We start from the raw sequence: 57,475 nt of genomic DNA on the forward strand, positions 1-57,475 counted from the left end.
CACATCCAGTAGCTGCCGGATTTGCAGTAGCGGCAGTCCCAGCAGGGAACGATCTGCTCGGCAATCACCCGCTCGCCCACGCGGAATTTCTTCTCGCTGCCCTCGCCCAGCGCGGCAACGCGGCCGTAGAATTCGTGCCCCGGGATCACCGGCGGCTTCACCCACGGGTTTTCTCCCCAGAACATCTGTGCACCGTTTTTGCACTTACAGTCACCGGCGCAGATGCCGCAGCCTTCTACTTTGATTACCAGTTCGTTGGCCTTCGGCAATGGCACCGGAACCTGCTCAAAGCGATAATCCTGGGGGCCGTGGCAGACTACGGCGCTCATCTTCTCGGGCAGCTGACTCATTTCTCTCTCCAGTAGCAATATTGATCGTCACATAGGCAAAATGTTGACGTTGTCATTATTCGGTAAATAAAAAATGCGAATTTTCTATTCAAACCTAAATTAATGATTTATCCATAATTTCTTCTGACAAAACAAAATGACAACGTAAACATTGGTTATCATATAATCAAAAGCCCAAAACAAAATCTTTGAGCGATATCACATATCATTAACAAGCCGGTTTCAGGGTTAACAACTTCGATCTCAGTCTCATTCACAACGCGTCGGAATGACCGTTTGTGCCCGTCTGGACCCGTTTACGATCGCAGACATTGATCGGGCGGATAATCGAACGATTTTTGGTCATTGAAATGATAACTATTATCAATTATCATCCCGGCGTCATTTTTTTGCCGGGATGTGTAACTCGTTATGTCAACGCCAGCCGCGTCTGCCGATATGTTCGCCAGCCTCTACCAGACACATCACCGGTGGCTGCGCTCCTGGCTACAGTACAAACTGGGATCGGCCAGCGACGCCGAGGATCTGGCGCAGGATACCTTCCTGCGGGTACTGCTCGGCAACGGCGTGGCGGAGATCCGCGAACCTAAATCCTTCCTCTGTACGATTGCCAAACGGGTGATGGTGGATTTCTTCCGCCGCAACGCGCTGGAGCGCGCCTGGCTGGATATGCTGGAACAGCTGCCGGAAGAATATGTCCCCTCCCCGGAACAGCAGCACGCCCTGCTGGAAACGCTGCAGCAGATCGATGCCATGCTCGATGGCCTTGGCGCCAAAGTTCGCCAGGCGTTTCTGCTGTCGCAGCTGGAAGGGCTTACCTATCCGCAGATTGCCGAACGGCTGGCGGTATCGGTCAGCTCGGTAAAAAAATATATGGCTAAAGCCACCGAGCACTGCCTGCTGTTTCGCCTGATGCAGGATCTGGCGTAATGGCCGAACGGGTCAGCGAGCAGCAGCGTCAGGCGTTAAAAATGGCCGCCAGCTGGTATGCCACGTTCTGCGCCGGGGATACCACCGCGCAGCAGCACGCCCGCTGGCAGCAGTGGCTACAGCAGCATGAAGACCACCGCTGGGCATGGCAGCGCGTTGAGTCCCTGCAAAACCAGCTGCAAACCCTGCCGGGGCATCTCAGCTATCAAACGCTGAATCAGGCAAACCTTACCCGCCGCCGCGTGCTGAAAAGCCTGCTGGTGCTGCTGGGCGTCGGCAGCGGCTGGCAGCTCTGGCAGTCGCCGCTGGGCCTGAGCCTGCGTGCCGATTACAGTACCGCGACCGGTGAAATGCGCAGCGTGCGGCTGAGCGACGGTTCTCAGATGACGCTCAATACCGCCAGTGCGGTGCAGGTCGAATTTACCGGCAGCCAGCGGACCATTCATCTACAGCGCGGGGAAATTGCGATTACCACCGCTGCCGATGCGCAGCAAAGGCCGTTCCGGGTGGCCACCGCCGACGGCATGCTGCGTGCCCTCGGCACTGAATTCAGCGTGCGGCTGTGGCCGGATGCCACCGAGCTGTCGGTGCAGCAGCATGCGGTAGAGGCCACGCTGGCCGACGATGCGCGGCAACAGCGCGTGGTTCAGCAGGGGCAAACGCTGCGCTTCAGCCGCAGCAGCTTCGGTGAAATCTTACCGCTGGTTGCCAACAGCAGCAGCTGGACCCGTGGCCTGCTCAGCGTCAGCAACCGCCCGCTGCGCGAGGTGATCGCGGAAGTGGCGCGTTACCGCCACGGCATGCTGCTCTGCGACGACAGCGCCGCTGAACTGCGGGTCAGCGGCACCTTCCCGCTGCAGGATACCGACCGTCTGCTGGCCGTGCTGGCGCAAACGCTGCCGATAAAAATTCAGACACTCAGCCGCTACTGGGTGAAGGTCAGCGCGGCATAGCGAAAAAAATAAAAAAAATTTCAAAATGTATTGTCCCTTTTGCCCAGCTCATTCGACTCCTTAGTACACAAGATAAAAAATGCTCACTCTGGAGACGGTCATGTCTGATTCCTGCGCCCGCATCAAGCGCGCTTTTAGCAAAACAACACCTCTGGCTTTCGCTATTCACTGCGCGCTGGCACCGCTGGCGCTGGCCGCTCCTGCGCTGGTCAGTGCGGCAACCGAGCCGGCAACGGCTGACTATCAGATTGCCGCTGCCGATCTCGACCAGGCGCTGAACCAGTTCGCCGCCCGTTCCGGCATTACGCTGTCGGTCAACTCGGCGCTGACCCAGGGCAAAAAGAGCCCGGGCCTGAACGGCAGCTACTCGCTGGAACAGGCGCTGCAAGCGCTGCTGAGCGGCAGCGGCCTGCAGGCGAAATCGCTGGGCAACAACGCCTTTACGCTGGAGCCGGTGCCGGTGGTGGCAGGAACCGCCACGCTGACCGTGGTCGGTGACTGGCTGGGCACCGCGCGCGAAGACGATGTGTTCGAACACGCCGGTGCGCGTGATGTGCTGCGCCGCGAAGACTTTGCCCGTACCGGAGCCACCACCATGCGTGAAGCGCTGAACCGCATTCCGGGCGTCAACGCCCCGGAAAATAACGGCACCGGTAGCCACGATATGGCGATGAACTTCGGCATTCGCGGGCTGAATCCGCGCCTTGCCAGCCGCACCACCGTGCTGATGGACGGCATTCCGGTGCCGTTCGCTCCGTACGGCCAGCCGCAGCTGTCGCTGGCTCCGGTGTCGCTGGGCAATATGGATGCAGTGGATGTGGTGCGCGGCGGCGGTGCCGTGCGCTACGGACCGCAGAGCGTCGGCGGCGTGGTCAACTTTGTGACCCGCGCCATTCCGCAGGACTTCGGTATTGAAGCGGGAATGGAAGGGCTGCTGACGCCCACCTCAAGCCAGAACGATCCGAAAGGCAGCGGCAACTTTATGATCGGCGGCACCGCCGATAACGGCCTGGGCGCGGCGCTGCTCTACTCCGGCACGCGCGGCAGCGACTGGCGCGAACACAGCTCGACCAAAATCGACGATGTGATGCTGAAAACCCGCTACGCGCCGAACGAGGTCCATACCTTCACCAGCCTGTTGCAGTATTACGAAGGTCGCGCCCAGATGCCGGGTGGGCTTTCCCGCGCGGACTACAACGCCGATCGCTTCCAGTCGACCCGCCCTTACGACGAATTCTGGGGCCGTCGCCAGCTGGCCAGTCTTGGCTATCAGTATCAGCCGGACACCCAGCACAAATTCAATATCCTGACCTTCTACACCAACACCCTGCGCAGCGGCTATCTGGACCAGGGGAAAAACATCACCCTGTCGCCGCGCGAATACTGGGTGCGCGGCGTGGAACCGCGCTACAGCCAGAGCTTCACGATCGCCAACACCGCACATGAAGTCGGCGTCGGTTATCGCTACGTCAGCGAATCCACCCATGAACTGCGCTACACCAGCCCGGCCAGCAGCGGAAAACTGCCTACCGGCAGCAGCCCGTACGATCGCGACACCCAGTCAGGCACCGAGGCGCACGCCTGGTATCTTGATGACCGCATCGACATCGGCGACTGGACCATTACGCCGGGCATGCGCTACGAGCATATCCAGTCTTACCAGAACAACTTCATCAAAGGTGAAAAACAGGAAATCGGCTACAACGCGCCGCTGCCCGCGCTTAACGTGCTCTATCACCTGAACGATGCCTGGAACCTGTATGCCAACACCGAAGGGTCGTTCGGCACCGTACAGTACAGCCAGATCGGTAAAGCGGTCAGCAGCGGCAGCGTCGAGCCGGAAAAAGCCCGCACCTGGGAGCTGGGCACGCGCTATGACAATCAGGTATTGCAGGCCGAAGCGGGTCTGTTCCTGATTAACTTCAGCAACCAGTACGATTCAAACCAGGTGACCGACAGCGTCACTGCCCGCGGTAAAACCCGCCATACCGGGCTGGAAAGCAAAGTGCGCTACGACCTCGGCGATCTCTCCCCGGCGCTGGAAAATCTGTCGGTTTCCGCCAGCTATGCGTACGTCAATGCGGTGATCCGCGAGCAGGGCGACTACCACGGTAATCAGGTGCCGTTCTCGCCGAAGCACAAAGGCACGCTGGGGCTGGATTACCTGACCGGCAGCTGGACCTTTAACCTCAACAGCGAGTACCAGTCTTCGCAGTTCGCCGATAACGCCAATACCCGCGAGGAAAGCGCCGATGGCAGCACCGGCCGCATCCCCGGCTTTATGCTGTGGGGCGCGCGCGCCAACTACGACTTCGGCCCGCAGTACGCCAACCTCAACCTGGCCGTCGGCGTGAAGAATATCTTCGACCACGAATACTTCACCCGCGCCTACGATGATAACAACAAAGGCATCTACGCCGGGCAGCCGCGCACCGTCTATCTGCAGGGCTCCGTTAAGTTCTGATTTTCCCGATGGCCGGTGCAATAACCGGCCGTTGTGGATTACGTGGCGGGTGCCGGTGGCAGCCCGCTTTGTCGTTTCTGGCAGTTGGAGAATCTATGTTCACGCTTATTCCTCGTTTTCTGTCCTGCGCCCTGCTGTTGGTCGCCTCGGCCGCATCGGCGGTGACCGTGCAGGACAGCAACGGCACCTTCACCCTCGAACATGCCCCGCAGCGAGTGGTGGTACTGGAACTGTCCTTTGTTGATGCGCTGGCGGCGGTGGACGTCAGCCCGGTTGGCGTCGCCGACGATAACGATCCGCAGCGCATTCTGCCCGCCGTGCGTCAGCGCCTGGCACCGTGGAAATCGGTCGGCACCCGCGCCCAGCCGAGCCTGGAAGTGATTGCCGCGCTGAAGCCCGACCTGATTATTGCCGACAGCGCCCGCCACGGCGGCATCCTCGGCCAGCTGAAAAGTATTGCCCCCACGCTGATGCTGAAATCGCGTAATGAAACCTGGGAAGAAAATCTGCAATCAGCGGCAATTATCGGCAAAGTATTGGGTAAAGATGCCGAAATGCAGCAGCGGCTGGCGCTGCATCATCAGCGAATGAAGGATTTTGCCAGCCAGCTGCCCAAAGGGCTGAAGCTGGTGTTCGGCACCTCGCGCGAGCAGCAGTTTAATCTGCACAGCCGCGACAGTTACACCGGCAGCGTGCTGGCCGCACTGGGGATGAACGTGCCGGAGTCCGCAGGGCAAAGCCCGATTGCCAGCATCAACCTGGAACAGCTGCTGGCAATCAACCCCGACTGGCTGCTGGTGGCCCACTACCGTCAGCAGAGCATCGTGCGCGACTGGCAGCAGGACCCGCTGTGGCAGATGTTAACCGCCGCGCAGAAAAATCAGGTGGCTGAAGTGGACAGCAACGGCTGGGCGCGGATGCGCGGACTGTTTGCCGCCGAGCAGATCGCCCGCGATCTGGTGGCGATCCTGCATCATCAGCCGGTAACCGTGCAGCCATGATGGCAGGCCGACCGCTGTTCGCCTGGGGACTGCCGCTGATGCTGCTGGCGCTGGCCTTCTGGCTGTCGCTGTTCAGCGGGTCGGCGCTGCCGATCGGGCCTGGGCAGGCGCTGAGCGCGCTGCTGCCGGGTAAGGCCGCCGCGCTGCCGCAGGCGCTGGTGTTTAACCTGCGACTGCCGCGCAGCCTGGTGGCGATGCTGCTGGGGGCAAGCCTGGCGCTGGCGGGCTGCCTGCTGCAAACCCTGACGCGTAATCCGCTGGCTTCCCCTTCCCTGTTGGGCATTAACGCCGGTGCGGCGCTGGCCATGGTGCTGGCCAGCGCCTTTAATCCCGGTTGGATCGCCGGTTACAGCCTCGCACTTCTTGCGGCAGCGGGCGGTGGTGTCAGTTGGGGAGTGGTGATGCTGCTGGGCAAAGGCTGGCGGTCTGCCGGTGACCGCAGCCGACTGATTCTGGCGGGGGTGGCCGTGTCCGCACTCTGCGCCGCGCTGACCCGCGCCACGCTGCTGCTGGCGGAGGATCACACTTACGGCATCCTGCACTGGCTGGCCGGGGGCGTGTCCCACGTGCGCTGGCGCGAGTTCTGGCAGCTGCTGCCGTTCAGCGCACTGCTGATGCCGCTGGCCTGGCTTCTGGCGGCGCGCCTGAACCTGCTGCGGCTGGGCGACGACAGCGCACACACGCTGGGAGTCAATCCCGGGATGCTGCGCACGGCGGTCAACCTGCTGGTGGTGGTGCTGGTCGGCAGCTGCGTCAGCGTTGCCGGACCGGTGGCCTTTCTCGGACTGCTGGTGCCGCATATGGCCAGGGCGTGGATCGGCCACGATCTGCGGCGTCTCCTGCCCGCCTGTATGCTGTTCGGCGCGCTGCTGATGCTGCTGGCCGACGTGATTGCGCGCTGGCTGGCGTTCCCCGCCGAGCTGCCCGCCGGAGCGGTGGTGGCACTGATCGGCGCGCCGTGCTTTGTCTGGCTGGTTCGGAGGCGGATATGAAACATCAACGGGGACGGCAGCCGCTGGCCGCCATGTTGCTGCTGCTGATGTTCACCCTGCTGGTGCTGCCGCTGTCGCTGCGCTACGGCAGTGAAACCCTCAGCTTTCACGCGCTGTATCAGGCGCTGAACCCGGCGGACGATCGCTACTTTGCCCTGATGGAGTATCGCCTGCCGCGCACCCTGCTGGCGATGCTGGTGGGCGCGGCGCTGGCGGTATCCGGCGTGCTGGTGCAGGGGGCGATCCGCAATCCGCTGGCCTCGCCGGAAATTCTCGGAGTGAATCACGCCGCCGGACTGATGTCGATTGCCGGGCTGATGCTGTTCCCGGCGCTGTCGGCGGCCTGGCTGCCGCTGCTGGCCTTTGCCGGTGCGCTGCTGGCCTTCCTGCTGCTGCGGCTGCTGGCCGGCGGCAGCGCTCCTCTGCGGCTGGCGCTGCTCGGCGTGGCGCTGACCGCCTTTTACGCCAGCATCACCGACTATCTGATGCTCTCCCGCCCGCTGGAGATCAACCAGGCGCTGCTGTGGCTGACCGGCAGCCTGTGGGGGCGCAGCTGGCCGTTTGTCTGGCTGGCGCTGCCGTGGCTGGTTGTGCTGCTGCCGCTCAGTCTGCTGCTGTGCCGCAGCCTCGATCTGCTGGGGCTGGGCGATGAGCAAGCGGCGACGCTCGGCGTGGAAGTTCCCCGCGCGCGGCGGCGAATTCTGCTGCTGGCACTGGCGCTGGCCGCCGTCAGTGTGGCCGTCTGCGGACCGCTGAGCTTTATCGGACTGGTTGCTCCGCATCTGACGCGGCGGCTGGTGGGCGGCCGCCACCGCTGGCTAATCCCGGCGGCAATGCTGACCGGCGCACTGCTGCTGATGCTGGCCGATCTGCTGGCACGCACGCTGCACCCGCCGCTGGAGCTGCCCGCCGGGGTGCTGACGGCGGTGATTGGCGCGCCTTACTTTTTCTGGCTGTTAATGAGAACCCGCTAATAATGATGCCATTATCCGTCGACGGGCTGAGTGCCGGTTACACCAGCGCGCCCATTCTGCAAAACCTCTCGCTGACGCTGCCCGCCGGGAAGATCACTGCCCTGCTTGGCCCTAACGGCTGCGGTAAATCCACGCTGCTGCGCTGCTGTTCGCGGCTGCTGAAACCCAGGCAGGGACGGGTAATGCTGGGGGATGACGATTTGTCCGGGCTGAACGCCCGCAAGCTGGGGCAGCGTCTTGCCCTGCTTCCGCAGCAGCACAGCGTGCCGGAAGGGATTAGCGTGCGGGAACTGGTGGGCTACGGCCGCAGCCCGTGGCTTAATCTGTTTGGTCGCCCGGGCCCGGCTGACCGCCAGCGGGTACAGGCGGCCATCGACGAAGTGCAGATCGGCAATTTCGCTGAAAAACAGCTCAGTACGCTGTCCGGCGGCCAGCGCCAGCGGGCGTTTCTGGCAATGACGCTGGCACAGGACACGCCGCTACTGCTGCTGGATGAACCGACCACCTGGCTGGATATCAATCATCAGGTTGAGCTGCTGCTTCTGCTGCGCCGCCAGCAGCAGCAGGGAAAAACCGTGGTGACGGTGCTGCACGATCTGAACCAGGCCAGCCGCTATTGTGACCATCTGGTGCTGATGATGGCCGGACAGGTGGTCGCCAGCGGCACGCCAGAACAGGTGATGACCCCGGAACTTTTGCATCGGGTTTTCAGCATCAATGCAGAAATCCATGCCGATCCGGTGTGTGGACGCCCGATGTGTGTGGTGCTTTAATTGATCAATTCGCCTGGATAACTGGCACTTTCAGGAAACCCATTTTCACCAAAAACCCTTGATACAACAATAACTGACCTATTCATGACGTTATCCAAGGGTTTATCTTTGCCAAAAATGGTCAATGAGGTAATGTTTGCTATCTCAAGATCGGTGGTTTCCTGGGACTACAACGCGTCTATCCTGGAAGGTCAATGAAAAACAAACACAGCACGGTTGCCAGTTTGCGCCGGGAGTTCACGCGTAATGTTATCGCGCCAGTGGTGGCGGTGGTGCTGTTTTCTCTGCTGGGGTGTGGGCTTACCGCCTGGTGGGTTACGGCGCAGAGCAACGATAAGGCGCTGGAAAAACAGCAGCAGGTGATCAAAAACCTGCTGGCTCAACATTTGGAAGAGTTCAGCCAGCAGCACCGCAATCTGCTGCGGGAAACACAGCCGGTTTCACTGTTGCTACAGTCTGATGCGGCCGCCCCGTGGCTGTTTCGGCTGATTGGTGATGACGAAGTTTATCTGGTGGATGCCCACCAGCGCCCGCTGGCTGCCTGGTTTTCAGACGCCCCTGCGCCCGTTGAGCGCTACCATGAGATAGCCCAACAGCTGGCGCCGGGCCTGCGTGCCTCCAATACGCTGACCAGCGATTTTATCCGCCTGCGCGAACGCGTGGCGGAAGTGGCCGTTGCCAGCCTGCCCGGCGACGATCGCGGCTATCAGCTGGTGTTTATTCGCTATCTGCGCAGCAGCTTTGTTGATTTTCTAACCCACCGTGGCGTGGTGAGTAATTTCAGCTTCAGCGCCAGACAGCCGGATCAGCCGAACAGCGCCGGTTTCCTGCTGACCTCACATCAGGGAACGCCGGTCAGCGATGTCTCCTGGGAGCCGATGCGCCCCGGCAGTCAAATGCTGCTGTTTACCGGCCCGCTGATTGCGCTGGCCATCCTCAGCATTGCCCTGATGTGCCTGGTGATGACCCGCCGACTGTGGCAGTCCTCGCTGAGTCTGACCCGCTCGATGCAGAAGCTAGCCGCCAGCGAAGCCCGTTCCCGTCACATCGCGCTGCATGACATTTTAACCGGCCTGCCTAACCGCAAATGGATTGAGGAGCAGCTGAATCATCGACTCAGCGTGCTGGAGACCGACCGCGATAGCCTTGCCCTGCTGATGTTGGATCTCGACCATTTCAAAATCGTCAACGACACCTGGGGTCACCACACCGGCGATGAACTGCTGATGGAAGTCAGTAAACGGCTGTCCAGCCTGCTGCCGATTAAAGATTCGATTGGCAGACTGGGCGGCGATGAGTTTGTGATCATGATGGCCAACGTCACGGATCGGCAGCAGGTTGACCAACTGTGCCAGCAGATTATTGCTCACCTGTCGCAGCCGATGCAGCTGAACGGCAATGCGATGTGGATCGGCGTCAGCATCGGCGTGGCGCTGGCCCCGCTCGACAGTACCGACCGGCTGGAGCTGATGCGCAAAGCCGATATCTCGCTTTATGCCGCGAAAGCCGAAGGCGGCGGGCAGTATCGCCTGTTTATTCCGGCGATGGATGAGGCACTGCAAAAACGCCAGCGGCTGGCACAACAGCTGCGTCTTGCGCTGGAAAATGACAGCGGACTGACCCAGTTGTATCAGCCAATTTTTGATATCAGCGGGAAAAAAACGGTCGCCGTTGAAGCGCTGCTGCGCTGGCATCATCCGAAGCTCGGCCCCATCTCTCCGGCTGACTTCGTGCCGCTGGCGGAAGAAACCGGGCTGATTATCCCGCTCGGTGACTGGGTGGTGGAGAAAGCCTGCCAGATGGCCACCACCTGCCCGCAGCTGATTGTGGCGATCAACGTCTCGCCGCTTCAGTTCCTGGCTGAAAACTTTATCAGTACACTCATGACGACCGTGGCGCGTCACGGCATCAATCCCCGCCAGATCGAACTGGAGATCACGGAAGGCGTGCTGCTGGAAGATAAAGAGCGCGCATTGCAGAATATCAATACGCTGCGCGAAGCCGGATTCAGCATTGCGCTGGACGATTTTGGCACCGGCTATTCCAGCCTCAGCTACCTGATCCAGTTCCCGGTTGATACCATCAAAATCGATCAGACCTTTACCCAGTCGCTGGGAGTGCGCGACAACTCGGCGACCATCGTCGAATCGGTGATCACTCTCGGGCACAGCCTGGGGATTACCGTGACGGCGGAAGGGGTGGAAACCGACGCCCAACGCGCGATGCTCGAAGCCGCTGGCTGTGATTTACTGCAGGGCTTTTTATTCAGCAGGCCGCTGACGGCGGATAACCTGCACGCCCTGCTGGATCAACAGCGCCCGTAGAGAGCTGAACGTTTCGCTTATCCAGCCCGACTGCACCAATGGGCGAATGGGCGAATGGGCGAATGGGCGAATGGGCGAATGGGCGAATGTAGCATCGAGCCATAACGTTTGCACAAGCACCAGCCCCGGCACTTGCGCAAGCGTTCAGAACGCGGGTAACTTCAGCTACGTTGCCAGCGCGCGCCGATATTCCCCCGGCGTCTGCCCTTCATGGCGCTTGAATGCCCGGCCAAAGGTAATGGCGGAATCATAGCCCACCTGCCGGGCGATGGCTTCCAGCGCCAGCTCGGGATGGCGCAGCAGGCAGCGCGCACGCCAGATGCGCCAGCGGGTCAGATACTCACCCGGGGTTTCGCCGGTCACCTGCTTGAAATGCACGGTAAACGCCGAACGCGACATGCCCGCCTGTTTTGCCATTTCACTCAGCCGCCACGGAAAGTCTAACTGCTGATGGATTTGCCCGATCAGCGGGCGCAGGCGGCCGTCGGCCAGCGCCGCCATCCATCCCTGCTGCGGCTGCATTTGCTGGTAGTGCGTACGGATGGCCTGCACGAACAGCACGTCCGCCAGCCGACTGACCACAATCTGCGAACCCAGATGCGGAGCATCGGTCTCCAGCGCCAGCAGCTGCAGCGTGGCGGCCAGCAGCGGCGAACGCTCCGCATCCGCCGGGATCACCACGCAGTCTGGCAGCAATGACAGCAGCGGTTGAGCGCCACCGGCATCAAAGGTCAGCCAGCCGCACAGCAGTTCGGCCTTCTCCCCTTCCCCGCCAAAAACGGCACTTTTACCCGCGCAGTCGGCAAAAACCTCCTCACAGGGGCGAGTGGGCGTTTGCGGCTCGTCACTCAGCGACAGCAGCACGCCCGGTCTGGCAATAAATCCCTCCCCGCTGCGCAGCCGGTGCGGGGGCTGGCCGTTAACCGTCAGCCAGCCCTGGCCTTCCAGCATAAAACCAAAGCGAATCGACGTGCTTTTAATAAAGCTGACGCCCCAGGGCGCACGCGGCCGCAGGCGTGAATGGAGTGCGCTGTTCACGTGCATTGCGGCAAAAACATCATCAAGCAGAGCCATCTCATGACCTTTTCTGGACGATAAGTCAGTAAAAATACCTGTTCAGTCATTATCTGTACAGCGGCAGGCGGGTAAGGTAGCGGCATTACATCAACAGAGGGCACAACCATGTACAGCTATCGTCTTAATCATTTTGGCAGCATCGACCATCTTCATCGCGTTGAAGAACCCCGCCCGCGGCCGGGACGTAAACAGGTGCTGATCCGCGTGGCCGCCGTCAGCCTGAACTATCGCGATCTGGCCATTTTGCATGGCAAGAGCACGCTTGCACCGCAGGCAGGGCTGATCCCGCTTTCGGACGGCGTCGGCTACATCGTGGAGTGCGGGGAAGAGGCCACGCGTTTTGCCTGCGGCGACCGCGTGGCGGGGATCTTTTTCCCACAGTGGCTGGGCGGCAGCCTGACACGGGGTAACAGCGGCGGCGCGTGGGGAAGCCGGGCGGACGGCTGGCTCACCGAGTATAAGGTAATAGATGAAGCATCGCTGGTGCACGTCCCGTCGTATCTGAGCGATGAACAGGCCGCGACCCTGCCCTGTGCGGCGGTGACCGGATGGAACAGTCTGGTACAGTCGCGCCCGCTGCTGCCGGGTGAAACGGTGCTGACTCAGGGCACCGGCGGCGTAGCGCTATTTGCCGTGCAGTTTGCCCGACAGATGGGTCTGAAGATTATCTCACTCACGTCCAGCGACAAAAAAGCGGCACTGCTACACCAACTCGGCGCAACGCATACCATTAACTACCGTGAGCATCCCGACTGGCATCAGCAGGTCAGAGCGCTGACCAACGGCGAAGGGGTACAGCGGGTGGTGGAGATTGGCGGACCGGGAACGCTGAACAATTCGCTGAAGTCGACCGCATCCGGTGGCGAGATCGCGCTGCTGGGCTTCGTTGCCAATGGGGAGCAATCCGTTGATTTTATGACGCTGTTCACCAGCGGTGCCACCGTTCGCCCCTTCAGCGTGGGCAGCCGGGAAGATTTTGAGCGTATGAACCTGGCGCTGGAGCAGAGCCTGCTACAGCCGGTTATCGACCGGGTATATGCCTTTTCGGAAACGTTAGAAGCGTGGCGTTATTTCGATAGTCAGCAGCACTGTGGCAAAGTGGTGATTACGATGTCTGGCGGGTTGCGGTAACGAGCGGAGAAGCCTGAGAAAAACTCAAGGGACCCGAAACTCGCGGTCCTTTGAAAAGATACAGCTATCTTTGAAAAGATTTCCTGAACTTATTTGTTTTTAAATTATCAGTTATCTTTCTTTATTATCACTCCATTCGCGTCAATCGTGACGAGAAACGGGTGTGTACCATCTAGAAATGGCCCTGGTGAGGCGCAAAGAAATCTTGTCAAACTACCCGGCAAATTGATAATAGTGTGATCTGTATAGCGGCATTGCCCGGTCATCACTACAGTAGATGTTTTTTTACCTCGGGGGAACGGGAGAAAAACACTCTTGTTTGCTGAAAACCAAAATGATAATTACCCATTGTTAATGCGCAACTTATCTTATTAATTTTACTTCATATAATGATATCGGACTAACAATGAAAATTACTATGACTGACAAACCCGCCGCCGCAGATGAAGAGTATGTCATCGACAGTCTGTGGACCCACAACGCTAAAACCACCCCGGTAGACATCCATCCCCTCTTTCTGACTCTGCGCGATGAGCAGAACCAGATAATGGCTGGTCTTGTTGCCCGCACGTGGTGGGGAGGGCTGGAGGTGCAGTATCTGTGGGTCAGCGATGACTGTCGCGGCAAAGGTGTCGGGCGCGATTTAATGCAAAATGCAGAGCGGGAAGCAAAAAAACGCGGTTGCCATATGGCCTATGTCGACACGTTTGATTTTCAGGCGCGAGGCTTTTACGAAAAGTTAGGCTATTCCGTCTACGGTGAACTGGGTGATTACGCCCATCAACATACCCGGCACTATCTGGCGAAAAAGCTCTGATAGTGGGGTTACAGGGGGAAGATATGAACGTTTCAGATGCAAAGCAGCAGTTAAATCTGAACGCAATGATTGCCATGATGGAACACTTAACTGAACCCTGGGGCATCAAGGATGCAGAGTCACGCCATATCTATATGAATGATATGGCGTATCGCTATACCAACACGCCAAAGGAATTTGCCGTTGAGGGAAAGTTCGACAGTGAGTTTCCCGCCTCCTGGGCGGAGTGTGAAGAGGAACTGATCGAGCACGATCGCCGCACCGAAGCCTGCCACGGCCGGGTTGCGGTGATTGAAACTCACTTCTGGTTTGGCCAGGACAGTCTGACACCCTACGTCAGCGAAAAAATCCCTTTGTACGGCGACGGTGGCGTATTTATTGGCGTGGCATGGAATGCCCGACTGCTCGACACCCTGTCGCCGCTAAAATATATCACCCAGCAAAAACCAGGGGTGCTGACCACCGAAGTCAACACCGATCTGTTTACCCGTTCGGAGCTGGATACGCTGTTTTTACTGCTACAGCGTTTATCTACCAAGGAGATCGCCCGCATCTATAACCTCAGCCATCGCACGGTAGAAAACCGGATTTACAGCATCTACCAGAAGGCCGGGGTACACACGCTCAATCAGTTTGAAGAGTATTGCCGTCACGCAGGGTTAGACAATTTTATTCCGGATCGCCTGATCGAAAAGGGCATCCAGTTTATTTAATTTCAAGGAAACAGATCGTGATAAAAATAGAAGACTACCCGCTAAGCCGCGTTCCTGAGAACAAGCGCGTCTCGTTTCTGAGTGTTGCCGTGGTGCATATGGGCATGCTCACCGCGCTGGATCAGTTTATGCTCGGCTCGGTGCTGGGTGATTCGATGGATCTGGCCAGCGCGTTTCTGGCAATTTTAGCCGGTAGCGTTATTTTTGGTATCGTGACCTGGGGGCTGGGCTATGCCGGGATGCGTGAAGGGATCTCCGGTAGCCTGCTGGCACGCTGGTGTGGCTTTGGCCGTATCGGCTCCGTGCTGATTGGCCTGGTGGTAGCCGTTAGCCTGCTTGGCTGGTTTGGCATTCAGAATGCCATCTTCGCTAAATCGCTGAACTTTGCGCTCGGCGACAGGTTAGGCTTCCCGCTGGCCGCCAGCCTGTCCGGTCTGCTGCTGACCGTACTGGTGACCTATGGCTTTAAGGCGCTGCGCGTGACCGCACGCATTGCCGTACCGTTGTTTATCTGTCTGGTTGCCTTTATTTCATTCCATACGCTGTCCGGCCACACCCTGCAGGAGATTATCGATCTGCCGCCGACCGGTTCCCCGCTGACCATCAGCGCGGCAATTACGATGGTGGTGGGCGGTGCAATTGTTGCCAGCCTGATGACCCCGGACCTGACCCGCTATTCGAAATCTTCTAAGCACGTGGCGGGCATTACCCTGCTGACGATTATTGCCGGTGAGTTTATCGTCAACGGTCTGGCCATTCTGATCGCCCGTACGCTGCAAACCGCCGACGTCGTGACGATTATGTCGCAGGCCGCGGGCGGTGTGGGGCTGCTGGTGGTGATCCTCTCTACCCTGCGCGTTAACGATCTGAACCTCTATTCCTCATCGCTGGGGGTGATTAACGCCGTGGAAGGGATCAGCGGTAAAAAGCTGAAGTATCGCAGCACGACGCTGGTGATCGGCCTGCTCGGCACCCTGCTGTCGGTGCTGGGCATCCTCGATCGCTTCGTCGATTTCCTGACCGTGCTGGGCGTAGTTTTCCCTCCAATCCTCGGCATTATGCTGGTGGATTATCTGCTGCTGCGCAGCCACCGTGGTCTGCTTGACCGCAGCCGTCTGCTGGGTGAACTGCCGAAAGACAGCGAAACGCCGGTGATTGGCTGGGTCGCGATTATTGCCACCCTGGTGGGAAGCGCAGTGGGCCTGTTAACCGAATGGGGTGTACCAACGATTAACTCACTGCTGATTTCATGCGTGATTTATTACGTGGTTAAACTGGCGCAGCAGCGCAGCCGTCCTGCGGCGGCATCAGCCTGAGACCATTAAGGCGGACGTCGTCCGCCTTATTTCTCTTTTAATAACATTCACTTCACCGCGCGACTCGCCATCACACTCTTCGCCAGAACAAAGCCGCAGCCTACAACCAGCCCGATCAGTGCAAACAGCAAAACCATCAGTGTACGTCTGGGGGCATCACGGGTCAGCGGTTCAGAGGGGGCACTCATGTATTTGAAAGGCACATCGTCCCCAGGTTCGATCTTGAACGCATCCAGTTTTTCAATATACACCCGGCGATTTTGCAGCTCGTTATTCAGCGATCCCACAGGCAGGGATTTCTCAATTTCCAGCTTGCGCGCCAGGCCATCAGCGCTGCAACAATAATAAAAGCCAGAATGGGAAACTTTTCCGAAGAATAATAGTAAGAACATCGATCAAGTCCAGCTCGGTGTTTTGATCGATAAACTGGGGCATGGCAGAGGACACATGAGAATGCGTCGCCGTACGAGCTGGCGTATTACTATCCATTGAAAACTCCTGCAGCACAATATGAAGATAAAATCACAAATTATCCGCATCGCAATCCGTTGCGGCCGCCGGATTTTAAACTAAAACATCCGCTTTTTTTTAGCATTTGATGAATATAAATAGATTTTTATCTAAAAAAACGCTGACAGCTCTGATTCAAGGTTAATAATGCCCTGGAAATATTAGCGTAATTATTCCGGGAATACAGGAATTCACCGGAACATTCTTACGCTTTTTTTGCGCCTGATTTACCAATAGCGCGATACAGCTCCTGAATACGCTTCATCGACTTAATTGTGCGCTGCGGAGCCGTGGAGGCCACCGACAGAATAATCATCTCCAGGCATACCAGCACCGTGCCGTGCAGCGGCACCTTGCCATTCTCCCCGCCGCGCGGAACGTTGATCACCACCTGAACCTCTTTGCTGAAGCGGGAATCAAGAGAGTGAGTCAGTAAAATCGTTGGAATGCCCAGCCGCTTTGCCTCACGCAGCGTCGTCAGTCCTTCACGGTGCGCCGACTTCTGCGCCATCATAATCAGTACATCGCCGCGCTGCAGGTTGATCAGCTGCTCGGCCAGCATCACCCCGGTACGGTTCAGGGGAACGCCGGGAATGCCGTTGCGGCTGAACAGGCGTGCGGCGTATTCCGCCAGGATGCTGGAGGCACCAATGCCAAAAATCCCCACCTGACGCGCCTCCGCCAGCAGAGCAACGGCGCGAGACATGGCGGCACGGTTGTGCGGTTCCGACAGCACTTCGCAGGCGCGCTGATGCCCTTCAAGAACGAAGTCGATGCTGGAGTTCACGTCGCAGGAGAGCGCATTCACCGTTGAACTCATTTTTTCCGCCGACGAGATCCCCGGCCCGAACCAGCTTTCCATTGTCTGCTTGAGATCGCGCAGTCCGGCAAATCCCAGCGCCTGAATCGCCCTGACTACCGTAGCGTCGGAAGTTTGCGTCGCGGCGGCGATCTCCATCGCCGTGTGCTCCAGCACCACCTCGCGGTTATCGTTAATGTAGCTGGCCACCGCCAGCAGCCGCGGCGACAGGCCGGGCCCCCGGGCACGGAAGCGCTCGCCGTAGATATCCACGCGCGTTTTCGTTTTTTTCGTCAGCAATCTGTTCATCCCTGAGTTTCTCCGTTAATTAGCCGATCCAGTCGCTGACGCTGCGCCAGCAGCATCGGCTGATTCAGCGGCAGATAGCCCTCCGGCGACGCGCTTTGTGCAGCAACCACCTGCTGCCCGCCATCCGACAGGGCCAGCTGCAGAAACTCAGCCAGCCGTGGTTCAGGTACGCTGCCGGGCGGCAGATCGATCCACAGCATAACGGCACTGCCCAGCGGATAGTTCCCTGCCTGCACCGCCCCGGCGGTTGGCAGATGATAATCCCCTTCATGATGGCCCAGCGGCAGTTCGCGCACTGCGTCACCCAACGCGGCTGCGTTAAACCAGCCAACGGCCCCCAGCGAGAAAGGATCGGCGGCCACGGCTTCGAGCACCGCGCGGCGATCCGGCAGCGGCTCGTAGTGCCGCGGGAATTGCCGATTGCCGAGATGAGCGCGGCGGAAAGCGCTGGCATACTTGCCGTCGTCGCGCAGGCCGTAAAGGTGAATGCGCCGGTGCAGCCAGGCCCCGCCCAGCCCTAACTGGGACCAGCAGGTGATATCCCCCTGCGGCGATCCGGAAGAGAACACCGCCGCCAGCTGCGCCATACTCAGCCCGGCCAGCGGATTATCGCGGTGCAGCCAGATGGCCGGAGGCGTTTTCACCCCCGCGCGCGGGCCGTGGCCGCACCAGCCAATCTGAATGCCCGTCGGCTGATAGCCCTTAGCGTTGCGAAACGCCGCCAGCTCCTGTGCCCAGGGCGCTCGCGACATCGGGGCCAGCAGGCAGGCATCCGCCGCCAGCGCCATGATGGCGGTGGACGAACCAGCCAGGCTGAGCTGAAACTGCTGCTCCGGCCGCCGTGCGGAGAGCATCGCGCACCACGGTTCGATCAGCGACGCCATGCCGTCATTGCCGGTAATACAAAATAACTCAGACATCAGGCTCCCTCCGCCAGATCCAGCTGTAACAGCTCCGCCCGGGCATCCGCCGCGCTGAGCGGCAGATAGCCATCGGGCTGGGAGGCAATAATCTGCTGCCCCTGCCGCGACAGCGTGAAGCGCAGAAACGCCCGCTGTAGCGCATCCAGCCCGCCGCCGTGGCGGATTGCCTGATAAAACCACAGGTAGCGCCCCAGCGCATAGTCGCCCGCCGTCATCTCATCCACCGTGCCGTTCAGCCACGGTCCCGCGTCGTCAACAGCCAGCGGCAGCGCGCGCAGCAGTGCAGTTTCCCGCCCGATGGCCGCCACGCATATCGCCGACGGCTCCTGCTCCAGCCGTTCCAGCAGGCGATCGGTCCCAACCAGATATTCGCAGTCGGCGCTGAGCGCCCGCCCGCCAAAGTGGTGTTTCTGCATATAGCTGCCGAAACCGCTGTACTGCTGGGTGGTCAGCGGCACAATCCGCCGATCCGCCCAGTCACCGCCCAGCCCCAGCTGCCCCCAGCGGCTGTAATCGCCACCGGAATTGCCTGCGGTAAAGATCCGGGACAGCTGGCTGAGGCTTATCCGCGCCAGCGGATTGGCGTGATGCACATAGACCGCCAGCGAGGTTGCCAGATGCTGGCGGGTATCCAGCGCGGCGCCCGCCACCCGAATGCCCAGCGGCTCTGCACCGCGCTGCTTGCGCCAGGGGACGCTTTCCATCGGGGTGATTTCACGCCCCATCACGCTGAACATCGCCTTATCGTTAATGGCGAAGGCCATCGCGGTCGGCGTGCCCTTCAGCTCAATGGCAAAGCGAACCTGCGGGTGATAATGCGCAAACGCGGCGGTCAGCTTTTCAAGAACATAGCGCGCGTGGCCGGACCCGCTCAGGCGCACGGCACCGTCAGCAGTCAGCCAGCCGACGTTGACTTCCGCCGTCAGCGGCTGCGGCAGATAGTCGGTCAGTTCAGCATCCAGCGGGCGCGGAACCCACCCGGTGCGTTCGGTTGATAAATTCACAAATGCTCCTCAGAAGATGCCGGATTTTTGCGGCGCTGCCGCCGCTTCCAATACATCAGCAGCCCGGTGACAAAAAACAGCGGCATGCACAGGCTGGAAATCGTTATCGCTATGCGGCCCGGAATGCCAAACAGCGCGCCGGTATGGATCGGGTCCATATCGGTTAAAATTCGTTCCCCGGTGGGCAGGCTGCGGTACAGCGTCTGCCGGGTGACGTTCAGAGTGCGGGGATTGATGCTCAGCTCATCCAGCGCGCGGGCGTGCGGGGCATCCAGCGGCAGGACGCGCACGCGGATCGCCTTCCCCGGCGCGGGAAGAAACAGCAGCGCCGACTGGTACTGACTGCCGTAGCGCTGAACCACCTGCTGCCAGACCCAATCCCAGTCCGGCTCTGCGGGCTTCACCGCCGTTTTCTTCACAGGCAGGGGCTTCTTCACCACTTCGGCCGGTGTGCTGCCAAGCAGCCAGGTGACGCTCTGGCGATACCACTGCGATGACCACCACAGGCCGGAGAGCGCACTGACCAGATAGAGCACAGTCAGCCAGGTCCCAGCCACCTGGTGCAGCATGCGGTACAGCGCGCGGCCGCTGAGGCGAAACTCCGGGCGCAGCCACTCCCGCGCACTGCGGCTGCCCGCCGTCCAGCGCAGCCACAGCCCGGAGAGGGCAAAGAAGATCAGGCTGACGGCGCTGGCACCGGTAATCGTTCGTCCGATGGCGTTATCCCCCTCAGGGGAGAGAAAACGATGCAGATTACGCACCGTGGCAAAAAAGGCCGCGCCGGTCGCTTCCCCGAGGATCTGCCCGCTGTACGGATTCACCAGCACCCGCTGATTGCGCTGCCCTTTCCCCTGCTGGAAAGCGGCGGTCCAGGCACGATCGTCCTGCTGCTCAATCTGTAACGACATCAGCCGCTCGCCGGGACGCTGCTGCCGCAGCGCAGCAATCATCGCCACCACCGACATCGGCTCGCCGCCCTGCGGCGGGCTGACGGTCATCTGCGGGCTGAGGGCCTGCATAATTTCATCTTCAAAACTCATCGTCACGCCGCTCAACGCCATAAACGACAGGCTGGCGCCGAGGGTAATCCCCAGCAGCCAGTGCAGTTTCAGCAGGATCAGGCGCGAACGCGTCATCGATTATTTCGCCACTGGCATCGGGCGCCCGGCGATATGCGACTGTACCTGCGCCACCATCAGGCTCAGCGCCGCAAAGGAGTTGGAGATGGTCTCTTCACGCGGCAACAGAATGTAATGACCGCTGCGACAGGCGTTCAGGAACTCGCACCAGCCGGGCATAATCGCGTTCATCGCGTCCAGCTCTTCCTGCGGTTTCCCTCCGGTGTCGGAACGCCAGGTATCGAAAATATAATCGGCGTCCAGCTCCGGCAGCCGCTCGGCGCTGACCTCAATGCGATCGCCATCCGGGATGCTGTCAATCAGCGGCGGGAAGCGGAATCCGGCATCGCGCAGCACGCGGCCCAGCGCACGATAGGTGTGATGAACGGTGATCTTGCCCTTATTCGCCTGGATCACCGAGACGGTGATGTGCTGAGTATCCACCATCAGCTTCAGCTGTTTGATCTGCTCCTGGTAGCGGCGTTCGAGGATCGCCAGCTGCTTCTGACTGCCGGTCAGCTGCGCCAGCTTGCTGTAGATACGCGGCGCGCCGCCTACCAGGTGGTCGATGCTGACCGTTGGAGCAATTTTCTCCAACTGCTCGATGGCGGTGTTGCGGCTGGGTTCGGTGATAATCAGGTCGGGTTTCGCGGCGGCGATGGCTTCAATATCCATATCGGCGGTGCCGATAAACTGGATCGATGAATTGTCGAAGTCCACCCCGGTCAGCAGCCCGCTGGAACGCAGGAAATGCGAGCCGTCCGCGCGGGTTCGGCCGTGGCTGGCGACCGGCGGCACGCCCAGCTCGATTAGCGGAATAGTGATATCCAGATCGTGTAGCGAAACAATACGCTGCGGATGCAGCGGCACGGTCACCGTGCGGCCCAGATCGTCGGTAAACTGCTGCGTCGGTTCAGCAGCGGTGGCGCTCAGGCAGGTCAGAAATAACAGGGAAAGTAGCAGGCGCATAGCCATCCTCAAGGTTTACAGCGCGTCACGTCGACGCCACAGCAGCAGAAGAAAGAACGGACCGCCCACCAGCGCCATCACAATCCCCGCCGGAATTTGCAGCGGGGCAAAAGCCAGCCGCCCGATAGAATCCGTCAGCAGAACCAGCAGTGCGCCCAGCAGTGCGCTGCCGCTGAGCAGCGCTACCTGACCGCCGCGCAGCAGAAAGCGCGCCATGTGCGGTGCGATCAGCCCGACAAAACCCAGGCTGCCAACGCAGGATACGCTGGCGGCAGTCAGCAGCACCGGGGCGCAGAAGCGTATCAGCGACAGCCGCCGGAGCCTTACCCCCAGCCCGGTAGCGGACTGGTCGCCGAGCAGCGCCACGTCCGATGCACGGGCGGTCAGGAACAGGATCAGCGCCCCCGGCAGCGCCCAGCAGAACGCCACCGCCAGCAGCGACCAGGTGGCGGAGTGCAGGCTGCCCGCGATCCAGACCAGCGCGGTTTGCACGTCGCGCACGTCGGCGGTGGTCATAAACACCCCGATTCCGGCAGCAAACGCCCAGGAAACGCCGATGCCGATCAGAATAAAACGCGGCCGCGAGAAGTCGCGCGCCAGCAGCACCACGATCAGCGCCACCAGCAGCCCACCCGCCATCCCGGCCAGCGGCCGCCACAGCAGGCTAAGGGAAGGAAACAGCAGGATCAGCACCAGCACCACCGCGCTGGTCCCCTCCTTCACGCCGATCAGCCCCGGATCGGCCAGACCGTTGCGGGTGATCGACTGCATCGCCGCCCCGGCCATCCCCAGCATCGCTCCGCTCAGCAGCGCCATCAGCAGGCGCGGCAGGCGAATATCCCAGACGATATAGTGCTGCTGCGAACTCAGCTGCTGCGGGTAAAACAGCGCCCGGCCAATGTCCGAAGCGGGAACGGGCAGCGATCCCTGAGTGATGCCGAACACCGCCAGCAGCAGCGCCACGGCTGCCAGCAGCAGGCCCAGCAACAGTAGACGCGGGCGCAGCAACAGCGTGAACTGCCCCAGCCTCAGGCGATGAAACCCCAGCCGTTGCGCGGTATTTTTCATTTGAAGTACCTGGCAGCAATAAAGATAAATACCGGTGCACCGACCAGCGCGGTCATCACTCCGGTTGCCAGCTCCTGAGGAGCGATCAGCACGCGCGCCACCAGATCGGCCAGCAGCAGCAGCAGTGCCCCGCCCAGCGCCGATAGCGGCACCGCCAGGCGGATATCATCGGTCATCAGCCTCCGCACGACGTGCGGCACCACCAGCCCGATAAAGCCAATCGGACCGGCCACTGAAACCGCCGAGCCACACAGCAGGGCGGCCGCGATCAGTCCGATTAAGCGAGTACGGGCGATGTTCACCCCCAGCCCGCTGGCCACCTGATCGCCCAGCGCCAGCACGTTAAGCCGTGGTGCAATCGCCAGCGCCAGCAGCATACCAACCAGCGCAGGCAGCGCGGCGGCGGCGGTCACGGACCAGCTCAGCCCGGCGAGATCGCCAGCCAGCCAGGTACGCATTTCCAGCAGCGTCTGCTCGTCCAGGATCAGGATTGCGGCGGTCACCGAGGAGGCAAAAGCAGAGAGCGCAACGCCGCACAGCGTCACCTTGAGCGGCGTCAGCCCGCTGCGCCCGGCCGAGGCCAGCAGCATCACCACCGCAAACAGCGCGGCGGCACCGCAGGCAGCCACCAGCGGGCGGCTGGCCAGCAAACCGCCCCAGCCAGCGCCAATCGCCGAGGCGATCACCACCGCCAGCGCCGCACCGGCGTTCAGCCCGAGAATATGCGGCTCACCCAACGGGTTACGGATCACCGACTGTAGCAACAGCCCGGCCACACCCAGTGCCGCGCCGGTCAGCAGGGCCGCAACCAGCCGCAGCAGCCGCAGCTCCACAATCACCTTATGGTCGAAGCTGCGCGGATCGAAGTGCAGTAGCGCCTGTAGCACGGTTGAGGGGCCGATATAACGCGCGCCAAGGCCCAGATGTATCACCGCGCCGATCAGTAACAGGCAAAGCAGAATCGGCAGCGCCAGCGCGGGGCGCAGCGGGTGGCGATGAACGGAATGGGGCCGACTACGCATCAGCGCTGGCCATCGCGGCGGCGGAACGGCATAAAGAACGGTTTCTGCGTCAGCGGGTTGATCGACATCTGCACATCGACATCAAAGGCAGCTTTAATCATCTCCGGCGTGCAGTTTTCATCTTCACCGGTCACGCCGAGCAGACGCCCCTGCTTCATAAACACCAGCATGTCAGCGTAGTTCACGGCGAAGTTAAGATCGTGCAGCACCACGACCACGGTACGGCCATGCAGCCGGGTCAGATCGTGCAGCAGTTCGAGGATCTCCACCTGATAGCGCAGATCGAGGAAGGTTGTGGGTTCATCCAGCAGAATGGTTTGGGTTTGCTGCGCCAGCGCCATCGCGATCCAGCAGCGCTGCCGCTGACCGCCGGAGAGGCTGTCCACCGACTGATGGGCGAATTCGGCGGTGCCGGTAAGCTGTAACGCCTGCTCAACCGCCGCTTCATCCGCATCCGACCACTGGCGCATAAAGTTCTGCCACGGGTAGCGGCCGCGGGAAACCAGCTCAAACACCGTCAGCCCTTCCGGCAGCAGCGGCGACTGCGGCAGCATGCCCAGCTGACGGGCAACGGCTTTAGTCGGCTGCTGGTGAATGCTTTTGCCATCCAGCAGCACGCTGCCGCCGAGGGGAGTCAGCATCCGTGCAATGGTGGTCAGCAGGGTGGATTTCCCCGAACCGTTAGCGCCGACCAGCACGGTCATTTTCTTCGCCGGGATCGTCAAACTGATATCATCAACGATTATCTGCTTCCCGTATCCGGCCGACAGCCGATCCAGCTCGATCCCCTGCTGCCGGGCCCTGTTCTCGCCCGCACTCTGCTCCACCCGCTGTGGCATTGACTACTCCTGCACCGCAACGGCGTGGCTCCCGGCCAGCGCGCGCGTAAGTCTCAAATAAAAATAACTCTCATTATCTTTCTCGATCATGCGTAGAATGAATGTAGTAGTCAAGAATTAATGCGGTGCTTATTAAAACATCTCGCTTCGCGATTTTATGGAATCTTCAGGAAAGATAAGTTTTTTAATTAATCATTATTATCAATAAATTAAAAAATAATAACCCGACAGGAAATGTGCAACCTGGCGTTAAAAAGCTTGCATGATTTTTTCCTTATTTTTGCGTTTACTACTACATATCAGCATGTTTGAATGATTCTCAATTACATATCCGACCCCATTAAACGGGCTAACGGGTAGGCAGCGTTAATCGCAATCAATCGGGCAATGAATACGAAAACTCCTCTCATCTCAGCAACGAAGATGAGACACGTGCAGGGTAAAAATTAAATGACTGAGTTAAAGCCTTCTTTTCTGGGGAAAAAGGGTTATGCGCTGTTTTCAGCGATCTTCATCGGCACGCTGGCCTCTTCGGTAACGATGGCGGCAGAAGCCCCCGCTGCGGCCAGCAGCAGCGACAAAACAACGAAAGATGCGGGAACGATGACGGTGGAAGCCAGCGTCGCCGATGCTGACAAAACCATGACCTCCGGCTATCAGCCACTGAATTCCACTACAGCCACCCTGACCAATATGCCGCTGCTGGATATCCCGCAGGTGGTGAATACCGTCAGCGATCGCGTGATTGAAGATCAGCACTCCACCACGCTGGATGAAGTGCTTAACAACGTCAGTAACGTGGTGCAGACCAACACCCTGGGCGGCACGCAGGATGCCTTTGTGCGCCGTGGCTTCGGCAGCAACCGCGATGGTTCCGTGCTGACTAACGGCCTGAAAACCGTCCTGCCACGCAGCTTCAACGCCGCTACCGAACGGGTTGAGGTATTGAAAGGCCCGGCTTCTACGCTGTACGGCATCCTCGACCCCGGCGGGCTGGTTAACGTGATTACCAAGCGCCCGGAACGCACCTTTGGCGGTTCCGTTTCAGCTACTTCCACCAGCTTTGGCGGCGGCACCGGTACGGTGGACCTGACCGGGCCGATCGAAGGCACCAACCTGGCGTATCGCCTGATTGGTTCCTATCAGCACGAAGATTACTGGCGCAACTTCGGCAAGGAGCGCAGCAGCTTTATTGCCCCGTCACTGACCTGGTTTGGTGACGATGCGACGGTCAATGTCTCTTATGCCCATCGCAACTACAGCACGCCGTTCGATCGCGGCACCATCTTCGATCTGAATACCGGCCACGCGGTGAATGTAAGCCGTGAAACCCGCTTTGATGAAGAGTACAACATCACCGACGGTGAATCGGATCTTGCGCAGCTGAATGCTGAATACCGCATTAACAATCAATGGACGGCGAAGTTTGACTACAGCTTCAGCCAGGATAAATACAGCGACAATCAGGCGCGCGTGATGAAGTATGACGCCGCCACCGGCAACCTGACCCGCCGCGTTGACGCCACGCAGGGATCGACCCAGCGTCAGCATTCCGCGCGCTTCGATCTGCAGGGCGACGTGGTGATTGGCGGACTGTACAACGAGATCCTGACCGGGGTGGCGTACGAGAACTACGATCTGCTGCGCACCGATATGATCCGCTGTAAGAACGTGCAGGATTTCAATATCTATAATCCGTCCTATGGGGCCACCGGCAAATGTACCTCGGTTTCCGCAGCGGACAGCGATCAGACCATTCAGCAGGTCAGCTACTCGACCTACGTGCAGGATTCACTGTATCTGACCGATAAGTGGATTGCCGTCGGTGCCCTGCGCTATCAGTACTTTACCGAATACGCCGGTAAGGGCCGTCCGTTTAACGTCAATACCGACAGCACCGACAATGCCTGGGTGCCGAAGTTTGGCCTGGTGTACAAAGCCACGCCGACGATCTCGCTGTTCGGGAACGTTTCGCGTTCGTTTATGCCGCAGTACTCCATTGCCAGCTACATCGGCGAACTGCCACCGGAAACCGCTACCGCGTGGGAAGCGGGCGCCAAGTTCGATCTGTTTGACGGCGTAACGGCGAACGTCACCCTGTTTAATATTAATAAAAACAACGTGCTGTATACCGAAACCATCAACGATGAGAGCGTAGCGAAGACCGCCGGACGGGTGCGTTCACGCGGGGTTGAGGTGGATGTAGCCGGTGCGCTGACGCAGAATATTAACGTCATCGCCAGCTATGGCTATACCGATGCCAAAGTCATGGAAGATCCGGATTACAAAGGGAAAATGCTGCCTAATGTACCGCGCCATACCGGATCGCTGTTCCTGACTTACGACTTCCACAACGTGTATGACGGCAATACGCTGACCGTTGGCGGTGGGGGCCATGCTGTCAGCCGTCGCTCCGGCGACAACGGCGAGGATTATTCTCTGCAGGGCTATGCGGTTGCCGATGCATTTGCTTCTTACAAAATCAAAGCAGAGTATCCTGTCACGCTACAGGTTAACGTCAAGAATATCTTCGACAAAACGTACTACACCTCGTCTATCGCGACAAATAATCTCTCTAACCAGATTGGCGATCCGCGCGAAGTGCAGTTCACGGTAAAAATGGATTTCTGATCCGCACGTTTAAATTAGCCATTCACCCCGAGTGAAACGTAGTTTAACTCCTGAAGTACATCGGATGTTTTGACGACGCAAATCGTCGCTTTCAGGAGATAAACTATGGCAGAGCAGCAATTTGACTACATTATCATCGGTGGCGGTTCCGCAGGATGCGTGATCGCCTCACGATTGATTGAGGCCCAGGCAGGCAGCGTCCTGCTGCTGGAAGCGGGCGGCCGTGATAACAGCCTGTTCCACAAAATGCCCGCCGGATTGGTAAAACTCTCCCCTAAAACCCGCTGGCCCTACCGTACGCTTCCCCAACAGCATGTTAATAAACGCGTGATGCAGGTCGCTCAAGGCCGCGTATTAGGCGGCGGCAGCTCCGTTAACGGTATGATCTATCTACGCGGCCAGCCGCAGGATTATGACGACTGGGCGGAGGAATATGGCTGCCGTGGCTGGAGCTTTAACGATCTGCTCCCCTTCTTTAGAAAAGCAGAAAACAATGAGTGCCTGAGCGGAACCTATCACGCTCAGCGGGGGCCGCTAAGCGTCAGTGAAAACCAGTTCCGCCATCCGCTGACGGATGCTTTTGTCCGTGCCGGACAGGAACAGGGCCTGCCCTACGTGAACGACTTCAACGATGGCGCGCCCGCAGGCGTTGGCCTGTGGCAGACCACCACTCACCATGGGGAACGCGCCAGTACATCGCGCGCTTATCTCGATCGAGTAAAAAACAATCCGCAATTGACCACGATTACCGATGCTGAAGTACAGCATCTTATTCTGGAAGGCAGCCACGCAAGCGGAGTGGTTTACCATACGCACGGTAAACAGCAATGCCTGGCCTATGCCCGCCGGGAGGTGATCCTCAGTGCCGGAGCCTTCGGCAGCGCAAAAATACTGATGCTGTCCGGCATTGGGCCGCAAAAACATCTCGATAGCGTGGGCATTGTTACCTGTGCCGATCTGCCAGTCGGTAAGTATTATCAGGACCATCTGCATATGTCGCTGAACGCGACCGTCACCACCGGTAACAGTATGTGGGGCGAGGATAAAGGTCTGCGGGCGGTAAGAAACTTCGCACAGTGGCAGTTCTTCCGCGGCGGCCTGCTTACCAGCAACATCCTGGAGGGCGGCGCGCTGATAGACACCACCGGCAGCGGTCGCTCAGATGTACAGGTGCACTTCCTGCCGGTTCTGGATAACTTTGAAAACGGACCGGGGGCAAACCCCGCCGGTAGCGAACACGGCATTACGTTGAAGGTCGGCTATTTACCAAGTAAATCGCGCGGAGAGGTCCGGCTGAGCAGCAGTAACCCGAGCGATGAACTGGCTATTGATGCCGGTTATCTTAGCGATCCGGCGGATCTGGCAGGGCAGATTCGGGCCGTTCAGACAGGGCTTCGCCTGCTGCGCAGCCCGTCACTGCAATCGATTGTCGGGCATATTTTACATCTGAACGAGGTGGAAGAAGACGACATCAACGCCATCACCAATTTCATCCTCGACGACATTAAAACCGTCTATCATCCGATTGGCACCTGCCGAATGGGCCCGTATCCGGCGACTTCGGTGGTGGATTTAAAGCTGCGCGTTCACGGCATCAGCGGGCTGCGCGTTGCGGATTGCAGCATATTCCCGCAGATCCCCAGCGGCAATACCAATGCGCCAACCATTATGATCGCAGAACGCGCTGCCGATCTGATCCTTAAGGATATTTCTAACACCGTCTCTTAACGGCGATAATATCTGGCTTCTGCTCTGTGGCAGAAGCCTCTTATTCAACTAGAATTAATCCATGCACAGAATATTCTTAAAGAGATTAATTCTCATTTCACCACCAACGAGTTATGTAATTATTAATAAGAATGGTTATCAAACTTATTTAAAAAATTGAACGAATTATATTTAAAGTCAAAATAAAAAACACATAAAATCATTAAGTTAGATCACATAAAATAAATTTAGCTTTTGCTATAATAAACGGTTTTTATTTTCTATGGATGGGTGCATAATGCGCAGAAATCACCTGTCATCCACAGTTAATAATAATTTTAAGGAGTCACCATGCTGACGAATGAAATGACCGCCAAGCTGAACGATCAGCTGAATCTGGAATTCTACTCTGCCAACCTGTACCTGCAGATGAGCGCCTGGGCCAACGATAAGGGTTTTGACGGTGCCGCCGCATTCCTGCGTGAGCACTCTGTAGAAGAGATGCAGCACATGCAGCGCCTGTTTAACTACCTTAGCGATACTGGCGCGATGCCGGTGCTGGGCACCATTGATGCGCCACCGGTAACCTTTAACTCACTGAATGAAGTGCTGGAGCAGGCTTATCAGCACGAGCAGCTGATCACCGCGAAGATCAATGAACTGGCCCACGCGGCGATCACCACCCAGGATTATTCAACCTTCAACTTCCTGCAGTGGTATGTTGCCGAGCAGCACGAAGAAGAGAAGCTGTTCAAATCCGTGCTGGACAAACTGGCTCTGGTTGGCAACAGCGGCCAGGCACTGTTCTTCCTCGACAAAGATTTGAAAAAGATGGGCGAGCCGGGCGCACACTCTGCCGACTGATTGACTGCATTAAGCGGATCAAGCGCATCCGCGAACAGACTCACAGGCCACTCTCATTGAGAGTGGCTTTTTTTTATTCTGCATAATCGCTTTCAACTGGCGAAGAAGCAGGAGGGGCGTCACTGACCAGGCTTTTCAAATATACCGCTATCGCTTTCAGATCCGCCTTGCCGGGATGCGGGCTGGTCTGCGGAACGGGAACGGGCTCACTGGGATCGCCGCAGACCATACGGCCATCGTCGTGCAGCAGCTCTTCCTCCTGCGAATCGCTTCCCGCATGCAGTGTGGCCGATACTATGATGAACAGAGCTGATAACCATCGCCGGATAAAGATTTTCATGGCTCACTCCCTGTTTAACCTGTCCATATTGCCTGAAACGACACCGTTCTCCTGCCGGGTATCGTAAGCAGCAGGGAGAGAACAGTGACATCGTCCTGGAGATAAAATAGGGGAGAAAAAGGTGGCAGTTCAGTGCGAAGTGTTAATGGATATGAGCGGAATAACGATAATAAAGAATTTCCCTTCCAAGATATTGATTTATAAGATATTGAACAAAAGGTGCGAAAAGCACCCTTTGTTTAGTGACCGCTAATTAGTGGCTGGCAGGTAACGTCACCCAATAGCCCGGTTTGTAAGCTACCGGCAGGAAACGCTGATGGAATTCACGGAAGGTGGCATCCGGATCGATATCTTTGAACAGCTCAGGGTGCAGCCATTTCGCAATCGCCTGGATCGCCACAAACTGGTAAGGGCTGTCGTAGAACTGGTGCCAGATCGCGTGCGCATTGCCGTTGGTGGCGACCGGCAGAGTATGGAATGCCGGACGCGCCATTAGCGCCGTTAAGCGTTTCGTTGCTTCCACGATATCCGCCCCCGGACCTACGCCCACCCAGCCACCGGCGGTATTGTAGTTCTTCCAGTTAGCACCGGTCACAATCACCACATCAGGGCGCGCGGCGATAATCTGCTCAGGGTTCAGGGTGCCGAAGGTGCCGGGGATCAGCCCTTTAGCAATATTAATGCCGCCAGCCACTTCAACCATGCGGCCAAAGTTCTCATCGCCAAACGACATGCAGCACTCTTCGGTGTAACCACCGGCGCGATCCAGCATCACCTTCGGACGCTTGCCGGTGAAGTTTTTCAGGCGGTCGGTCACGATATCAATCTGCTGCTGGCGGAAGGCGACGATCTCTTCAGCGCGCTCGGGTTTACCCACCAGCTGTCCCATAATGCGAATGCTTTTTTCGGCATTCTCAAACGGTTTTTCGCGGAAGTCGATAAACACCACCGGGATGCCCAGCTTGTCGAGTTTTTCGGTCAGCTTCGACTCGTCGGTCGCCGCTTTCGATTCCAGGTTCATCAGCACCAGATCGGGCTTCAGAGTCAGCGCCTGCTCAACGTTAAACGTACCGTCCTTTGCCCCACCAAAGGTCGGCAGCTTTTTAATCTGCGGGTATTTCTCTGCATAGATCTGGTAGCTGTCGAAATCCGCCTTCGGCAAATCGTCACGCCATCCCACTACGCGCTGAAAAGGCGCCTCGGTATCGAAGGCCGCCAGCAGATAGATCTGCCGCCCTTCACCCAGGATCACCCTCTTCACTTCCGATTTAATTTCAACCTTACGACCGCTGACATCTTCCACTACAAATGGCGCAGCCCACAGGCTGGCAGAGGCGATCAGCCCGGCCAGCAGGATGCCCGTTTTACCCCAAATCTTCATAGCAAACCCCACAAGGACAATGATAATAATTCTCAGTTCAAATCTTGCAGGGGCATGCTACGTGTCGGTGAAAGTTAAAACAAGATGTGTCAAAAAATTTCAATTCATGACGACATTAAAAGGTATAGCGATAGAATTTAGTGTCCACCTTCATCACCGGGAAGGAAGCGGGCAACTCGGGCACGGTGATTTCCGTAAAGCCGTTTTTCTCATAGAAGCGATGCGCGGCAAGGAACAGCGCGGTGGTGCCGAGGAAGATATCGCTTAAGCCCTGCTCGCGGCCATAGGCCAGCAATACATTCAGCAGCGCCAGCCCTGTACCGTAAGCCTTACCGCGGTATTCGGCCGCCACAAACATTTTGCGCAGCGCCGCCTGGCGATTGCCAATATCCTTCAGCGCAATACAGCCAACCACGCGATCGTCCACCAGCGCCAGCCAGAACTGACCGTGCCCCTGCTGATAGAAGTTTTCGATATCGTTAAGATCGGGCTGCTGCTCTGCGGTGATGGGGATGCTGAACTCGTTAGTCTGAATCGGCAGGATTAAATCGATAACTGCTGCCTGGTGTTTTGCGCTGTAGGGTTCGATACGGAGGGTTGTGCCGGATTCGCTCATTGATGTTGTACTCTCTCTGGCGGCCACAGACCGCATTAGGGTTAGTCAATGCAGACGACAACAACAAGTTGCCGTCTGCTTTCTCAGCCCATTCAGACTACATCATTAGCATGATAAAACATCAGGTTAATTCGTATCCGGCGCTCGGCAGGCTTACCGTCCCGCCGCCTTCACCGCGTCATGCAGATTCAGGCGCTGCCAGAAGCTCTGCGACGCGTCGCCGGAGAGTGGATAGCCGTCTGCCAGCGCGGTGCGCACCATCAGCTGGCGGCGCTGGGCGGCGCTAAGGTTCGGCAGCGGCGCTTCCAGCAGAACTTCAGCCCCTTCAGGAACAACGAGCGGCGAGGCCTTCACCTTCGCGGCAGGCAGGTTGTAGGTCATGGTAAAGCGATAGAAGGTCTGCATCGCTTTGGCGGCATACGGATCATCCTGTGCTGGCACCTTCGCGCACTCGCGCAGCGACGTACCGCACTCTTTCTCCAGCGCGCTGCGCAGCTGCTGCTTCGCGGCATCGAACAGTTCACGATAGTGCGGATCGTTGAGGTAGTGCGCCACGTTGCGCTCTGCCACCATTCTTGAACCCATCACATCCAGCGGATAGTGAACGCCCAGTACAATGCGCGAATAACCGTAGCGCGCACCGCGATCGATCAGCGGCACATAGCGCTCCGGCAGCATCTGTGCCATTAACAGCGCATCGGTGTAGCCGGTGTTGGTGTGGCCGCTGGGGAACGACCCGCCGTCGGCGGTGTAAGGATGGTTATCTTTCGCTACCGCGCTGTCCGGCACCAGATGAATGGTATTGCCGGGGATCAGGAACGGGCGCTTATAGTCAAAGTGCTTCTTCGCTTCGCTGGTACTGACTTCACTGGCCTTCAGCAGCGCCGCCGCCTTGCCCAGTTCGCCTTTATCATAAGCGCGGATAAACGCCTCACCCAGCTTTGGCCCCAGTGCATCGGCGAGGAAATAGAGGTAGTTCTGCCCTTCGGCATCCACCAGCGCCTGGCGGCGTGCGCCGTCGGTGGCGTTCAGGTTGATGTTTTCTACCGTTGCCAGATTCTGCGCCAGCGTCGCTTCCGGCAGCTTGCCGAAGGCGCTCAGCAGTTCAATCCCCGCCTGCTGATTGGCCTTTTTGCCGAAATCATAGCCGCTGGCCTGTAGCCAGGCTTTATCTACCTGCTTACCGCCCTGCTTTGCCGTTTCCAGCTGGCTGCGCGCCAGCGTGCTGCTGTCACCCTTGATGCTGTTAATCAGCGCGGTCTGCACCGAGCCTTCCAGGGCGACTACCGCCGGGCTGTTGCTGGCCGGGGTTGTGGTGTTGGCGATGGCCGCAATCTGCGGCAGCTCTGCGGTGGTTTTAGCCTGTGCCAGCGGCCCAATCAGCAGCGAAGCGGCAAGAAGCGTAAGACGAAAGCGCATAAATCATCCTCATTATCATCAATAAGTTAACCCTGTCGCCCGCAGACTAGACCCGCTATATGGCACTTTTATGGCAAAACATATTCCGATACAGATTCCCGCATCCTGTCATAAATCTTGTCAAAAACCGGCCGCGTTAGCTTTAAACCTGCCACGGCAGAATGCCCTTGTGCCTGCGCGCACACCAGGAGGCCAGCAGCATCAGCCCCACCACCACCAGGATCATCAGGCAACCCACCGCCGCCGCCAGCGTCGACGATCCACCCTCATCCAGGAAGACGATGGTCGGCCCCAGCGTCTGAGTAGAAGAGGTTACCAGCAGGATCGAAACCTGGATTTCGTTCAGCGCGGTAAGAAACACCAGAATTGCCCCGGCAATCGCCGACGGAGCCACCAGCGGCAGCAGAATGTCGCGCATGCGCCGCAGGAAGCCCGCACCGGCAAGCTGTGCCGCCTCATCCAGCGAGCGCTCCACGCGGGCAAAGCCCGCCAGCGTCGGGCGCAGCACCAGCGCAAGGAAGTTGGAAAGATAGGCGGCGAGGATAATCCACACCGTGCCGTACAGGCTGACGTTGATCAGCGGCAGCGGCCGCAGGAAGAACAGCAGCGCGGCAATCCCGGTCACCACGCCCGGCAGCGCATAGGCCAGTTCGCTGGAGAGATGCAGCACCCGCACCAGGCGGCTGCGCCGCCAGCTGAGGTAGCAGGCCATAAACAGTGCCATCAGAGTCAGGATCGCCGCCGCAATCGCCGTCAGCCAGAGGCTGGTGAAAAAGGCGTGGCGCACTGCCGGATAGTCAAACAGCGCGTTACGGTAGTTAATCAGCGTCAGCGTCTGCCAGTTCAGCGCCTGGCCGAAGCCCTGGGTCAGCGAGGTAGTCAACAGCGCCGACAGCGGCAGCAGCAGGATCAGCGCCATCAGCAGCCAGGCGGTCGCTTCTACCGGCAGTCGCCAGCGGCCAAGAGACTGAGTGAGCGCATGCGCCGTGCCGCTAACGCGAACATCGCGCCGACCGCCCAGCAGACTGCTGATCAGCATTCCGGCCAGGGTGATTGCCGCCAGCAGCAGCGACAGCACCGCCATATCGGGCAGCGCGCCGGGGCCGGTGCTGTTCAGCTGCTGATAGATCAGGGTAATCAGCGTGGGAACTTTGGCAGGAATTCCCAGCATCGCCTGAATACCGAAGTTACCGGCGGCGGCCACGAAGGAGAGCGCGGCTCCGGCAAAAATCGCCGGGCGAGCCAGCGGCAGGATAACGGTTAACAGCACCCTGAGCGGTGAGGCTCCGGCTATCTTCGCTGCTTCCACCAGATCGGACGGCAGGCGCTGTAATCCAGCCCGCACCGCCAGAAACACCAGCGGCGCATTGTGCAGCCCGAGTAAAAGGATAATACCGCTCATCGAGTAGAGCGGCGGCGGACCGGCGAAGGGAGGCACTCCCAGCCCGGCCAGCAGTTTCATCAGCGGTCCGGAGGGCGACATCGCCTGTACCCAGGCCAGCGCGGTCACCTGCGGTGGGATCATCAGCGGCAGAATAAAGGCAAAAACCCACGCCGCCCTGGCGCGAATATCACTCAGCGCCACCAGCCACGCCGCCAGGGTTCCCAGCAGCAGTGAGATCGCGGTAGCTCCCAGCGCAATAAACAGCGTATTGCCGGTAGCGCGCAGCACCCGGGGCGCATTCAACAGCCGCAGCAGCCGCTCGCTGTCGGGTACGCCCTGCGGCGCAATGGCCGCCCAGATCAGCCTCGCCAGCGGCGCAATCGACAGCAGACCAATCATGATTGCCAGTAGCCAGAGGATCCACCGCTCGCTGCCGGGCCAGCGGATCGCACGGGGGTGGCGGGCGCTGCGCATCATACCGGGCAATACGCTCATCGGTTAACCGCCAAAGATTTCAGTGAATTTCTCACGCACCTGGGCATCATCGTTAACGGCTTTATCGCTGTCCAGCGTCAGCAGTTTGATCGAATCAATTGGCGCAAAGCCTTCCGGTGCCGCCACGCGTTTATCGATCGGACGGTTGCCCTGCTGTGCTACCAGCTGCTGGCCTTTTTCCGACAGCATAAAGTCAACGAAGGCTTTGGCGGCAGGCACGTTATGCGCACCGGCAAGGATCGCCACCGGTTCGGTCACAAACGACGCGCCTTCCTGCGGATAGACCAGATCGACCGGCGATCCCTGTTTCTTCGCGCGGATCAAATCGGCATCGGTAATGATCCCGTATTTAGCGACGCCGCTGGCAACCGCTTTCAGCGCCGGGCCGTTGCCGCCTTCCGGTGTAATGCCGTTGGCCGCCAGCTTTTTATAAAACTCCCAGCCGATGGTCGGGGTATTGATGGCGGTATGCAGATGGTAGAGCGCCGCGCCGGAATAGAGCGGACTGGGCACCGCCACCTGGCCGCGATTGCTGGCATCGGTCAGCGCCATCCAGCTGTTAACCGGTTTCGCGTTCTGCGTGTTGTAGCCAATCACCGTGGCGATGATTTTAGTGCCGAACCAGGTCTTATCTTTATCGTAGAAATTCGGGCTGATATTGCTGACCGGCGCATCCGCGTAGGCCATCAGCTTGCCCTCTTTCTTCAGCGCGCCCAGGTTGATGGAGTCCGCCACCAGCAGCACGTCGGCTTTCACGTCACCGCTCATCATCTCGGTGCGCAGCACGTTCATCAGCTGGGTGGTGCCGTTGCGGGTCCAGCTCACCTCAATACCGGGGTTAGCGGCTTTAAAGGCTTCAATCGTTTGCTGAGCGATTTCAGGAGCCTGCGAGGTATAAACCACCAGTTTTCCATCGGCCGCCTGGGCTGACAGAGAGGTGAACGCCAGCAGTGCCAGAATTTTTACCGTGCTACGCATCTGTAGTCCTTAGTGAATTGAAAAAGAAATTAGTGCGGAATGACCCAGCCGTCGGTGGCGACCAGCCTTATACGTTCTCCGATCCGTGGCGGTGCGGCATCTGACTGCATTAAGGTCAGACGGCACTGCGGATCGCCCAAAGGTTCAATTTCCAGCTGGCTGTAGCCGCCACGGTAGATAACCCGGCGGACCTCGCCGTCGAAGCCGGGGGCATCATGCGCTACCCTTTGCAGGTCGCTGGCGTGCAGGCAGATTTTGCCTTTCGGCAGGACTGGCTGAGTGGGGCTGGCGCGCAGTTTCACTCGCAGGCCAAACAGTGTGACCCAGGCTGAGCCCTGCCCGTCGGGTTCGATATCCCCAACCGGCACAACCCGGCCATCATCAATGAATCGTGCCACCATTTCGCAGGCGGGCTGGCGATAAAGCTCCTGCGGGGTGGCGAACTGCATTACCTGTCCCGCCTGCATCACCACGATGCGGTCGGCCAATGCCATCGCTTCGTGCTGGTCGTGGGTGATGTAAAGCAGCGTGGCACCGGCGTGATGATGAAAACGTGTGAACTCTTCTTCCATCGCCGCGCGAAGATGTACGTCAAGGTTTGCCAGCGGCTCATCCAGCAGCACCAGCTGCGGCCGCGTGACCAGGCAACGTGCCAGCGCCACGCGCTGTCGCTGCCCGCCGGACAGATCCGCCGGCCGCCGTTCACCCATACCGTCAAGGCCGACCAGATCCAGCGCGGCATCCACCCGAATACGCCGATTGGCGCGATCCATGCCCTTCACTTTCAGGCTGTATTCGATGTTTTCCGCCACCGACATATGCGGCCACAGGGCGTAGTTCTGAAACACCACGCTCAGCTCGCGCTGCTCGGGAGGCAGATGCTGCCCCGGTGCGCTGTAGCGGCGTTCGCCAACGGTTATCGTGCCGGAGTCCGGGATTTCAAACCCGGCAATCGTGCGCAGCAGCGTGGTTTTTCCGCAGCCGGAAGGCCCGAGAACGGCGATAAACTCCCCGTGCTCAATCTGCAACGAGACATTGCGCAGCACCTGCTGCTGGCCAAAGGATTTACACAGATTGTCGATCAGGATCGCAGACATCGGGCACTCGGACTCCGTTCAATTAAAGCAACGGCTTAGAACATACTGAGCAAAGATGACAGCCCGGTGACAGCAGGCAGAATGAACCGGCTGCCGCTCGTCGCCGTTGAAAAGCGCGGGAAAATCAGGGGAAAATGACAATGTACCGGCTGGATTTCGCCGCATTAAAGCGTAAAACCCGGCGCGTATCTTCATCATAAACTCGCTAAACTCACCACATTGCGACTAACGGAAACAGGTCAAAATGAGCATCGATTCGGATATCACCGTTCGTAAACTGGAAATTTTCATCGCTTTTATGACCCGGGGTAATCTTGCCCGTACGGCGGCCTCGCTTGGGATCAGCAGCGTCAGCGTGCATCGCGCCCTGCACAGCCTGGAAGAGAGCCTGCGCTGCCCGCTGTTTATTCATCAGGGGCGTAATCTGGTGCCGATGCCCGCCGCGCATACGCTGTGGGAGTACAGTCAGGAAGCGCTGGACCTGCTGTCACGCGGCGTGGAAGAGGCGCGAAAAACCGCCGGAATGAGCCAGGGAAGCCTGCGGCTGGGCACGCTCTATTCGCTGACCCTGGAGACCATTCCGCAGCTGATTATGGGCATGAAGCTGCGACGCCCGGATCTGGAGCTGGAGCTGACCATGGGCTCGAATAAGATGCTGCTGAACCGCCTGGAGGAAGGATCGCTGGACGCGGTGCTGATCGCCACGTCCTGCGAGCAGATCAATCACGCTCATCTGGAAACGCTACCGCTGTTTGAGGACGATATCTTCCTCGCAGCGCCTGCGGCTTCCGGGCTGGATGTTAGCAAAGAAGCAGATCTGCGCGACTTCCGCACGGAGAAATTTGTCTCCCTTGATGAGGGTTTTGCAACCTGGCAGGGCTTTCGTGAGGCGTTCGCCATTGCAGGCTACGAACCGGAGATCGTCACGCGGGTGAATGATATCTTTTCGATGCTGAGCCTCGTACAGGCTGGAGTGGGCTTTACTCTGCTGCCGGGGCGGATGAAGCGGGTTTATGAAAATTCGGTACAGCTGCTGCGGCTGGCGCAGCCCTATCAGATGCAGCAAAACATCGCGATTGTCTTTGAACGCAACCGCGAACACGATCCGAATTTGCTGGCGCTGGTCGCCGAAGGCCGGATGTACAGCCGCCAGCGCGGGGCGAAATCCTGAGCCTCACCCGGTACGGATTTCTGCTCGCTCGACCAGCTCAGTACGGGCGACCGATCCACAGCGCAAGGCGGGATGCCGCCCGGAAACTAGCCCCTGGCCCTCTGCGCCAGGCGGGAAGCCAGTTCGGCTCCGCTCTGCTCCAGCGAGATCGCTTCACCGCCGAGGCTAAATGACTGCCGCGTCAGGCCGGTCAGCCCCGAACCCGGCGGCATTTGGATCGCCAGCCCGACGTCACGTTCCTCTGCCGCCGCCATCGCATCATACCAGTTCACCCTGCGTGCCATATTCCAGGCCAGATCGTCGGCAATTTGCTGCGGCTGCCACAGCACTCGCGCGCTGCTGCCGCTGAGATACGCACAGCGTGGACGATGCAGCGTGACCGCCTGGAAGGCCTGCGCCAGCTCCTGCGCGGGCTTCGCCAGCAGTTCACAGTGCGAAGGCACGCTCACCGCCAGCCGACAGGCGCGCTGGGCACCCAGCGATTTCGCTGCGGCACCGACCCGCGCCATCGCCGCATCCGATCCGGCAATCACCAGCTGCTGCGGGCTGTTGACGTTGGCCAGCCAGCAGTCGTCGCCGAGCAGCGGCAGCAGATCCGCCTGAGAGAATCCCACGATCGCCGTCAGGCCATAGCCCTGCGGCCAGGCGTTCTCCATCAACGTACCGCGCAGTGAAACCAGCCGCAGCGCGTCGCTGAACGCGAGCGATCCGGCCACTACCGCCGCCGGATAGGCGCCGATCGACAGCCCGGCGGTCATATCGGCAACGGTGCCCTGCCGCTCAAGGGCGCGGGCGTGGGCAACGCCGCTAATCAGGATGCACAGCTGTACCGCGCGGGTGTGCCTTAGCGCCTCCGCGCTGTCCAGCCGTCGCGCGTCCTCCGCCAGAACGTCGCTGACCTCATCAAGCAGCGCATCACCGTCTGGCAGCTGCTGTAACATGCCGGGCCGCTGTGCGCCCTGGCCTGGAAAAGAGAAAAGGACTTTCATTCTGTACTCCAGGGCCGATCGGTCAGCAGCGGGCCATGTGGTGTTTTCAGCATCACCCGCCCTTCCCGCAGCCATTCTGTTAACGCAAAACCACCACGCGGCGTGCCGATTTGAGTGTCCACCCTACAGGGAAGCTGGCTGATAAATGTCTGCCAGCGCAGCAGCTCGGTATTATCGAGCGGCCAGTGGCTGCGGATCAGCAGATCGAGGTCGCTGCTGTCGCGCAGCACCGGTACTTCAGTTGCCAGCGCATAGCCAACGCTGCCGGCGATACCCCAGCTCCACGGCCACGCCTGCTGGGCCAGCTGAAGCGCGGCCTGCAGCGGCGGCTGCGAAATATAGGGCGATGCCAGCAGCCGCGCCGGATCGCTGAGCATTTCCGGCGACACAATTCGCCGGATATGACGCGGATCGACCCAGCCTGCTGCTCGCAGATCGCGCCGCAGGCCGCGTACGCCAACCGGCACGCGTCCGCCCTCATCAACATCCCTGCGCACCACCAGCGGCAGCGCTGGCCGCCACTGGCTGGCCACCCATTCCGGCAGATCGCCCTGTAATGCGGCGCGGTCGGAAACCCAAATCAGATCGTGTGGTGAACTCATTTCACATCCCGGAAGTCAGCGTGATAAACAACGGCAGGCTAAGGATACACAACAGTGACGTGATTAGCAGAACGGCCTCCGCATCCGGTGACTGCGCGCCAAACCGGTTGCCAAATACCACCCCGAAGAAGCCCGCCGACAGCGCGATCATCAGGATCGCGGTGATCGCCACCTGACCATGCAGGCCCATCGCCAGTACCACACCCCAGGCGATCAGCGGCTGGATCAGCAGCTTGGTGATGCTGCCCACGATCACTGCACCGTTGATGCTCAGCTTACGGGCGGAGAGGATCACCCCGGTGAGGAACAGTGCGGCAGCAGTAGCCGCCAGGCCGAGCGGTTTAATCGCCGCCAGCACGATTTCCGGCATGCCGATCCCCAGCCCGGACAGCACCACACCCAGCAGCGGACCCCAAACGATAGGTTTAGTTACCGAACGCCACATCAGGATTGGCAGCATACCGATCCCGGACTGCTGGCCGTTGCCTGCCGCCAGCGCTTTTTCGCGCTCGAGGATCAGCAGGCAGAACGGCGTCAACAGCACCGAACCACAGGCGATCGATACCGCTACCGACAGCGACGTCGACGGCCCTTCACCCAGTACGCTACCGAGGATCGGCAGGCCCAGCGCCGCATAGTTCGGCAGAGCAACAGTGAGCGTCAGTACGGCAGCATCCTGCGGTGACTTATGGAACAGCCGCGTGGCAATAAAATAGATGGCAAACCAGCCCACCCACATCGACAGTACCAGTACCACGATCAGCGGCGACTGCTGGACAATCCCCAGCCAGGGGGTTTTAACCGTCGCGCTAAACAGTGCGGCGGGTAGCGCAAAATCCATCACAAAGACGTTTAGCAGCGCCACATTTTTGTTGTCCACCATCTTCGCTTTGCCGGCGTAAAAGCCGAGCAGCATAATCACAAAAATAGGGGCAAGCGCATGGATAATTATATATGTCATAACATCACCTGGTAGTCTGATTAAGCACCGGTGCGATGATTATTATTTTATTTTTCAGGCCATTGCTGCGGGGGCGAATGCTCCGTTTGCCCCCGCAGATAACCCGGCAGGTTTGTCTTAGCTACTTTCTTACCAGGCTGCGCGCATCAATTCACGCACCCGTTTTGAACTGCTGCGGTTCTCTGCCTGCAGGCGACACTGCAGTCCGGGATCGCGGCGGGCGGCAGCGACGGCGGCGGCCAGCGCCTGGCGAACCTGTGCGACATCGCCGGCATCCGGTTCGTCCGGTTTGCTGATATCCAGTAGCGACTCCAGCAGGCCCAGCGTCTGGTAGTGGTGAATGTCGTAGGCCATTGGCGGGATGGTTTCCGCCAGTTTTTCCAGCGCCTCGACGCTGCGCAGAGTGATGCGTGCTGCCGCCTCTTTACCCATCGCGTGGATCATCACGCCGCCGTCATTGAAGGCGATCAGCCGGTTAGCCTGATAGCCGTGAGCCAGAAACGCCCCCGACATCGCCTTACCGACAATCAGCCCAATCACCACGTGGCCTGCCAGCCGCGCGCTGGCGTAAGCGCCTGCCGCTGCGGCCAGCGCCTGATGGATACCAAAAGCTTCTTCGCGGCGGCCATAGGCCTGACTGGGAACGTCGATCACCGCCACGATGATGCGTTTCTCCGATTTATTTGCGTCTTCCGCTACGGTTTCACTCACCACCTTCGCCAGCGTCCAGCCCTCAAGCAGTCCGGCTTCCCCGCCAGCAGCGCGCGGGAAGTGGTTATTTTTATCCGCCACGACGGCGATAAAGCGTGCGGCTTCACCGTGAACTTCACCATCGGCAACCTGGACTGACGGGCACAGTCCCGGCATCCGGCTGGCACCGGCAGTCAGTGTTTGCAGCCAGATTTCACCGCGTCCTGTTTGCTGTTTCATGACCGATCCTCCTTGCTGAAAAGCCGTGTGATTTGCTGTGAATCCGCCTGCCGGGACGTATCAAACTTCGTCAGTCGCGGCAGATACCAGGGATAGTTTTCGGAACGGTGTACCGCCGGTACGCCCTTCGCCAGCGCATCACGCATCGCCTGCTTCACGGCCTTCTGGCCGTCGCCGACCAGCGCATCCGCCAGCCCGCTGGCCGCACGGGTTTCGCCACCGGTCATGCTCCAGATAAACGGACGGTCGCGGGAGTCATATTCGTCAATGCCCGCCTCCTGCTCGATAACCTGCGGGCCGTTCAATCCCAGCCGCGCTTCGCGGGTCACGATCAGATAGCTGCACAGTCCGGCAGCGATGGACATGCCGCCGAAGCAGCCGACGGTGCCGGCAATAATGCCCACTACCGGGGTATAGCGACGCAGATCGACGATCGCCGCGTGGATGTCGGCGATCGCGGCCAGGCCCAGATTGGCTTCCTGTAGCCGCACGCCGCCGGTTTCCAGGCACAGCACCGCACGGGTAGGAATACCGTTGCGGTTATCTTCCGCCGCCAGCTCCAGCGCCGCCGCCATTTTGGCACCCGACACTTCGCCCATGCTGCCGCCCTGGAACGCGCCTTCAATGGCAATCACTACCGCAGGCTGGCCGTCAATGGTGCCCTTCGCCACCACCATACCGTCGTCGGCCTGCGGGACAATCCCCTGCATGCCCAGCCACGGTGAGACGATCCCTTCAAAGGGGTCTAACAGTTCGCGGAAGCTGCCCTGGTCCAGCAACAGCCGTGCGCGCTGGCGGGCATTCAGTTCAATAAAGCTGAGATCGTTACGCATCGGCTACCTCCTCAAATACCTGCTCAATGCGGATCCTCGCCACGCCGGGCGTGGCACCGAAGTCGTGGATGGTCATCTGACCGGCGGGCAAATCCCCGAAGGTGCCCAGCCGCTCGAACAGCGCGGTCCAGCGCTTGCTGCTGTTATCCACCGAGGTGATGATGTCAACGTTCAGGGTGTCGCTGCCGTCGGCGACAAACAGCACTTCCATGTCGCCTGAACCCACAACGCCCGCCAGCGATCTGCCGCTAAGGCGTCGCGAGGCTGAAAAACAAAGGCTTATCTGTTGCATAAGATCCTCTTTAAATAAAAATCCTTGTGTCGGACGGCCGTTACGGGCCGCCGCTTCGGAGTGTCAGGAACCCACACTGACGGATGTGATTCGCCGCAGGCTTAACTCACCGCACCGATAGCGGGCCTGCATCGCGTGGCGCATCAGGCCCCGGGCAGATACGATCAAGAAACAGCGTGGCGGAAAGCAGATCGGCTGCACCGCCCGGCGAAGCATTCAGCGCCAGCATGTGCGCATCGAGCCGCGCCAGCGCGCGCTGCCCCGCAGGCTGACTAACGCCGCCTGCCGCCAGTACTGCCTGCGCGCCCTGCTGCATCGCCTCAAGTCCGTCCATGCCCGCCCGCGACAGCACACAGGTGTCGCTGAGTGACGTCATCATGATCATCAGCGTATCCAGACGGGCTTCGCTTTCGCTGGCCCCCTGCCGACGGCTGCGGTACAGCTGAGGCAGCGCCAGGTTCACCACGTGCGGGAAGCCCTGCTGGGCCTCTTCACGCGCGCCCGGCAGACGGTAGCGCGAACTGGCCCGCTGGCCGTTGCTGAACAGCTTCGGAGCCGCATCATCAGGCAACATCGCCAGCGCGGCGGCACCGTCAACCACCTGCTGCACGCTGCCTTCTCCACCGCGCATCGCGCTGGCGGCAATCAGCAGGCCCAGCGCCCAGATCGCGCCGCGATGGGTGTTAACGCCTGCGGTGGTCTGCATCATCTGCGCTTCGCCTTCGCGGCCAAGCCGACCGACCAGCTGGCGCAGGGCCACATCCGCCGGGCGCTGCCAGCACTGTAGCGCCAGTGCGTAGAAGGTCGGCGTCAGGCTGTGGGCCGAGCGTTCAAGGAGATCCAGCGTGAGATCCTTGTGCGCACCGCTTCCCCGGCGATCCACCAGGCCCGGCTTCGGCGTCAGGTTCGCCTCCTCCAGCAGGCAGTGGGTCGCCACCACGGCCAGATGCCGCGCATGGCGCTCTGCAACAATCGCGGCGAGCTGCCGCTGCGGGCTCATTACCAGCTCCTGAATTTAGCCGGTGGCTGATAAAGGCCGCCGGACCATTCGACCAGGTCCGCGACGCTGCCTGCCGCCAGCAGTGAACGGCTGGCATCGGTACGGCGGATGCCGATATCTTCCGGGAACACCACTTTGCCTTCGCGACGCAGCTTAGCCACGCGCTGCGCATCCACGCCGAGGCCAACGTCGGTGATACCGGCAACCGCCGCCACCATCGCCCGACGCTCTTCCAGCGAACTGGCGCGGTAGAGATAGGCAATCCCCTCTTCGGTCAGTACGTGGGTCACGTCATCACCGTAGATCATCACCGGTGCCAGCGGCATACCGGCGGTTTTCGCCACGTCTATCGCCTCCAGTTTTTCCACGAAGGTCGGTTTAACGCCCGCCTGGAAGGTTTCCACCATCTGCACCACCAGCTTGCGGCCGCGCGCCAGCGGGTCGGGTTCATTGATCATCGCCAGCCAGGCCGGGGTAGCGTGGCGGCGACCGTGCGGATCGTGGCCCATATTGGGCGCACCGCCGAAGCCGGAGAGACGGCCTCGGGTCACGGTGGAGGAGTTTGCCTGGCCGTCAACCTGTAACGTCGAACCGATAAACATATCGACCGCGTACTGCCCGGCCATCTGGCAGAAGGCACGGTTAGAGCGCATGGAACCGTCGTGGCCGGTAAAGAACACATCCGGGCGAGCGGCAATATAGTTTTCCATGCCCAGCTCGCCGCCGAAGCAGTGCACGCTTTTCACCCAGCCGCTTTCAATGGCCGGGATTAATGTCGGATGCGGGTTCAGGGCCCAGTGGCGGCAGATTTTGCCCTTCAGGCCGAGTTTTTCACCGTAAGTCGGCAGCAGCAGTTCGATGGCGGCGGTGTTAAAACCGATGCCGTGGTTCAGCGACTGTACCTGGTGCTCGGCGTAGATGCCTTTAATCGCCAGCATCGCCATCAGCACGTGTTCCTGCTTAATCAGGCGCGGGTCGCGGGTAAACAGCGGTTCGATAAAGAAAGGCTTGTCGGCCACCACCACGAAATCAATCCAGGAACCGGGGATATCCACACGCGGCAGATCGCACTCATCATCGACCAGTTCGTTAACCTGAGCGATAACGATGCCGTTATGAAACGCAGCGGCTTCGACCAGCGCCGGGGTATCTTCGGTACTGGCCCCGGTGTAGAGGTTGCCTTTGCGGTCGGCTTTAAATCCGGCGACCAGTGCCACATCGGGCGAGAGGTCAATAAACAGCCGCGCATAAAGCTCGATGTAGGTGTGAATCGCGCCGATTTCCAGCAGGCCATCCTCCAGCAGCTGCGAAATACGCAGGCTCTGGGTGCCGGAAAATGAGAAGTCCAGCTTGCGGGCGATGCCCTTTTCAAAGATATCAAGATGCTCGCTGCGGCCGACGCTGGGCATAATCATATGCAGGTCGTGCAGCGTTTGCGGGTTAACCTGCGCCAGCGAACGCGAGAGGAAATCAGCCTGCTTCTGGTTGTTGCCCTCCATCACCACCCGGTCGCCGGGTGAGATCAGCTTTTCAAGCATGGCAACAATATCGTCGGTGGGCAGAACTTTATGAGGGATACCGAGGCTGGCTATACGGCGCTGTTTCTCGCGCCGACGTGTATCCCAGACCAGGGGTGACGGGGTAGATAACATGGTTAACCTCCTGTAAGTGCATCTTCTGCAGATGCTTTCAGTATGGCAGCCAGTCTGTACCGGAATGGGGTGTTCATCAATTACGCTTCGTGCCAAATCGTTACTCTGAGAGTAACGATTAAAAAATTCCCCTCATTGTTCAGGGAATTAGCGCTAAAGCACGGAATGTATTCAGTTTATATCCAGCAGGTTGAATCAAAAATGCCACAAACGTTAGCCATTTTATTAACCTGAACGTTTGTGGCGGAAGGGGACAGGCGTCAGCCGACGGCAGTTTCCTGCTCCGGCTGCTGGTGAATGGCGATGTAACGCTGGAAGCGGCTCTCTTTCAGCCGGGTAAGGTCCACCAGCACCAGGCCGTCGATGCAGTGGTTAAAATCGGGATCGCTGCCGAAGTCAATAAACTGTACGCCGCCGCTTTCACACAGCTCGGAATACTGCTTGTACAGCGGCGGAATGCCGGTGCCGAGGTTGGCCAGCAGGCGCTTCAGGCGCTTGAGATCTTCGCTGTAGTTATCGCCGCTGAACTGGGCCAGCACGTCAGGTAACGAGGCCGGATACGGGCGGCGCGAGGTGGCCAGCGGCAGCAGCGGCGCGAAGTAGAGGCGATAGAACGCCACCAGCAGATCCCGCGCCGCCAGCGGCAGGCCGCCGGAGATAGACACCGGACCGAACAGATAGCGGTACTGCGGGTACTTCGCCAGATAAGCACCAATGCCCATCCACAGATAGTCGAGGCCGCGTTTGCCCCAGTAGGCCGGCTGGATAAAGCTGCGGCCCAGTTCAATGCCCTGCATCAGCACCGGATCCATCTGGTGATCGTAGTGGAACAGGCTGTGGCTGTAGATGCCGTCCAGCCCCTTGCGCTCAAACTGCTCGGCGGTGGGAATAAAGCGGTAGGCACCGACGATATCCAGCGCTTCTTCGTCCCAGAGGATCAGGTGGTAATAATCGTCGTCGTAGTCGTCGAGGTCACGGCGGGTGCCGCTGCCCTCGCCCACCGCGCGGAAGGCGATTTCACGCAGCCGGCCCAGCTCGCGCAGGATCGGCACGTAGTCCTCGCCGTTGCGGCGATAGAGGTAAATGGTTTTGCCATCGGGCAGCTTGCCCAGCACTTCACAGCCCGCCAGCGCGCGTTTCAGCACCGCACGGTCTTCGCTGCGGGCGATGGCCGCTTCGGTCTGGAACAGCGCAGATTTGCCCTGCGCCACGCGATACAGATGGCGGCGGAAGCGTGCAGCCAGCTCTTTCGCCGGGGTACGGCCGTCGTGCCAGCTGGCGTAGGGAATACGCGCGCCGATTTTCAGCTTCAGCCGCTCGCCGCGATTGCCGAACATCTCTTTTACCAGCAGCAGCATCGACAGCGGCTGGTAGATTTTGGAAGTCAGGTAGAACAGCGCACTGTTGCGGCCGCTGACGTGGATCGGCACGATCGGCGCGCGGTAGCGTGCGGCCAGCCGCAGGAAGCCGTGGCTCCATTTGCCGTCCTTCACCCCTTTGCTGCCGAAGCGCGAAACTTCCCCCGCCGGAAAGAAGATCAGCACGCCCTGGCTTTCCAGCTGATCCTGCATCAGCGCGACCTGCTGGCGGCTGGTGCGGTTACCCATGTTATCCACCGGCACCATCAGGCTGCTGAGCGATTCCAGGCAGTTCAGCAGGCGATTGGTGACGATTTTCACATCGCGCCGCACCTGCGACACCGCATGCAGCAGCGCCAGCCCATCCAGCGTACCGAGCGGATGGTTGGCGACGATCACCACCGGTCCCTGGCTGGGGATTTGCTCCAGGTCGCGCTCGCTCAGTTCACAGCTGACATCGAGGTATTCCAGCACCTGCTCGACCATATCCAGCCCTTTCAGGTGTTTATAGCGCTGGTTGAATCGCTGGAACTCTTTTTCATGCAGCAGGCGGCGCAGAATGCTTTTCTGCCAGGAAGGGGTTTCACGCTGCGGATAGAGGTCTTCAAGTACGGTTTCAATAGTAAACACAGGCTTATCTCCCGGGTGTTTTATCCGCACACTAACCATCGGGAGTGACGCCAACATGGCAAAAAAATGACGAAAAAAAGACAGCGCAGCGCGGTCTGTTTTACCGCGCGGCAAGGGGGTTAAATCGGGGAGAAAATTACTCCTCCAGCTGTAGGGAAGGCAGCTGGGAGAAAACGCTCAACAGCCCACTGCTCCACAGCTGGCGGATCTGCGAGAAGTAAGGGTGCTTCTCGGTAATATGATACTGCTGCGCGGTGCTGAAGCTGTCCGCCGGGTAGATCATCACGTCCAGCGGCAAGCCAACCGAGATATTACTCGCCAGAGTAGAATCCATGGAAATCAGCGCGCACTGCATCGCCTGATCCAACGGCGTATCGTAGCGCAGTACGCGGTCGATAATCGGCTTGCCGTATTTGCTTTCGCCAATCTGGAAATAAGGCGTATCGGTACTGGCTTCAATAAAGTTGCCCTGCGGGTAGATCTGGAACAGCCGGGGCTCTTCACCTTTGATCTGCCCGCCGAGCAGCAGCGTGCCGCCAAACTCTTCACCATCGCGCTTGATCACCGACCGCAGCGTTTCGCCCACCAGCAGCGCCACGTCGTACATATTGCTACAGCTCATCAGGTTCGGTTTTTTACCGTCTTCACAGCCCCGGCGCAGCAGGCTTAACGCGCTCTGCGTGGTGGCAAGGTTGCCGGCACTTTGCAGCACCAGCGTCCGCTCATCATCCTGTTGAAATACATGGAGCTTACGGAAAGAGGAGATATGATCCACACCCGCATTGGTACGGGAGTCGGAAACGAAAATCATCCCTGACGATAAGCGCATTGCCACACAATAGGTCATAGTTTTCCCGATTAAAGATTACTGCTGCGAATTCACCTGCTGCACTACGGCGACCGCCTGCATGTCCTCACTGCCGCCGCCGAGGCGCATACCGCGCACCGGGCAGGCATCCAGATAGTCCACGCCAACGGCCAGCTTCAGGTGCTGACGGATGCTGCGGGTGTTATTGGTAATATCAAAGCTGTGCCAGCTGTCGTCGATCCACGCTTCCACCCAGGCATGGGTTGCCACGTGTTTAACATTGTCAGTATACAGATAGCCGCTGACGTAGCGTGCGGGAATCTGCAAACTGCGACAGCAGGCAAGAAATACGTGGCTGTGATCCTGGCAAACGCCACTGCCGGCGGCAAAGACTTTCGCCGCGCAGTCGGTCACCCGGGTGCTGCCCGGCTGCCAGGGCATTTTCAGTAGCAGTTCGCCCATCAGCCGCTCCAGACTCTCCAGCGGCGCTTCAGGGCGGTAATAGCGGCGGGCAAAGTCGCGGATGGCCTCATCCGGCAGGGTCAGCGCGCTTTGACGCAGAAACACCAGCGGCGACAGCGCGTTGGCCCCATCGGCAGCAAACTCGCCGCCGTCGATAATTTCCACCACGCCACGGGCTTCAATTTCAATCGCCTGATGCGGTGTATCCAGCGTCAGCACGTGCAGTACGTTGCCCCAGGCATCGGTCGTGCAGACCGCCTCGCCCGGCAGCCGCAGCTCCCAGGAAATAATCCGCTGGTGGGCGGAATCCTGCGGCGTCAGGCGCAGGTACTGGGTGCTCTGCGTCACCCGGTCCTGATAGCTGAAACAGGTTTTATGTTCGATGGTAAGCTGCATTATTTCGCCTCCAGATAGGTATGATGAATGCTGTCGGACAGCGTTGCCAGTTCGCCCAGAAAGGCGCTCAGCCAGGCGTGCAGCCCGCGATCGAGTACCGATTCTTTGCTGCTGAAGCGCAGCTGCGCGTGCAGCACGCTGATCAGATAGCGCGGACGATCCTCGCCGCTGCTGCCGATTTGTTCGAGCAGCCCGGCGATATCCTCTACGCAGGATCGCAGCGATCGTGGGCTTTCCTCGCGCAGGATGAGCATTTCGTTTACGCCCTCCGCCGCCAGCTGCTGCTTGTAGATGCTGTGATAGGCTTCGCGGGCCGAAACCGAACGCAGCAGCGTATCCAGCCGGTAGTATTCCCGCACCGTGTCGTCGTCGGCATCCGAGAGGTATTGATAAGCATCCAGCAGGCGTGCTGTACAGTCGGCGCGCTCCAGCAGCGTGCCGAGGCGGATAAAGTTCATCGCATCGCCGCGCATTAGCGTGCCGAACATCGCCCCGCGAAACAGATGGCAGCGCTCTTTTACCCAGTCAAAGAACGCATCCGCCCCGCCGCTGCCGACGCCGCGCCGCCGGATTTTGCGCAGCTCGATCCAGCTGGAGTTGATGCTTTCCCACACTTCCGAAGAGAGGCTGCCGCGCACCGCGTGGGCGTTGTTCCACGCCGCCTGCCAGCAGTTGAAAATGCTGGACGGGTTACGGTCGTCGAGGGCAAAAAAGCTGAACAGCTGCGGCATCGCCAGCGCGTCGCTGACCGACCAGTAAAGTTCGCTGGTGTTGGTGAGGTTCAGCGGTACGCGCAGCTCGTTGTTATGGCTGCCGCGCACCGGCATCAGCGACAGACGATTGGTGACGTCGAGTACCCGGGCAATATTTTCCGCGCGCTCCAGATAGCGCGCCATCCAGTAGAGGCCAGTAGCCGTGCGACTCAGCATGCGTCATCCTCCAGAATCCAGGTGTCCTTGGTGCCGCCGCCCTGTGAAGAGTTGACCACCAGCGAGCCTTCGGTCAGCGCCACGCGGGTCAGGCCACCTGGCACCAGGCGGATCTCCGCGCCGCTGAGAGCAAACGGCCGCAGATCGATATGGCGCGGTGCCAGCCCCTGTTCGACAAAGGTTGGGCAGGTAGAGAGCGCCAGCGTGTGCTGGGCAATGTAGTTCTGCGGCCGCGCTTTCAGCAGCGCGCGGAAATCGTCCAACTGCTGGCGGCTGGCCACCGGGCCGATCAGCATGCCGTAGCCGCCAGCACCGTGAACTTCTTTCACCACCAGTTTTTCCAGGTTCGCCAGCACCCAGGAGAGGTCCTCCGGTCGGCGGCACTGCCAGGTCGGCACGTTGTTGAGGATCGGATCTTCATCCAGGTAGAAACGCACCATATCCGGCACGTAGGGGTAGATGGATTTATCATCGGCGACGCCGGTGCCGATGGCGTTAGCCAGCACCACATTGCCGCTGCGGTAAACCGACAGCAGGCCGGGAACGCCCAGCATCGAATCCGGGCGGAAAGCCAGGGGATCGAGGAAAGCATCGTCGACGCGGCGGTAGATCACATCCACCTTGCACGGTCCGGCGGTGGTACGCATCAGTACCGCCCCATCTTTCACAAACAGATCGGCGCTTTCCACCAGCTCTACACCCATCTGCTGCGCGAGGAAGCTGTGTTCGAAATAGGCGCTGTTGAAACGCCCGGGCGTGAGTACCACCACCACCGGGTCGTTGACCGGCGAGCTTTCGCGCAGGGTTTGCAGCAGAAGTGAAGGATAGCGCTCAACCGGCGCGATGCGCTGATCGGCAAACAGTTCCGGATAGAGCCGCATCATCATTTTGCGGTTTTCCAGCATGTAGGACACCCCGGACGGGGTACGCAGGTTATCCTCCAATACGTAGTATTCGCCGTCGCCGTTGCGGACCATATCCACCCCGGTGATGTGCGCATAGATATTGCGGTGCAGGTTAATTCCCTGCATGCAGGGCTGATACTGCTCGTTAACCAGGACCTGTTCGGGAGGGATAATGCCGGATTTCAGGATATGCTGATCGTGGTAGATGTCGTGCAGGAAGGCATTCAGCGCCTGGACGCGCTGGCGAATGCCTTTGTCGAGCATCGCCCACTCCGCAGCGGGTATAATACGCGGCACGCTGTCGAACGGAATCAGCCGCTCCGCGCCGCCGTCTTCGCCATAAACATTGAAGGTAATTCCCACGCGGTGAAAGAGCAGTTCCGCTTCTTCGCGCTTACGCGCAATCGCCTGCTGGTCAGCCTGCTGTAGCCACTGCCAGTATTCCCGATAGTGTTGACGATAGTGTCCATCGCTCAGCAACATTTCATCATAAAAGTGCGACGCTAATTCATAGCTTTGATTCATGATTTCCCTACCGCTGTCTGTGAACCCACATTCAAAGCTGCACAAAGCGTGCCAGTATCCTGATGGAGGCAGGCACCCCGCGAAGCGTATGAGCGCAGCACCAGGTGCAAACGGCCGATTTGTTAGCAGAATGCCTGAAAATGAAGCGTGCACTTTCTTTCGCACCAGAACGGTGCGCGATCACAAAAAAGAAGGGTAAGTTGCGCTAACTGGCCGCCAGCCGTCATAATATTCAGTGACAAACTTCTGCCTAACGGTACCTATGACTCCGTCTCTTATCATTCATCACTGGCTGATTGACCATGCCTCCGGCTCGCTGATCCATCAGGTCACCGGGGAACAGCGTCGTCTTGGCGAGTATCAGCTTAAACTGCTACAGGTTCTGGCCGAGCATGCGGGTGAAACGCTGACGCGTGAGGAGCTGACTAACCTGGTGTGGGAACGGCGGGTAATCGGCAATAACAGCCTGCCGAACGCCATCCATGCTCTGCGCCTGGCGCTGGAGGATGACGGCAAGCAGCAGCGAATTATTAAAACCGTGCCGAAGAAGGGCTATATTCTCGAAGCGGAGTTCTGCCAGTTTATTACTCTGGCGGATATCCTGCCGCAGCCCGCCGAGGCATCTGTCCGCGAAGAGGCTCTGACTGAGGGCGAAACGGACGCGAATGCCAGTCCCGAAGCGGTCGCTCAGATCCACGCGGAGCCGGTTATCCCGGCAATCCTTCCCGTTCCCGCCCCTGTCGCGGAAGCCCGCTTCTGGCGCTGGCTGGTGCTGGGCCAGGTCATCATACTGGCCGCCCTTTTAGTGGTTGTCGCCCGCAACTATTTCACCGCCTCGCCGACGCAGCTACAGGAAAAGAATTCGGTCGCCTACAGCAATATCCGCCTGGTGGAAGTCCGCCGCGGCTGGGACGGTTCATCCGCCTCCGATGATTTGAATAAGCAGCTGGGGCCGGTGCTGTTTTCACTGAATCAGTATCTGAAAAATCGCCAGGTCAATATGGAGGTGTTTTTCTTTACCTCCGGCACCGCGCTGAACTACACCATGACCTTCATTAACCGCTGCAATCGCAGGCAGCTGGCGATGAACATTATCAACTGGCGAACGGATGGCGCGCAGCTGAGCGCGCTGATCTATCGTGAAGGAGAGAGAAAAATTAATGAAATGGAGAACTGTGTCGATAAGTCTGCTGGCGATAATGCTGCTGCTGGTGCTGACGGCAGCGCTGCTAAAGCTGCTGCCGCTCGGCAATAAGGATCTGTTCAGCCGCGATTTTACCGGCTCAAGCCTGCAGCTGGGCTATTACGATCTGCTGGCGCGCCAGCGGGAAATTTATGACACCCGTTTTATTATCCAGGATAAAACGGCGATCATGACGCTGACGAGCCCGAACGATAACCGCTTTTTAGCGAAGGTCAGTCTGGAGCAGAAGCGCACCAGCGCCCACAGCGTGGCGTTTAACTATCATCAGATTTACTACGCCGACAGCGGTTCGGCGCGAATGATTAAAAATATTCTCGGCTACGCGCAGAACAACGGCGTGCGTTTCGAAACGCTGGAATTCGGCGATGAGCAGCTGCTGATCACCCCGTCAGGCCAGATTTTCAACTACCACTAGACGCCCGGCGCTCACTGTTCGCTGAACCTTGAGCGCCAGTTTGCCAGCGTTTTCGGCATACGGGTTTTATCTTTCTCGGTCGTGGCATAGTGCAGCTGAATGCCCTTGTTATTTTTCCCCGGCTCCACGCGCAACGCCCAGATTTTCCCGTCAGGTGTGTACATAATCATCGCCGATTGACGATTGGCCATGCCTTTCACCCACAGCGTTAACACCGTTGCGCCCAGGCTGTCCTCATCCGCGCTGTACACAAAGCTGGTCGCGGTCGCCAGATACTGCTGATAGTCATCGCCCACCAGCTCGCGGAAGCGATCGTCGAGGGCTTTGTTAGGAAATATCCCCAGGGTCAATAGCGTGGCGGGTGGGCGGGGATCGCTGGCGGCTTTAACGTACACACCGTCAATCGCCATCTCCCCCGGCAGCAGCATATCGCAGCTGCCGCCGTTATCACTGCTAACCTCCAGTTTACCGTCGGCACGCGGCACCAGAACGATCGCGCAGTGGCCACCCCAGGCAATTTCATTGGTGAAGCCAACGCCGTAGTCATCATTGACGCTCCCGCTCAGCACCGAGCTGTAGACGCCGCCCCAGACGGTCGCATCCATCTTAAAACCCCAGTCGGCAGCCCCATGGATCAGGATTTTTCCACCGTTGCCGTGAGTGGAGGTGGTATTCCACCACACGCCCTGCCAGTCGAACGAGGCCGGGACGCCGTACAGCTGACCAATACCGTTCAGATAGGCACGCTGCAGGCAGGCATCGCTGGCGCAGGCGTCGCGGGAGCGGGTCCAGCTGTTGACAATACTTTCCACCCGCTGCGGGTTTTCTACCACCACATCGCGGAATGAATCGGTGAACAGGCGGTCCAGCCACGTCAGCTCTTTACTGTCGCAAATGGTGTTCTCGACCACGGTTGAGGCACGTCCGCAGTCCAGCGCCTGGGCCGATGACATCCCCAGCAGGAGCAGCAGAATAATCAGTAAAAAGCGAGAGTGGTTAACCATGATGCCTGTCCATTGAGTCTGTTATCGGCCCTTCCGGGGGAATGGGTAAAATTTTACACTGCGCTATGCAAGGTCGCTACAAACTCCCTTCTGCTGACAACTGTTATAGCTTAATAGCCCTAAACTGTGTCTGCTGTTGCAGCGAAAACTGTGATTTACTTTCACTCTGCCCGGACTCTTTGAACAGAGGTGAAAAAATGGAAGAAGTTAAACAGATACTGCTGCGCGAGATCGATACGCTCAATCGCGAGGAGCAGCGCGATAATAAGCCGCGTTTCAGCTTTAAATTCCTGAAAACCCATCCGGGCCTTTGGGCTTCTATGTATGGCTGCTATGTGCTGACCGTGGCGCTGATCTTTACTACCGATTTTCTCGGCTGGCCCGCGTTTTGGGGAGCCACGCTGTTCGTTCTGCTGATGAGCGGGCTGATGCTGATGGATATCAACCCCAAGTACCGCTTTGAAGATATTGATACGCTTGATCTTCGCGTGTGCTACAACGGCGAATGGTACTACATCCGCACCCTGTCACCGGAAGCGGTGAACGATATTCTCGGCAGCGAAAAGGTGCCGGATAACGTCAAGCAGGGCATCAACAAGCTGCTGTCGCTGAAAGGCGAAGTCGACTTTTATGACGTGTTCCATCTGACCTGGGGTCAGAAAAACGCCGCCACTATCTGATGCCTGCCGCTGGCGATCGGTTCATCCTTCAGGGCCGATCGCCGCTATAACAGTTCGCCTATCAACGCCCCCAGTTTCGCCACCGCGGCTTCCTGAGTCTCATCCCACCACGCGGTATTAAAGCGAAAATAGTTCGCGTACTGCTCGCTGGAAGAGAACATTTTCCCTGGCGCGATACTGATCTTCTGCTCCAGCGCACGGTAGTACAGTTCGGTGGTATTGACCTGTTTTGGCAGCTCAATCCACAGGAAATACCCGCCGCGCGACTCGTTGATTTTTGCCCCAACCGGCAAATGCCGCTTTAGCGATTGCAGCGCCAGATTCTTGCGCTGTTCGAGTACCTGCCGCAGCCGCCGCAGATGGCGGTCATAGCTGCGGGTGCCCAGATAGGTCGCCAGCGCCTGCTGCATCGGCGCACTGGTAGACAGCGTGCTCATCAGCTGCATACGCTGAATGCGCTGGGCGTGTTTACCGCCCGCCACCCAGCCCACGCGAAAACCCGCCACCAGATTTTTAGAAAACGACGAGCAGTGCAGCACGTTATCGTCACGATCGAAGGCCTTGGCAGGCAGCGGCTTCTCATTGCCGAAATAGAGCTCGCTGTAAACATCATCCTCGATCAGCGTGACGTTATGCTGCGCCAGCAGCGCCACCAGCTGCTGCTTTTTTTCCCGGCTCAGCGTGCAGCCGACCGGGTTTTGCTGATTGCTCATCATCCACATCGCTTTGATCGGCCAGCTTTCCAGCGCCCGGCTCAGCTCATCGAGGTCGATGCCGGTTTGCGGGTCGGTGGCAATCGCCACCGCTTTCAGCTTCAGCCGCTCAATCGCTTGCAGCGCGCCGTAGAACGACGGATTTTCAATCGCCACCCAGTCGCCCGGCTCGGTCACCGCCTGTAAGCTGAGGTTGAGCGCTTCCATCGCGCCGTTGGTGATAACAATCTCGTCCGGCGAGACCTGTACCCCCTGCAGGGCATAGCGCTGGGCAAGAGTTTTGCGCAGCGCTTCGTTACCCGGCGGCAGGTTATGCAGGGCATCCACCGGCTTCATGCTGTGGGATACGGTGGTCAGCGCTCGCATCAGCTGGCGCTGGGGAAACAGTTCCGGGTCGGGGAAAGCCGAGCCAAAGGGGACAATGTGCGGATCGCGGCAGGCCTGCAGGACGTCAAAAATAAACGCATTGATATCCACCGACTCGGCCAGTTGCAGCTTTTGATGGCTGACCGGCTGGCTGAGAAATTCGGCGCGGGGCGCAACATAGTAGCCCGACTGCGGGCGTGAGATAATCCATCCCTGGCTTTCCAGCACCTGATAGGCGTGCATCACCGTCATCAGGCTGACGCCGCTCAGGCTGACCTGCTCCCTCAGCGAGGGCAGTTTTTCACCGGGCAGCCAGATTTCCGTTTCAATTTGCTGGCGGATTTGGGCCACCAGCTGTTCATATTTTGCCACGACTGTTACAGGCCATTGTCATCAAAAAGTGAACTATTATAGGTCAGCCGTTGAGCACAGTACAATCACCCGGCATCAACGGGCTTTGACTGTACCGGCGTATTCTCCGCAACCTCTTCTGGCTTATCACCGGTGAAGAAGTCAGCCAGCTCGGGCACCTTATCGGCCGCCAGAGGCCTACCCAACAGATAGCCTTGCAGGGTATTGCAGCCGAGGCTGGTCAGGAACTGCTGCTGTTCCGGCGTTTCCACCCCTTCCGCCACCACCTTCAGGTTCAGGGTTTGCGCCAGCGCCACAATGGCAGAAACAATGGTGGCATCTTCGGTCTGTTCCTGCAGCTCTTTCACAAAGGCGCGGTCGATTTTCAGCTCGCTGGCCGGAAGCCGCTTAAGGTAAAGCAGGCTGGAGTAGCCAGTGCCGAAATCATCAATCGATGCCTTCACACCCAGCTCGGTCAGTTGGGTGAGAATGCGTATACTTTCATCCGGATCGCGCATCGCCGTGGTTTCCGTCACCTCCAGCGTCAGCAGTTCCGCCGGGATCTGATGGGTCGACAGCGCTTTAATCACCGTTTCTACCAGTCCGGGTTGTTCGAACTGTAGCGCCGAAAGGTTAACCGCCACCGACCAGCGGGTGTTGCCCTGTAAGTGCCAGACGCGAAGCTGTCGGCAGGCTTCATTGATCACCCAGTTACCGATGCTGATAATCAGCCCGGTTTTTTCCGCCAGCGGCAGGAAAACATCCGGCGTCAACAGCCCGCGCTGCGGGTGCTGCCAGCGCAGCAGCGCCTCAAAGCCGACGATCGGGCCGTCCGGCGCACGGAATTTTGGCTGATAGAATAGGCGCAGCTCGCCGTTGTCCTGCGCCATCCACAGATCGTTAATCAGCTGGCGCTGGTTCTGCGCGATGATATTCATAGAAGGCTGGAAGAAGCTGAAGCCGTTACGCCCCTTGTTCTTGGTGTAATACATCGCCGCATCGGCGTTAAAC

At 59.2% G+C, this 57,475-nt stretch carries 53 protein-coding genes (2 of these 53 running past the window's edge); 19 read left to right on the forward strand and 34 right to left on the reverse strand.

The genetic code is table 11. The features are described 5' to 3' along the window. Positions 1-350, reverse strand: the 5' end (the start) of a protein-coding gene (locus tag IBT47_RS08895) for an alcohol dehydrogenase catalytic domain-containing protein (RefSeq protein ID WP_105592447.1). It extends 718 nt beyond the left edge of the window; only the first 350 of its 1,068 coding nucleotides appear in the window; it begins with the start codon at positions 348-350; its stop codon lies off the left edge, out of view. Between the two features lie 411 nt (positions 351-761). Here IBT47_RS08895 and fecI point away from each other — a divergent pair, with 411 nt between their 5' ends. From fecI to IBT47_RS27295, 8 genes are all read left to right on the forward strand, one after another. Beyond that, on the forward strand, positions 762-1,280 hold the full coding sequence (fecI, locus tag IBT47_RS08900; protein ID WP_200560151.1) for a ferric citrate uptake sigma factor FecI: 519 nt from the start codon (positions 762-764) through the stop codon (positions 1,278-1,280). Next, a complete protein-coding gene (fecR, locus tag IBT47_RS08905) occupies positions 1,280-2,233 on the forward strand; it encodes a ferric citrate uptake sigma factor regulator FecR (RefSeq protein ID WP_200560152.1) in 954 nt (317 codons plus the stop codon). The genes fecI and fecR overlap by 1 nt, the downstream gene beginning before the upstream one ends. Positions 2,234-2,333: 100 nt before the next feature. Then, the gene (fecA, locus tag IBT47_RS08910; protein WP_200560153.1) at positions 2,334-4,697 is read left to right on the forward strand and encodes a TonB-dependent Fe(3+) dicitrate receptor FecA; all 2,364 of its coding nucleotides are present in this window, start codon (positions 2,334-2,336) and stop codon (positions 4,695-4,697) included. 95 nt (positions 4,698-4,792) lie between these two features. After that, positions 4,793-5,698, forward strand: a complete 906-nt coding sequence (locus IBT47_RS08915) for a Fe(3+) dicitrate ABC transporter substrate-binding protein FecB (RefSeq protein WP_105592451.1) — start codon at positions 4,793-4,795, stop codon at positions 5,696-5,698. Continuing rightward, positions 5,698-6,690, forward strand: a complete 993-nt coding sequence (gene fecC / locus IBT47_RS08920) for an iron-dicitrate ABC transporter permease FecC (protein WP_370569875.1) — start codon at positions 5,698-5,700, stop codon at positions 6,688-6,690. The genes IBT47_RS08915 and fecC overlap by 1 nt, the downstream gene beginning before the upstream one ends. Further along, a complete protein-coding gene (fecD, locus tag IBT47_RS08925) occupies positions 6,687-7,664 on the forward strand; it encodes a Fe(3+) dicitrate ABC transporter permease subunit FecD (protein WP_200560155.1) in 978 nt (325 codons plus the stop codon). The genes fecC and fecD overlap by 4 nt, the downstream gene beginning before the upstream one ends. Positions 7,665-7,669: 5 nt before the next feature. Then, on the forward strand, positions 7,670-8,437 hold the full coding sequence (gene fecE / locus IBT47_RS08930) for a Fe(3+) dicitrate ABC transporter ATP-binding protein FecE (protein WP_200560271.1): 768 nt from the start codon (positions 7,670-7,672) through the stop codon (positions 8,435-8,437). A 194-nt stretch (positions 8,438-8,631) separates the two neighbouring features. Next, positions 8,632-10,761: a bifunctional diguanylate cyclase/phosphodiesterase gene (locus tag IBT47_RS27295; RefSeq protein WP_200560156.1), complete on the forward strand. Its 2,130-nt coding sequence runs from the start codon at positions 8,632-8,634 to the stop codon at positions 10,759-10,761. A gap of 165 nt (positions 10,762-10,926) precedes the next feature. On the opposite strand, the gene IBT47_RS08940 is transcribed toward IBT47_RS27295, so the two are convergent. Next, positions 10,927-11,835 (reverse strand): AraC family transcriptional regulator, encoded by a 909-nt coding sequence (locus tag IBT47_RS08940; RefSeq protein ID WP_200560157.1) that lies wholly within the window; start codon positions 11,833-11,835, stop codon positions 10,927-10,929. A 108-nt stretch (positions 11,836-11,943) separates the two neighbouring features. On the opposite strand from IBT47_RS08940, the gene IBT47_RS08945 reads away from it, so the two are divergent. The 4 genes from IBT47_RS08945 (at position 11,944) to IBT47_RS08960 (ending at position 15,815) form a co-directional block, all read left to right on the forward strand. Beyond that, the gene (locus IBT47_RS08945) at positions 11,944-12,969 is read left to right on the forward strand and encodes an NAD(P)-dependent alcohol dehydrogenase (RefSeq protein WP_200560158.1); all 1,026 of its coding nucleotides are present in this window, start codon (positions 11,944-11,946) and stop codon (positions 12,967-12,969) included. 406 nt (positions 12,970-13,375) lie between these two features. Next, the gene (locus IBT47_RS08950) at positions 13,376-13,786 is read left to right on the forward strand and encodes an N-acetyltransferase (protein WP_200560159.1); all 411 of its coding nucleotides are present in this window, start codon (positions 13,376-13,378) and stop codon (positions 13,784-13,786) included. A gap of 23 nt (positions 13,787-13,809) precedes the next feature. Then, on the forward strand, positions 13,810-14,499 hold the full coding sequence (locus IBT47_RS08955; protein WP_200560160.1) for a PAS and helix-turn-helix domain-containing protein: 690 nt from the start codon (positions 13,810-13,812) through the stop codon (positions 14,497-14,499). A gap of 17 nt (positions 14,500-14,516) precedes the next feature. Next, a complete protein-coding gene (locus IBT47_RS08960; protein WP_200546261.1) occupies positions 14,517-15,815 on the forward strand; it encodes a cytosine permease in 1,299 nt (432 codons plus the stop codon). A 47-nt stretch (positions 15,816-15,862) separates the two neighbouring features. Here the strand turns inward: IBT47_RS08960 and IBT47_RS08965 are convergent, their stop codons facing one another. The 9 genes from IBT47_RS08965 to IBT47_RS09005 all read right to left on the reverse strand — a co-directional run bounded on the left by IBT47_RS08965 (position 15,863) and on the right by IBT47_RS09005 (position 24,376). After that, positions 15,863-16,207: a hypothetical protein gene (locus IBT47_RS08965; protein ID WP_200560161.1), complete on the reverse strand. Its 345-nt coding sequence runs from the start codon at positions 16,205-16,207 to the stop codon at positions 15,863-15,865. A gap of 323 nt (positions 16,208-16,530) precedes the next feature. After that, on the reverse strand, positions 16,531-17,433 hold the full coding sequence (locus IBT47_RS08970) for a MurR/RpiR family transcriptional regulator (RefSeq protein WP_200560162.1): 903 nt from the start codon (positions 17,431-17,433) through the stop codon (positions 16,531-16,533). Then, positions 17,430-18,353: a PstS family phosphate ABC transporter substrate-binding protein gene (locus tag IBT47_RS08975; RefSeq protein ID WP_200560163.1), complete on the reverse strand. Its 924-nt coding sequence runs from the start codon at positions 18,351-18,353 to the stop codon at positions 17,430-17,432. Before IBT47_RS08975 ends, IBT47_RS08970 begins: the two co-directional genes overlap by 4 nt. Continuing rightward, complete coding sequence (locus IBT47_RS08980; protein WP_200560164.1) at positions 18,353-19,360, reverse strand: substrate-binding domain-containing protein; 1,008 nt, start codon at positions 19,358-19,360, stop codon at positions 18,353-18,355. The genes IBT47_RS08975 and IBT47_RS08980 overlap by 1 nt, the downstream gene beginning before the upstream one ends. After that, on the reverse strand, positions 19,357-20,496 hold the full coding sequence (locus IBT47_RS08985) for a PepSY domain-containing protein (RefSeq protein WP_200560165.1): 1,140 nt from the start codon (positions 20,494-20,496) through the stop codon (positions 19,357-19,359). The genes IBT47_RS08980 and IBT47_RS08985 overlap by 4 nt, the downstream gene beginning before the upstream one ends. 3 nt (positions 20,497-20,499) lie before the next feature. Next, a complete protein-coding gene (locus tag IBT47_RS08990; RefSeq protein WP_105592464.1) occupies positions 20,500-21,447 on the reverse strand; it encodes an iron-siderophore ABC transporter substrate-binding protein in 948 nt (315 codons plus the stop codon). A gap of 15 nt (positions 21,448-21,462) precedes the next feature. Next, positions 21,463-22,515: an iron ABC transporter permease gene (locus IBT47_RS08995; protein ID WP_200560166.1), complete on the reverse strand. Its 1,053-nt coding sequence runs from the start codon at positions 22,513-22,515 to the stop codon at positions 21,463-21,465. Beyond that, on the reverse strand, positions 22,512-23,537 hold the full coding sequence (locus IBT47_RS09000) for an iron ABC transporter permease (protein ID WP_200560167.1): 1,026 nt from the start codon (positions 23,535-23,537) through the stop codon (positions 22,512-22,514). Before IBT47_RS09000 ends, IBT47_RS08995 begins: the two co-directional genes overlap by 4 nt. Further along, positions 23,537-24,376 carry an ABC transporter ATP-binding protein gene (locus IBT47_RS09005; protein WP_105592467.1) on the reverse strand — a complete coding sequence of 280 codons (840 nt, stop codon included), beginning with the start codon at positions 24,374-24,376 and terminating at the stop codon, positions 23,537-23,539. Before IBT47_RS09005 ends, IBT47_RS09000 begins: the two co-directional genes overlap by 1 nt. A gap of 540 nt (positions 24,377-24,916) precedes the next feature. Between IBT47_RS09005 and IBT47_RS09010 the strand changes: the two genes are divergently transcribed. The 3 genes from IBT47_RS09010 to ftnA all read left to right on the forward strand — a co-directional run bounded on the left by IBT47_RS09010 (position 24,917) and on the right by ftnA (position 29,578). Further along, the gene (locus IBT47_RS09010) at positions 24,917-27,007 is read left to right on the forward strand and encodes a TonB-dependent siderophore receptor (protein ID WP_370569876.1); all 2,091 of its coding nucleotides are present in this window, start codon (positions 24,917-24,919) and stop codon (positions 27,005-27,007) included. Positions 27,008-27,112: 105 nt separating this feature from the next. Next, entirely contained in the window at positions 27,113-28,735 is a 1,623-nt protein-coding gene (locus IBT47_RS09015) for a GMC family oxidoreductase (RefSeq protein WP_200560169.1), read from the forward strand. 330 nt (positions 28,736-29,065) lie between these two features. Next, positions 29,066-29,578, forward strand: coding sequence for a non-heme ferritin (ftnA, locus tag IBT47_RS09020; RefSeq protein WP_200560170.1), 513 nt, complete (start codon positions 29,066-29,068; stop codon positions 29,576-29,578). Between the two features lie 73 nt (positions 29,579-29,651). Here ftnA and IBT47_RS09025 read toward each other — a convergent pair whose 3' ends face one another. The 7 genes from IBT47_RS09025 to IBT47_RS09055 form a co-directional block, all read right to left on the reverse strand. After that, positions 29,652-29,918, reverse strand: coding sequence for a hypothetical protein (locus IBT47_RS09025; protein ID WP_200560171.1), 267 nt, complete (start codon positions 29,916-29,918; stop codon positions 29,652-29,654). Positions 29,919-30,171: 253 nt separating this feature from the next. Further along, complete coding sequence (locus IBT47_RS09030; RefSeq protein ID WP_200560172.1) at positions 30,172-31,299, reverse strand: ABC transporter substrate-binding protein; 1,128 nt, start codon at positions 31,297-31,299, stop codon at positions 30,172-30,174. A 115-nt stretch (positions 31,300-31,414) separates the two neighbouring features. Next, on the reverse strand, positions 31,415-31,915 hold the full coding sequence (locus IBT47_RS09035) for a GNAT family N-acetyltransferase (RefSeq protein ID WP_105592473.1): 501 nt from the start codon (positions 31,913-31,915) through the stop codon (positions 31,415-31,417). A 153-nt stretch (positions 31,916-32,068) separates the two neighbouring features. After that, positions 32,069-33,334: a phosphatase PAP2 family protein gene (locus tag IBT47_RS09040; RefSeq protein WP_200560173.1), complete on the reverse strand. Its 1,266-nt coding sequence runs from the start codon at positions 33,332-33,334 to the stop codon at positions 32,069-32,071. A 142-nt stretch (positions 33,335-33,476) separates the two neighbouring features. Beyond that, a complete protein-coding gene (locus IBT47_RS09045; protein WP_200560174.1) occupies positions 33,477-35,213 on the reverse strand; it encodes an iron ABC transporter permease in 1,737 nt (578 codons plus the stop codon). Positions 35,214-35,216: 3 nt separating this feature from the next. Further along, entirely contained in the window at positions 35,217-36,191 is a 975-nt protein-coding gene (locus IBT47_RS09050; RefSeq protein WP_105592476.1) for an ABC transporter substrate-binding protein, read from the reverse strand. A gap of 29 nt (positions 36,192-36,220) precedes the next feature. Continuing rightward, positions 36,221-37,288: an ABC transporter ATP-binding protein gene (locus IBT47_RS09055; protein ID WP_200560175.1), complete on the reverse strand. Its 1,068-nt coding sequence runs from the start codon at positions 37,286-37,288 to the stop codon at positions 36,221-36,223. Between the two features lie 244 nt (positions 37,289-37,532). On the opposite strand from IBT47_RS09055, the gene IBT47_RS09060 reads away from it, so the two are divergent. After that, on the forward strand, positions 37,533-38,459 hold the full coding sequence (locus tag IBT47_RS09060; RefSeq protein WP_200560176.1) for a LysR family transcriptional regulator: 927 nt from the start codon (positions 37,533-37,535) through the stop codon (positions 38,457-38,459). An 86-nt stretch (positions 38,460-38,545) separates the two neighbouring features. Here IBT47_RS09060 and mdcH read toward each other — a convergent pair whose 3' ends face one another. The 13 genes from mdcH to IBT47_RS09125 all read right to left on the reverse strand — a co-directional run bounded on the left by mdcH (position 38,546) and on the right by IBT47_RS09125 (position 51,731). After that, positions 38,546-39,448, reverse strand: a complete 903-nt coding sequence (mdcH, locus tag IBT47_RS09065) for a malonate decarboxylase subunit epsilon (RefSeq protein ID WP_200560177.1) — start codon at positions 39,446-39,448, stop codon at positions 38,546-38,548. After that, complete coding sequence (locus IBT47_RS09070; RefSeq protein WP_200560178.1) at positions 39,445-40,050, reverse strand: malonate decarboxylase holo-ACP synthase; 606 nt, start codon at positions 40,048-40,050, stop codon at positions 39,445-39,447. The genes mdcH and IBT47_RS09070 overlap by 4 nt, the downstream gene beginning before the upstream one ends. Before the next feature lies 1 nt (position 40,051). Continuing rightward, positions 40,052-41,011, reverse strand: coding sequence for an AEC family transporter (locus IBT47_RS09075; RefSeq protein WP_200560179.1), 960 nt, complete (start codon positions 41,009-41,011; stop codon positions 40,052-40,054). A gap of 129 nt (positions 41,012-41,140) precedes the next feature. Then, complete coding sequence (mdcE, locus tag IBT47_RS09080; RefSeq protein ID WP_200560180.1) at positions 41,141-41,941, reverse strand: biotin-independent malonate decarboxylase subunit gamma; 801 nt, start codon at positions 41,939-41,941, stop codon at positions 41,141-41,143. After that, entirely contained in the window at positions 41,938-42,774 is an 837-nt protein-coding gene (locus IBT47_RS09085; protein WP_200560181.1) for a biotin-independent malonate decarboxylase subunit beta, read from the reverse strand. Before IBT47_RS09085 ends, mdcE begins: the two co-directional genes overlap by 4 nt. Then, entirely contained in the window at positions 42,767-43,066 is a 300-nt protein-coding gene (mdcC, locus tag IBT47_RS09090) for a malonate decarboxylase acyl carrier protein (RefSeq protein ID WP_105592484.1), read from the reverse strand. Before mdcC ends, IBT47_RS09085 begins: the two co-directional genes overlap by 8 nt. 106 nt (positions 43,067-43,172) lie before the next feature. Beyond that, positions 43,173-44,066, reverse strand: a complete 894-nt coding sequence (locus tag IBT47_RS09095; RefSeq protein WP_200560182.1) for a triphosphoribosyl-dephospho-CoA synthase — start codon at positions 44,064-44,066, stop codon at positions 43,173-43,175. Continuing rightward, positions 44,066-45,718: a malonate decarboxylase subunit alpha gene (gene mdcA / locus IBT47_RS09100; RefSeq protein ID WP_200560183.1), complete on the reverse strand. Its 1,653-nt coding sequence runs from the start codon at positions 45,716-45,718 to the stop codon at positions 44,066-44,068. The genes IBT47_RS09095 and mdcA overlap by 1 nt, the downstream gene beginning before the upstream one ends. A gap of 260 nt (positions 45,719-45,978) precedes the next feature. Continuing rightward, positions 45,979-47,706, reverse strand: a complete 1,728-nt coding sequence (locus IBT47_RS09105; protein ID WP_200560184.1) for a lysophospholipid acyltransferase family protein — start codon at positions 47,704-47,706, stop codon at positions 45,979-45,981. A 136-nt stretch (positions 47,707-47,842) separates the two neighbouring features. Continuing rightward, entirely contained in the window at positions 47,843-48,553 is a 711-nt protein-coding gene (locus tag IBT47_RS09110; RefSeq protein WP_200560185.1) for a proteasome-type protease, read from the reverse strand. A gap of 18 nt (positions 48,554-48,571) precedes the next feature. Continuing rightward, positions 48,572-49,372: a transglutaminase family protein gene (locus IBT47_RS09115; protein WP_200560186.1), complete on the reverse strand. Its 801-nt coding sequence runs from the start codon at positions 49,370-49,372 to the stop codon at positions 48,572-48,574. Beyond that, positions 49,372-50,301: an alpha-E domain-containing protein gene (locus IBT47_RS09120; RefSeq protein ID WP_200560187.1), complete on the reverse strand. Its 930-nt coding sequence runs from the start codon at positions 50,299-50,301 to the stop codon at positions 49,372-49,374. Before IBT47_RS09120 ends, IBT47_RS09115 begins: the two co-directional genes overlap by 1 nt. Further along, positions 50,295-51,731 carry a circularly permuted type 2 ATP-grasp protein gene (locus tag IBT47_RS09125; RefSeq protein ID WP_105592490.1) on the reverse strand — a complete coding sequence of 479 codons (1,437 nt, stop codon included), beginning with the start codon at positions 51,729-51,731 and terminating at the stop codon, positions 50,295-50,297. Before IBT47_RS09125 ends, IBT47_RS09120 begins: the two co-directional genes overlap by 7 nt. A 262-nt stretch (positions 51,732-51,993) precedes the next feature. Between IBT47_RS09125 and IBT47_RS09130 the strand changes: the two genes are divergently transcribed. Continuing rightward, positions 51,994-52,986, forward strand: a complete 993-nt coding sequence (locus IBT47_RS09130) for a transcriptional regulator (RefSeq protein WP_200560188.1) — start codon at positions 51,994-51,996, stop codon at positions 52,984-52,986. Further along, positions 52,907-53,350 (forward strand): hypothetical protein, encoded by a 444-nt coding sequence (locus IBT47_RS09135; RefSeq protein ID WP_370569459.1) that lies wholly within the window; start codon positions 52,907-52,909, stop codon positions 53,348-53,350. The genes IBT47_RS09130 and IBT47_RS09135 overlap by 80 nt, the downstream gene beginning before the upstream one ends. 11 nt (positions 53,351-53,361) lie before the next feature. Here IBT47_RS09135 and IBT47_RS09140 read toward each other — a convergent pair whose 3' ends face one another. Then, the gene (locus IBT47_RS09140; protein ID WP_200546227.1) at positions 53,362-54,354 is read right to left on the reverse strand and encodes a lysozyme inhibitor LprI family protein; all 993 of its coding nucleotides are present in this window, start codon (positions 54,352-54,354) and stop codon (positions 53,362-53,364) included. Between the two features lie 197 nt (positions 54,355-54,551). Here IBT47_RS09140 and IBT47_RS09145 point away from each other — a divergent pair, with 197 nt between their 5' ends. Continuing rightward, on the forward strand, positions 54,552-55,034 hold the full coding sequence (locus IBT47_RS09145; protein WP_200546226.1) for a YlaC family protein: 483 nt from the start codon (positions 54,552-54,554) through the stop codon (positions 55,032-55,034). A gap of 44 nt (positions 55,035-55,078) precedes the next feature. Here the strand turns inward: IBT47_RS09145 and IBT47_RS09150 are convergent, their stop codons facing one another. Together IBT47_RS09150 and IBT47_RS09155 are read right to left on the reverse strand one after the other, a co-directional pair. Next, complete coding sequence (locus tag IBT47_RS09150; RefSeq protein WP_200560189.1) at positions 55,079-56,485, reverse strand: PLP-dependent aminotransferase family protein; 1,407 nt, start codon at positions 56,483-56,485, stop codon at positions 55,079-55,081. Between the two features lie 65 nt (positions 56,486-56,550). Further along, positions 56,551-57,475, reverse strand: partial view of a bifunctional diguanylate cyclase/phosphodiesterase gene (locus IBT47_RS09155; RefSeq protein WP_200560190.1) — the 3' portion only. It continues 1,199 nt past the right edge of the window; only the last 925 of its 2,124 coding nucleotides appear in the window; its start codon lies beyond the right edge, outside the window — the gene reads right to left on this strand; the stop codon is at positions 56,551-56,553.

The sequence above is a fragment of the Erwinia sp. S43 genome (assembly GCF_016624745.1).
Taxonomy (GTDB): Bacteria; Pseudomonadota; Gammaproteobacteria; order Enterobacterales; family Enterobacteriaceae; genus Erwinia; species Erwinia coffeiphila.

Bases quoted from the DNA above. Each gene is read 5' to 3' on its own strand.
- fecI (WP_200560151.1), top strand. From the start codon at position 762: ATGTCAACGCCAGCCGCGTCTGCCGATATGTTCGCCAGCCTCTACCAG.
- fecR (WP_200560152.1), top strand. From the start codon at position 1,280: ATGGCCGAACGGGTCAGCGAGCAGCAGCGTCAGGCGTTAAAAATGGCC.
- fecA (WP_200560153.1), top strand. From the start codon at position 2,334: ATGTCTGATTCCTGCGCCCGCATCAAGCGCGCTTTTAGCAAAACAACA.
- IBT47_RS08915 (WP_105592451.1), top strand. From the start codon at position 4,793: ATGTTCACGCTTATTCCTCGTTTTCTGTCCTGCGCCCTGCTGTTGGTC.
- fecC (WP_370569875.1), top strand. From the start codon at position 5,698: ATGGCAGGCCGACCGCTGTTCGCCTGGGGACTGCCGCTGATGCTGCTG.
- fecD (WP_200560155.1), top strand. From the start codon at position 6,687: ATGAAACATCAACGGGGACGGCAGCCGCTGGCCGCCATGTTGCTGCTG.
- fecE (WP_200560271.1), top strand. From the start codon at position 7,670: ATGCCATTATCCGTCGACGGGCTGAGTGCCGGTTACACCAGCGCGCCC.
- IBT47_RS27295 (WP_200560156.1), top strand. From the start codon at position 8,632: ATGAAAAACAAACACAGCACGGTTGCCAGTTTGCGCCGGGAGTTCACG.
- IBT47_RS08940 (WP_200560157.1), bottom strand. From the start codon at position 11,835: ATGGCTCTGCTTGATGATGTTTTTGCCGCAATGCACGTGAACAGCGCA.
- IBT47_RS08945 (WP_200560158.1), top strand. From the start codon at position 11,944: ATGTACAGCTATCGTCTTAATCATTTTGGCAGCATCGACCATCTTCAT.
- IBT47_RS08950 (WP_200560159.1), top strand. From the start codon at position 13,376: ATGAAAATTACTATGACTGACAAACCCGCCGCCGCAGATGAAGAGTAT.
- IBT47_RS08955 (WP_200560160.1), top strand. From the start codon at position 13,810: ATGAACGTTTCAGATGCAAAGCAGCAGTTAAATCTGAACGCAATGATT.
- IBT47_RS08965 (WP_200560161.1), bottom strand. From the start codon at position 16,207: ATGTTCTTACTATTATTCTTCGGAAAAGTTTCCCATTCTGGCTTTTAT.
- IBT47_RS08970 (WP_200560162.1), bottom strand. From the start codon at position 17,433: ATGAACAGATTGCTGACGAAAAAAACGAAAACGCGCGTGGATATCTAC.
- IBT47_RS08975 (WP_200560163.1), bottom strand. From the start codon at position 18,353: ATGTCTGAGTTATTTTGTATTACCGGCAATGACGGCATGGCGTCGCTG.
- IBT47_RS08985 (WP_200560165.1), bottom strand. From the start codon at position 20,496: ATGACGCGTTCGCGCCTGATCCTGCTGAAACTGCACTGGCTGCTGGGG.
- IBT47_RS08990 (WP_105592464.1), bottom strand. From the start codon at position 21,447: ATGCGCCTGCTACTTTCCCTGTTATTTCTGACCTGCCTGAGCGCCACC.
- IBT47_RS08995 (WP_200560166.1), bottom strand. From the start codon at position 22,515: ATGAAAAATACCGCGCAACGGCTGGGGTTTCATCGCCTGAGGCTGGGG.
- IBT47_RS09000 (WP_200560167.1), bottom strand. From the start codon at position 23,537: ATGCGTAGTCGGCCCCATTCCGTTCATCGCCACCCGCTGCGCCCCGCG.
- IBT47_RS09005 (WP_105592467.1), bottom strand. From the start codon at position 24,376: ATGCCACAGCGGGTGGAGCAGAGTGCGGGCGAGAACAGGGCCCGGCAG.
- IBT47_RS09010 (WP_370569876.1), top strand. From the start codon at position 24,917: ATGGCGGCAGAAGCCCCCGCTGCGGCCAGCAGCAGCGACAAAACAACG.
- IBT47_RS09015 (WP_200560169.1), top strand. From the start codon at position 27,113: ATGGCAGAGCAGCAATTTGACTACATTATCATCGGTGGCGGTTCCGCA.
- ftnA (WP_200560170.1), top strand. From the start codon at position 29,066: ATGCTGACGAATGAAATGACCGCCAAGCTGAACGATCAGCTGAATCTG.
- IBT47_RS09025 (WP_200560171.1), bottom strand. From the start codon at position 29,918: ATGAAAATCTTTATCCGGCGATGGTTATCAGCTCTGTTCATCATAGTA.
- IBT47_RS09030 (WP_200560172.1), bottom strand. From the start codon at position 31,299: ATGAAGATTTGGGGTAAAACGGGCATCCTGCTGGCCGGGCTGATCGCC.
- IBT47_RS09035 (WP_105592473.1), bottom strand. From the start codon at position 31,915: ATGAGCGAATCCGGCACAACCCTCCGTATCGAACCCTACAGCGCAAAA.
- IBT47_RS09040 (WP_200560173.1), bottom strand. From the start codon at position 33,334: ATGCGCTTTCGTCTTACGCTTCTTGCCGCTTCGCTGCTGATTGGGCCG.
- IBT47_RS09045 (WP_200560174.1), bottom strand. From the start codon at position 35,213: ATGAGCGTATTGCCCGGTATGATGCGCAGCGCCCGCCACCCCCGTGCG.
- IBT47_RS09050 (WP_105592476.1), bottom strand. From the start codon at position 36,191: ATGCGTAGCACGGTAAAAATTCTGGCACTGCTGGCGTTCACCTCTCTG.
- IBT47_RS09055 (WP_200560175.1), bottom strand. From the start codon at position 37,288: ATGTCTGCGATCCTGATCGACAATCTGTGTAAATCCTTTGGCCAGCAG.
- IBT47_RS09060 (WP_200560176.1), top strand. From the start codon at position 37,533: ATGAGCATCGATTCGGATATCACCGTTCGTAAACTGGAAATTTTCATC.
- mdcH (WP_200560177.1), bottom strand. From the start codon at position 39,448: ATGAAAGTCCTTTTCTCTTTTCCAGGCCAGGGCGCACAGCGGCCCGGC.
- IBT47_RS09070 (WP_200560178.1), bottom strand. From the start codon at position 40,050: ATGAGTTCACCACACGATCTGATTTGGGTTTCCGACCGCGCCGCATTA.
- IBT47_RS09075 (WP_200560179.1), bottom strand. From the start codon at position 41,011: ATGACATATATAATTATCCATGCGCTTGCCCCTATTTTTGTGATTATG.
- mdcE (WP_200560180.1), bottom strand. From the start codon at position 41,941: ATGAAACAGCAAACAGGACGCGGTGAAATCTGGCTGCAAACACTGACT.
- IBT47_RS09085 (WP_200560181.1), bottom strand. From the start codon at position 42,774: ATGCGTAACGATCTCAGCTTTATTGAACTGAATGCCCGCCAGCGCGCA.
- mdcC (WP_105592484.1), bottom strand. From the start codon at position 43,066: ATGCAACAGATAAGCCTTTGTTTTTCAGCCTCGCGACGCCTTAGCGGC.
- IBT47_RS09095 (WP_200560182.1), bottom strand. From the start codon at position 44,066: ATGAGCCCGCAGCGGCAGCTCGCCGCGATTGTTGCAGAGCGCCATGCG.
- mdcA (WP_200560183.1), bottom strand. From the start codon at position 45,718: ATGTTATCTACCCCGTCACCCCTGGTCTGGGATACACGTCGGCGCGAG.
- IBT47_RS09110 (WP_200560185.1), bottom strand. From the start codon at position 48,553: ATGACCTATTGTGTGGCAATGCGCTTATCGTCAGGGATGATTTTCGTT.
- IBT47_RS09115 (WP_200560186.1), bottom strand. From the start codon at position 49,372: ATGCAGCTTACCATCGAACATAAAACCTGTTTCAGCTATCAGGACCGG.
- IBT47_RS09120 (WP_200560187.1), bottom strand. From the start codon at position 50,301: ATGCTGAGTCGCACGGCTACTGGCCTCTACTGGATGGCGCGCTATCTG.
- IBT47_RS09125 (WP_105592490.1), bottom strand. From the start codon at position 51,731: ATGAATCAAAGCTATGAATTAGCGTCGCACTTTTATGATGAAATGTTG.
- IBT47_RS09130 (WP_200560188.1), top strand. From the start codon at position 51,994: ATGACTCCGTCTCTTATCATTCATCACTGGCTGATTGACCATGCCTCC.
- IBT47_RS09140 (WP_200546227.1), bottom strand. From the start codon at position 54,354: ATGGTTAACCACTCTCGCTTTTTACTGATTATTCTGCTGCTCCTGCTG.
- IBT47_RS09145 (WP_200546226.1), top strand. From the start codon at position 54,552: ATGGAAGAAGTTAAACAGATACTGCTGCGCGAGATCGATACGCTCAAT.